A 40,741-nucleotide genomic window follows, 5' to 3' on the forward strand; every position below is an offset into this window, starting at 1 on the left:
TTTATGCGTTTCAACAGCCGATGTTTCAGCCGGCGTTGTCGTGCCCCAGAAACGGCTGGATCACTGCCGCGATCTGCGCAGGCGCTTCCATATGCAGGTGATGGTTGCCCGGAAACACGGCCAGGCGCCCGTCGCGCAGGTGCTGCAGTCGCTCGCTGCGCATCGGCTCGGGATAGTACGACTGCGCGGGAGTCGCGTAGATCACCTGCGTAGGGCAGGCGATGGCCTGCAGCAGGTTGTCGATCTGGCCCTCGCTGAGCCGGATGGCGGTGGGCAGCATCAGGCGCGGATCGCTGCACCAGCGATAGCCGCCCTCTACGGGTTCGACCCCGCGCTCGACCAGCAGGCGCGCGCAGCCTTCGCTGAGCTGGTTGGTCATCATCCGCGCGCGGATCGGCGCGGCGAGATCAGGAAAGACCCGAAGCTGCTTGCGCGAAAGCGCGCGCGTGGCAGTCACATGCTCACGCAGCCGATGCGCGGTGTCCTCTTCCGGTCCCCGCAGGCCCCCCAGCGCTTCGATGGCGACCAGGCGTTCAATGCGGTCACTGACCGCCGCCGTCAGGCTGGCGATGCCCGCACCCATCGAGTGGCCAAGCAGGCTGAAGCGCTCCCAGCCCAGCGCGTCGGCCACGTCAAGGACATGGCAGATCGCTGCAGCGGTGGTGTAACTGGCGCCGGGCGGGAGATGGGCGCTGTGGCCATGGCCAGGCAGGTCGATGGCCACCAGATCCAGATGGGGCAGATGCGGCGCGAGTGGCACGAAGCTGGCGGCGTTATCCAGCCATCCGTGCAGGGCCAGCACACGCGGGCCGTCCCCGTGATTGCGCAGGCCGGCCACGCGCGCGCCGCCGACCTCGAGTTCGAACCCCTGCAGGCTCATGCCAGCGAGGCCACGGCCAGCCGTGCCAAGGCACGCGCGTGCTCGGATCCATCGTTGAGGCAGGGGATGTAACGCATCCGTGCGCCGCGTTCGGCGAGGGTTTCAGTGAATCCCATCTCGACTTCTTCCAGCGTTTCCAGGCAGTCGGTGGCAAAGCCGGGACAGACCACGTCGATCTGCTTCACGCCGGCCTCGGCCAGCGCCCACAGGCTGGGTTCGGCATACGGCTGCAACCAGCGCTCGCGCCCGAAACGCGACTGGTAGCCGAGCTGCCACTCGCTCCGTTCCAGGCCCAGCGCATTGGCGATCGCCTGCGCACTGGCCTCGCAGCGCTGCGGATAGGGATCACCGCCATCGGCCAGGCGCTGTGGAATGCCGTGGAAGGAGAACATCAACCTCTGACCACGGCCATGCGCCTGCCAGTAGCGCTGGATGGAGGCTGCCACGGCCGCGACCCAGTCCGGGTCGACCGAGTAGTCCTGTACCAGGCTGACCGTGATGCGCGGATTCCTGCGCTGCCAGGCATCGACACGATCCTCCACCGATGCGGTGGTGGTGGTCGAATACTGGGGATAGAGCGGCAGCACGACGATGCGCCGCACGCCTTCCGCCGCCAGCCGGTCCAGTTCCGCGGTCAATGCGGGTTCGCCATAGCGCATCGCATGGCGCACGCGCAGGGTCGGCAGCAGAGCTTGCATGGCCTGCGCCAACCGCCGGGTATGGACCATCAGCGGCGAGCCCTCGGGCAGCCAGACCTGGGCGTACTTGGCGGCCGAGCGGCCGCTGCGCAATGGCAGGATCAGGCCGCGCAGCAGCGGCTGCCACAGCAGCGCCGGAATCGAGACCACGCGCGGGTCGGACAGGAACTCAGCCAGGTAACGGCGTACGGCGGGGGCCGTCGGCGTCTCGGGCGTGCCTAGGTTGACCGCCAGCACGGCGGTATCGGGTGCGTCGAGCATGGGTCTCATTGTCGCCGATCTGCCGCTGTATCGGGATGCAGGATCTGCATCGCAGGCATAGTCATCTCCGATGCGGGACCGATGACGCTCATTGCCGATTCATCACAACACTACTAATTTCAGTCACTTGCTATATCTTCCTATGGACTGACTTCTGGAGCCTGCCATGCGTCGCCCGATCCAAGCCCTGCTGATCGCCGCCAGCCTGCTGTCCAGCCAGGCCATGGCCGGGCCGCAGGAAGACCAGCGCGCCCGCAACGCGGTGCGTGTGCTGGCTGAAATCCAGGAAATCCCTGAACAGGGGATTCCGGACAAACTGCTCGACGAAGGCCGCGCGGTCATCGTCATTCCCGACACGATCAAGGCAGGCCTGGTCATTGGTGGCCGCCGTGGCCATGGCCTGATGTCGGTCCGCATGCCGAACGGCGCTTGGTCCAACCCGGTCTTCGTCAAGCTCACCGGCGGCAGCATTGGCTTCCAGGCCGGCGTGCAGTCGTCGGACGTGGTGCTGGTGTTCCGCAACGACCGCAGCCTGGACAACCTGGTCAACGGCAAGTTCACCCTGGGCGCCGATGCCGGTGTGGCGGCCGGTCCGGTCGGCCGCAATGCGGCCGCGGCCACCGACGGCCAGCTCAAGGCCGAAATCTGGTCGTGGTCGCGTGCGCGTGGCCTGTTCGCCGGCGTCGCCCTGGACGGTGCGGTGCTGCAGATCGACGATGCCGCCAACCTTGACGCCTATGGCAGCAACACCACGCCGCGGATGATCTTCGAGGGCCGGGCAGCAGGTGCGCCGTCGATGGATGTGGTCGCCTTCCGTGATCGCCTGGAGGAGGCGACCTATGCCGCGCGCAACAACCGTGGTGGCAATGGTGGCACGGCCTCGCGCCCGGCTCCGGCGCCGACGGTCGCACCGCCGCCTGTTCAGGCAGCCCCGGCGGTCCCGGCGGAAGCCACCACCGCGCCCCTGCAGAACGTGCCGCAGAACCCGCCGCCACAGCAGCAGGGCTTCCAGCCGGTCAATGAAGGCGAAATCCGCACGGAGACGCTGGGCGGGAACTGACTTTCGTCACGCGCGCCGGCTAACGGCCGGTGCGCTATGCTCGACAGCCTGATCACTAACGTAACGAGCGTCTTTATGGGCAGTTTCAGCATCTGGCATTGGTTGGTCGTGCTGGCCATCGTCCTGCTGGTGTTCGGCACCAAGCGTCTGACCAGCGGCGCCAAGGACCTCGGTTCGGCGGTCAAGGAATTCAAGAAGGGCATGCGCGACGAGGACAAGCCGAACGCGCAGCTGGGCGATGAGACGCGCAGCCAGGACGCCTCGCGCACCGCGCAGGACGAGCACGACCGCAACGCACGCTGATCCGGAGCGGTCGCGGTGTTTGATATCGGCTTCAGCGAACTGCTGGTCATTGCAGTGGTCGCCCTGGTGGTGCTCGGTCCCGAGCGTCTGCCCAAGGCGGCCCGTTTTGCCGGCCTGTGGGTCCGTCGTGCCCGCAATCAGTGGGACTCGGTGAAACAGGAACTGGAGCGCGAACTGCAGGCCGAAGAGATCAAGCGGCAGATGCAGGACGTGCGGCAGGGCATGCAGGACACCGAGAACCAGTTGCGTGCCAGCGGCGAGGCGATCCGTCGCGAAGCCGCGCAGGCACAGCAGCAGGGTGATGCGCTGGCGCAGGAGACGCGGGCACCGGCGCCGGCGGACCTGCCGCCGCATGTCAGCCAGGCACAGCAGGCTGCACCTCCCGCGTCCATGGGCGACGGCACTGCGGCCGATGCCGGCGGGGCGTCCGCTGCATCCGCAGCGGATGTAGACGACACCCGTCCGGTGCCAGCGTCGCAGAGCGAGGAGCGCGGCCGATGAGCGAACAGGATTTCGGCGAGAGCTCGCTGGTTGAGCATCTGGTGGAGCTTCGCGGCCGCCTGGTGCGTGCGCTGCTGGGCCTGGGCGTGGTGCTGCTGGCACTGCTGCCCTTTACCCAGAAGTTGTACAACGCGCTGGCCGAACCGCTGGTCTCGCAGCTGCCGAACGGCCAGACGATGATCGCCACCAACCCGGCCGGCGCCTTCTTCGCTCCGTTGAAGCTGACCTTCTTCGTCGCGCTGTTCGTGGCGGTGCCGTGGCTGCTGTACCAGTTGTGGGCCTTCGTCGCGCCGGGACTGTATGCCCGCGAAAAACGCCTGGCGGTGCCCCTGCTGGTGTCGTCGGTGCTGCTTTTCTACACCGGTTGCGCCTTCGCGTATTTCCTGGTGTTGCCGGCGGTGTTCCACTTCCTCACCACCTTCAGCCCCGATGTGATCGCGATCACTCCGGATGCCAACGCCTACCTGGATTTCGTGCTGGCGATCTTCTTCGCCTTCGGTGGCAGCTTCGAGCTGCCGGTGGCGATGGTGATCCTGGTACTGCTGGGATGGGTGACGCCGCAGCAGTTCAAGGAGGGCCGTGGCTACGCGATCGTGGGCATCTTCGTGGTGGCGGCCGTGCTGACGCCGCCTGACGTGGTCTCGCAGCTGATGCTGGCGATCCCGATGTGCCTGCTGTACGAACTGGGCATCCATGCCGCGCGGTGGCTGGTGCCGTCCTCGGTGGTGAAGAAGCCCGCCGCGTGATGCGGCAGCGCCGGGCATGGCCCGGCGCTACCGTTGGGCGTGCTCAGGCGTGGAAGACGTCGTTCGCCGGCGGCGTGGCCGGAACCGGCGGAGCGCCACGGCTGCCACGGTGCACGAACATCTGCTTCCAGGCGGCATACACCGCGCCGACGTACAGCGGCATCACCACGGTGGTCAGCAGCAGCTGTGCGATGAACACAGCCACCATCTGCCCCCCCAGCAGCATCGCGATCTGGATCACGATCACGAACAGGATGTAGCCGCAGAAGGCGGCGATCACGCCGAGCACAGCGAACACCGCCATCGCCGCGATGTTCTCGATGCAGCCCTGCAGGCTCAGGCGCAGCGCGTGCATGCCGCTCTGCTTGTCGAACACCACCAGCGCTGGCTGGGTGAACATAGCCAGGGTCAGGGCGATGGCGGTCACGAACACCAGCAGCATCCACAGTGCGATGCGCGTGGCCGGCAGCTGGGCGACCAGTTCGGCGGCGGCTTCGGGGCTGACCTGCTGGTTGCTGCGGGCGATCTCTTCCATCCGTGCCATGACGTCGCTGAAGGCGGCGAAGCCTTCGCGACCGATCATCAGGTACAGCAGCACGCCCAGCAGCAGGACCACCAGCACCTGGATCGCCAGCGGCACCAGCAGGTGGCTGACGCGGTGGTCACGGATCGGCTGCAGCAGGTGGGTCACCAGGCCGGGCCGGCCGTCGTCGATCTCGCCCATGGCGTACAGCATGCCGCCGAACATGATCGGCGAGACGGCCAGGGTCATCAGCTGCACGGCCAGACCGAGCGCGCCGGGCACCAGGGTGGACAGCAGGGTGACCACCCAGCTGACCAGCATCCAGGTCAGGCCGATCCGCGCCAGCTGCAGCGGTGCACGCCGGTACAGGGAGAACGTATCCAGCAACCACTGGGCGCCCGCCGAGGCCGGCAGCTTGCGAATCTCTTTCATGGACATCCGGAGAGGACAGAAGGGGAGCGGGCAGTACCCGCGCCGCCGATTATCCCTGTTTTGCCGCCGGCTGGGCTGAAGACTGCCGTGCCTGGCGGACGAAACGGCGCAGCAGCTGCCGGGCCAGGGGGGCGGCGCTGACCGCGCGCTCGATGCTGCGGGCACAGCCACCATGGCGGCCGATGCAGTCAGCCCGCGCACGCACGTAGCCGCGCATGTGGTGGGTGGCGAACTCGGGATGGAACTGCACGCCCCACGCCTGCCGGCCCCAGCGGAAGGCATGGCAGCCATCCTGCGGCGACCGTGCCAGCACGGCGGCCCCCTCGGGGGCACGCAGTACGGTCTGCAGATGGGTCGCGTGTGCCGCGAAATGCTGTGGCAGCCCCTGGAACAGGGGGTCCTGTGCTGCCTGCGGCTGCAGCTCCAGTTCAATGGTGCCCGACTCGCGTCCGGCCGGGTTGTAGGCCACTTCGCCGCCCAGCGCATGCGCCAGCAGCTGGTGCCCGTAGCAGATGCCGAACACCGGCACGTCATCGTGGGCGGCCTGCCGCAGCCACGCCGCGCTGCGCTCGCTCCAGTCGGCGTGGTCGGTGACGAAGGCGGCCGAGCCGGTCACCATCACCCCGGCGAACGCGCGCGGGTCGGGCAGGACGCCGCCGTGCTCGACATCGACCACCACCGTCTCGTGTTCTTCCAGGCCGGCGGCGACGCGGATCCAGTGCGGGAAACGCCCATAACGACGCAGCGAGGGCACTGGACGGCCGGTTTCAACAATCAGGAAGGGCGCTGGGTTCATCCGGGGGCGGCAGGACAGACAGGACTTCCTCGATTGTAGTCAGCCCCTGCGCCACCTTTTCAAGCCCCGCCTGGCGCAGGGTCCGCAGGCCCTCGGCACGGGCGGCACGGCTGAAACCGGCCAGATCCATGTCGGCGCGGATCTGCGCGCGAAGCCGCGAACCCAATGGCAGCAACTCATACAGGCCGATGCGGCCGAGGAAACCGGTGCGCCGGCACTCCAGGCAACCGACCGGCCGACAGGGCGTGGCGGCATCTGGATATGCGGCATGGCTATCAGCCAGTACCGCCCAATCGGCGGCACCGAGCGTATGCGGCGCTTGCAGTGCGGGCACAGGGTGCGCACCAGGCGCTGGGCGAGGATGCCGTTGACGGTGGAGGCCAGCAGGTAATGCGGCACGCCCAGGTCGAGCAGGCGGGTGATGGCCGAGGGGGCGTCGTTGGTGTGCAGGGTGGACAGCACCAGATGGCCCGTCAGCGACGCCTGTACCGCCATCTGCGCGGTTTCCAGGTCGCGGATCTCGCCGATCATGATGATGTCCGGATCCTGCCGCAGCAGGGTGCGTACGCCGCTGGCGAAGTCCAGGTCGATGTTGGTCTGCACCTGCATCTGGTTGAACTCCGGCGCGATCATCTCGATCGGATCCTCCACCGTGCACACGTTCACGTCCGGGGTGGCCAGGCGCTTGAGCGTGGAGTACAGGGTGGTGGTCTTGCCGGAGCCGGTCGGGCCGGTCACCAGCACGATGCCGTGCGGACGCTCGACCAGGGCGTTCCAGCCGGCAGCCTCCTGCGGGCTGAAACCCAGCTGGTCGATGCTCTTGAACGCCGCATCCGGGTCGAAGATGCGCATCACGCACTTCTCGCCGAACGCTGTGGGCATGGTCGACAGGCGCATTTCCACCTCGCGCCCACCCGGTGACCGGGTCTTGATGCGGCCATCCTGCGGCCGGCGACGCTCGGCCAGGTCCATGCGGCCCAGCACCTTGATGCGGCTGACCACGGCGGTCATCACCGCCGGAGGCACCTCGAACACCTTGTGCAGCACGCCATCGATGCGGAACCGCATGCGGCCCATGTCGCGGCGCGGTTCCAGGTGGATGTCCGACGCACGCTGCTCATAGGCGTACTGCAGCAGCCAGTCGACGATGTGCACGATGTGCTGGTCGTCGGCGTTGACGTCGCCGGTGCGGCCGAGCTCGACCAGCTGCTCGAAGCTGGGCAGGGCGGTGTTCACCTCGCCGCGCACGTCGCCGCGTGCGCCACGCACCGAGCGCGTGACGCCGTAGAACTCCATGGTGTAGCGGTGCAGGTCCAGCGGATTGACCACGGCCAGCTCGATGCGGCGGCGGGTCAGGTGCTGCAGGTCGCGGCGCCATTCCTGTACCAGCGGTTCGCTGGTGGCCACCAGCACGCGTTCGGCGTCCACCGCCAGTGGCAGGAAGCGATGGCGGCGCGCATAGGCGTGCGAAACCAGGGCCGTGACCGCCGCCACATCGACGCGGGTCGGGTCGATGCGCAGGTAGCGGGTGCCGGTGCGCCGCGCCAGCCACTCGGTGAGGCGTTCCAGGGTCAGTTCGCCGCCGTCGCTGGCGGCAAGCTTGAGGTTGGACAGCAGTACCAGCGGATGGACTTCACTGGCGTTGCGGGCGCCCTGCGCGGAAAACCGCACGCGCTCGCGGTCCTGCGCGGCCACCAGGCCATCGGCCAGCAGTGCGGCCGAGACCTGTTCAAACAGCAGGCGGCCCCACGGCAGCGGTACCGCGCCGGGCTCGCCGGGCGTGCCCGCCGGCAGCCGATGTTCCATCTGCCTGCTCCTCCCGGGTACGGAATGCCCCGCAGGTCGGCCGTTATACTAGCGCACCCCCTTGCCGGCCAAGAATCGTCCGCATGTCCGCGACCCCGACCGTTCCGATCACCTTCCAGGGCCTGATCCAGACCCTGAACCAGTTCTGGGCCCAGCAGGGCTGCGTGCTCATCCAGCCGCTCGACCTGGAGGTGGGCGCCGGTACGTTCCACCCGGCGACCTTCCTGCGTGCGATCGGTCCGGAAGGCTGGAACGCGGCCTACGTGCAGCCCTCGCGCCGTCCCACCGACGGCCGTTACGGCGAGAACCCGAACCGCCTGCAGCGCTATTACCAGTACCAGGTGGCGATGAAGCCGGCGCCGGACAACATCCAGCAGCTGTACCTGGATTCGCTGCAGGCGCTGGGCATCGACCCGCTGGTGCACGACCTGCGCTTCGTCGAGGACAACTGGGAGTCGCCGACCCTGGGTGCCTGGGGCCTGGGCTGGGAGGTCTGGCTCAACGGCATGGAAGTGACCCAGTTCACCTACTTCCAGCAGGCCGGTGGCCTGGAGTGCCGCCCGGTGCTGGGCGAGATCACCTACGGTCTCGAGCGCCTGTGCATGTACCTGCAGAACTGCGACAACGTCTACGACCTGGTGTGGACCTACGGGCCGGACGGACAGCCGGTGACCTACGGTGACGTCTATCACCAGAACGAGGTGGAGCAGAGCACCTACAACTTCGAGCATGCCGACGTGGAAGAAATGTTCCACCGCTTCGACGCCTGCGAGCGCGAGGCGCAGAAGCTGGTCGAAGTGGGCCTGCCGCTGCCGGCCTACGAGCAGGTGATGAAGGCCAGCCACACGTTCAACCTGCTGGATGCGCGCCGCGCCATCAGCGTGACCGAACGCCAACGCTACATCCTGCGCGTGCGTGCGCTGGCCCAGGCGGTGGCCCGGGCCTACTACGAGCAGCGCGAGAAGCTGGGCTTCCCGGGCGCGAAGAAAGCCTGACGGCCGCTCTCCCACCCTGCTTTTCATCACCCCCGGGGCGCCGGACGCGTTGCGCGCTGCGCCCCCCACCACAGGATCGAACCGATGAGCCAATTGTCCCCCCTGCTGATCGAACTGGGCACCGAGGAGTTGCCGGTCAAGGCGCTGCCGGGCCTAGCCCAGGCGTTTTTCGACGGTGTTGTCGAAGGCCTGCGCAAGCGCGGCATTGCCCTGGACACGGGCGATGCACGTCCGCTGTCCACTCCGCGCCGGTTGGCCGTGCTGCTGCCGGGCGTCGGCCTGGAACAGCCGGAGCAGCACAGCGAAGTGCTGGGCCCGTACCTGAACATCGCGCTGGATGCAGAAGGCCAGCCGACCAAGGCGTTGCAGGGCTTCGCCGCCAAGGCCGGCATCGACTGGACCGCGCTGGAGAAGACCACCGACAACAAGGGCGAGCGTTTCGTGCATCGTGCGGTGACGCCGGGCGCGAGCACCGCCGATCTGCTGCCTGAGATCCTGCGCGAGGCCATCGCCGCCATGCCGATCCCCAAGCCGATGCGCTGGGGCGACCACCCCTGGGGCTTCGCGCGGCCGGTGCATTGGCTGGTGCTGCTGCACGGCAAGGATGTGGTCGCTGCCGAGCTGTTCGGCCTCACGGCCGACCGCATGAGCCGTGGCCATCGCTTCCACCATGACAAGACCGTGTGGCTGACCCAGCCGCAGGACTACGTCGAATCGCTGCGCGCGGCCCATGTGCTGGTCGACCCGGCCGAGCGCCGCGCGCGCATCGTCGCCGAGGTCGAAGCCGCCGCCGGCAAGGCTGGCGGCAGTGCGCGCATCACCGAGGACAATCTTGAGCAGGTGGTGAACCTGGTCGAGTGGCCCTCGGCAGTGCTGTGCAGCTTCGAGCGCGCCTTCCTGGCCGTGCCGCAGGAAGCGTTGATCGAAACGATGGAGATCAACCAGAAGTTCTTCCCGGTGCTGGATGACGCGGGCACGCTGACCGAGAAGTTCATCGGCATCGCCAACATCGAGTCGAAGGATGTGGCCGAAGTGGCCAAGGGCTACGAACGCGTGATCCGCCCGCGCTTCGCCGATGCCAAGTTCTTCTTCGATGAAGACCTGAAGCAGGGGCTGGCCGCGATGGGCGAGGGCCTGAAGACCGTGACCTACCAGGCCAAGCTGGGCAGCGTGGCGGACAAGGTCGCGCGCGTGGCGGCGCTGGCCGAAGCGGTTGCCGTGCAGGTGGGTGCCGATCCGGTGCAGGCCCGCCGCAGCGCGGAGCTGGCCAAGAACGACCTGCAGTCGCGCATGGTCAACGAGTTCCCGGAACTGCAGGGCATCGCCGGCCGCCATTACGCGGTGGCGGGCGGAGAATCGCCGGACGTGGCGCTGGCCCTCGACGAGGCGTACCAGCCGCGCTTCGGTGGCGATGACATCGCGCTGTCGCCGTTGGGCAAGGTGCTGGCCATCGCCGAGCGTGTGGACACACTGGCCGGCGGGTTCGCGGCGGGCCTGAAGCCGACCGGCAACAAGGATCCCTTTGCCCTGCGCCGCAACGCACTGGGCCTGGCCCGTACGATCATCGAGAGTGGCTTCGAGCTGGACCTGCGCGCGCTGCTGGCCAGCGCCAACCAAGGCCTGGCCGCGCGTGGCGTGCAGGCCGATGTGGGTGAGCTGTACGACTTCATCCTGGATCGCCTGAAGGGCTATTACGCCGACAAGGGCGTGCCGGCCACCCACTTCAACGCGGTCGCCGAACTGAAGCCGGCGTCGCTGTACGACTTCGATCGCCGCCTCGACGCGATCGGCACGTTTGCAGCGCTGCCCGAGGCCGAGGCCCTGGCCGCCGCGAACAAGCGCATCCGCAACATCCTCCGTAAGGCTGAAGGCGACATTCCGGGCCAGATCGACCCGTCGCTGCTGCAGGAGGAGGCCGAGCGCGCGCTGGCCGAAGCCGTCACCGCCGCCATCGACGACACGGGCGCCAGCCTGCATCAGAAGGACTACGTGGCCGTGCTGGCCCGCCTGGCCCGCCTGCGCCCGCAGGTCGATGCATTCTTCGATGGTGTGATGGTCAATGCCGAAGACCCCGCACTGCGCGGCAATCGCCTGGCGCTGCTGACCCTGCTGGGCGAGCGACTGGGCAAGGTCGCCGCGATCGAGCATCTGTCGAGCTGAGTGGTCGCGCCGGGCCACGCCCGGCGAACGCGCGGTGTGGTGCTGGAAGAAGCCGCCGGGCATGGCCCGGCGTTACCGACATCATGCGGATGATGTCGGTAACGCGTATTTTGACCGCCACTTAACAACCGATGCCTGAAGGCGTGATGCATTTCGCATCGTCACGTTGGGTCGGTATGCTGTGCCGCATGCAGCCAAAGAAATACGCCCTGCCGCTGATGGTCCTGTCGCTGGTCGCCACCCCCGTGGCCCACGCGCGCGGCACCATCGACAAGGTGGACATCAAGGGATTGGACAAGGGCGACGACGCCGCGATCATCGAGAACATCCAGGAATCGCTCACGCTGTACGACACGATCGGCAAGGAGCAGGGTGAATCGCGGCTGGAGTACCTGCTGTCACAGGCCGAGCGGCAGACCCGGCAGGCGTTGGAGCCGTTCGGGTACTACAACCCGGTGATCACGGTGGAGGCGCCGCGCCAGGACGAGCATGTGCAGGTGCTGATCCACGTCGACAAGGGCACGCCGGTGACGGTGCGGCGCGAGCACATCGACATCACCGGCCCGGCCATGTACGACCAGTACCTGCAGGATGACCTGACCGCCTTCAAGCCGCGCAAGGGCCAGCGTTTCGAACATACCCAGTACGAAGCCAGCAAGATCACCATCACCCGCCGCCTGGCCGAGCGTGGCTACTTCGATGCCGATTACACCCAGCGCCAGGTACAGATCACCCGCGCCGACAACGCCGCGGACATCGACCTGACCTGGGACAGCGGCCGCCGCTACAACATGGGCCCGGTCCGGTTCGAGCAGGATTACTTCGTCGACAAGCTGTTCGATCCGCTGGTGTACTGGGAACAGGGCAGCTACTACCACGAAGGCAAGCTGGACCGGCTGCGCGAGTCGCTGACCAAGCTCGACTACTTCAGCGTGATCGACATCCAGCCGCGGCCGGACCAGGCCGACGACAATGGTGAGGTGCCGGTCGACGTCAAGCTGACCCGTGCCAAGCGCACGATCTACACCGCGGGCCTGAGCTACGGCAGCGAGAGTGGTCCCGGTGTACGCGGCGGTGTCGAGCGGCGGTTCCTCAACAACCGCGGCCACAAGATGAACACCCAGCTGGACTATGCGCAGAAGCGCAAGAGCCTGGTGACCAGCTACCGGATTCCCGCGTTCGCCTGGCTTGATGGCTGGTATACCTTCGCCGCCAGCGCCTACGACGAGCAGACCGACTACATCGACCTGCGCAACTTCAAGCTGATCGCCAGCCGCAGCGGCGAGATCAACGAATACTGGACCGCGATCGCGTCGGTCAACGCGCTGCGCGAGCGCTGGCGCTATGCATCGGGTACCGAGTTCACCGACGCGGTCTACAACACCTCCACGCTGGTCTATCCGCAGCTGGTGGCCGACTACGTCAATGTCGATGACGAGATGTTCCCGCGCAAAGGCATCAGCGGCACGGCCACCGTGCGCGCGGGCGTTGAAGGCGCCGGCTCCGATACCAGCTTCGTGCAGGCCAATGCCGTGCTTCGCTGGTACGTTCCGGTGGGCGAAAGCAACCGCCTGATCCTGCGTGGCGAGGGGGGCACCACCTGGACCAGCGATCTGGTGGCGATGCCACCCAGCCTGCGCTACTTCGCTGGCGGTGACCGCAGCATCCGTGGCTATGCCTACCGCGAGGTGGGCCCGCGCACGCCCGCGCCGGACAAGTACGCGCTGGGTGCCAAGAACCTGGTGATCGGCTCGGCCGAGTACGAGCACTACTTCAACGGTGGCCCCTGGGGTGCGGCGGTGTTCGTCGACACCGGCAGTGCCTTCGACAACACCATCGACCTGCATACCGGTGTGGGCTTCGGCGTGCGCTGGAAGTCGCCGGTGGGCCCGGTGCGCATCGACGTGGCCCACGGCCTGAACAACCCGGATTCGCAGTTCCAGCTGTATCTGAACATCGGAGCGGACCTGTGAGCACGCCCGCACAGACCCCGGGAACACCGCCGCCGCGCGTGCGCTTCTATCGCCGCCGCCGCTTCTGGGCATGGTCTGGCGTGGGCGTGCTGGGTCTGGTCCTGCTCGGCCTGCTGCTGCTGTACTGGCTGCTGCAGACCGTGGCCGGCCGTGACGTGCTGCTGGCGCAGGTGGTCGCGCGCCTGCCGGTGGGTGCCAGCTTCACCTGGGACAAGGTGGACGGACCGGTGGCCGGCCCGCTGACGCTCTACAACGTCGACTTCCGCTATGACGACATCCACTTCCATGCCGAGCGCGCGTACCTGGAGCCGGACCTGCGCCCGCTGCTGGGCCGCAAACTGCTGCTCGACAGGCTGGAACTGACCAATGCCTCGCTGAACCTGGCCAAGAGCGAGGAGCCGTTCAAGCTGCCGTCGTGGCCGGACTCGCTGCCGCAGATCGAGATGCCGCTGGCCATCCAGGCCGACGCCATCGCCATCGACGGTTTCCGGGTGACCCAGGCCGGTGAACCGGTGATCGACATCAGCCGCGTGCGCGGCGGGGTGGAAATCGCCAACGGCGAATTCCAGGCGCGCGCGCTGGTCGTGGACAGCGATATGGGCAACTTCACCGCCCAGGGCCGCTACATCCCGGCCAAGGACTACGACACCGACGTGACCGTCACCGCGGTGCTGCCGGCGCCGCGTGGGCGCACGGCCGCCACGCTCGGCCTGGTTGCACGGGGCAATCTGGCGCACATGGAAGTGGCCGTGGCCGGGCGCGCGCCCAAACCGCTGCATGCGATGCTGGTGTTTGACGGGCGGACCGATCCGAGCTGGAGCGCGACCGTGCGCAGCGACGAACTGGACCCGGCTCTGCTGTCGCCAGCGCTCGCGGGTTCGGCCATCGCGCCACTCGCGCTGGATTTCAGCGCCACCGGCAAGGGCGGCAACGCCCAGCTGCGCGGCACGGTGAAGCAGGGCGAGCAGGCGCTGGAGCTGGCGCCCTCGGTCATCTCGCTGCAGGACCAGGTGCTGAAGGTCTCGCCGCTGGTGGTGAAGGGACTGGGGGGCGAGGCACGCCTGGAAGGTACCGCTGATTTCAGCCAGGAAGACCAGCAGAAACTCGATTTCTCGGTCATCGCCCATGATCTGACCTGGGTGCCGGCGGAGGATCCGAACACCGTCGGTGGTCCGCCCGTACCGGTGACACTGAAGGAAGCCCGCTTCGGCCTGGCAGGGACGCTGAAGGCATGGGCTGCGATCGGTCGTGCCGACGTGGAGCGTGAGCAGCAGAAGGCGCAGCTGCGTTTCGACGTGCGCGGCAACGACCAAGCGGCCTCGATCCGCGAGCTGCAGGCGCAGACGCCCGGCGGGCAGTTGCAGGTGGAGGGCCAGGTGGCATGGGCCCCGCAGCTGGACTGGGATGCCAAGGCCACATTGAAGGACTTCGATCCGGGCTATTTCGTGCCTGGATGGAATGGCCGGCTGTCGGGCAACCTGGCGTCCAAGGGCCGCCAGCTGCCGCCGCCGGCAAACGCCCCGCCGGGTACCGCCGGCACGCTGGAAGCCACGGTCGATCTGCCGTCGCTGAAGGGCGTGCTGCGTCAGCGCAATCTCGATGCGCAGGGCAAGTTCGCGCTGCAGGGCGAACAGGGCCAGGGCGAGCTGAAGCTGGCCGTCGGCAGCAGCCGGGTCACCGCCTCGGGCAAGGTGGGCGACCGCCTGGACATCGACGCACGTTTCGAACCGCTGCAGCTGAGCGACCTGCTGCCTGGCGCCGATGGCGGCCTGCGCGGGGAGGTACAGGTGACCGGCCCGCGTGACGCACCGGACATCACCGCGGACCTGGTCGGCAACAACCTCAACTGGGATGGCTATGGCGCCGAGAGCCTGAGCATCAAGGGGCGGCTGCCGTGGCGTGGCGACAGCGGCACGCTGGCCGTGCAGGGACAGCAGGTCAACGCCGGCATGCTGCTGGAACGGTTGAACATCGATGCGCAGGGCAGCGTGTCGAACCTGCGCCTGGCGGCACAGACCCGCAACGAACTGGGCGCGATCGACCTGCAGGGCAGCGTGCGCCAGCAGGGCCAGCAATGGCGGGGCGAACTGGCTTCGCTGCGTATCGCACCGGTGAAGGGCGATGCCTGGGCGCTGCGCGCGCCGGCCGCCTTCGCCATCAACAATGGCAGCTACACGCTGGCCGAGGCCTGCCTGGCTGCCGCCAGCAGCGGGGCGCTCTGTGCGCAGGCGAACTGGCCGCGCGAGGGCCTGGTGGTGCGCGGCGATGCGTTGCCGCTGGCACTGGTGCAGCCGTGGCTGCCGCCGCAGTCCGGACGTCGCATCTACCTGCGCGGCGAGCTCGGTCTGGATGCGCAGATCCGGCCGCGCGGCAATGCGTGGGAAGGACACGTCGAAGTGCGTTCGCTGGAGGGCGGGGTGCGCCTGGGCGAGAACCGCAACGTCGGTGGCGACAGCACCCGCGGCGAACTGGTGCGTTACGACCAGTTCTCGCTGAAGCTGGACATGACCCCGGCCAGCATCAAGGGCTATCTGGGCATGGGCTTCCAGGGCAACGGCTTCGTCGATGCCAGGATGCAGACCGGCTGGGAAGCCAGCGCGCCATTGAACGGTGAGCTTTACCTCAACATGTCGCGGCTGTACTGGCTGGAACTGTTCTCGCCGGACATCGTGCGCCCGACCGGCCTGATCGAGGGCCACGTCAGCCTGCGCGGTACCCGTGGCCAGCCGTCGCTGGGCGGCGACGCGCAGCTGAGCAATTTCAAGGGCGAATTCCCCGCGCTGGGGCTGACGTTCGACCAGGGCAAGGGCAGCTTCGTCGCCCAGCCCGACGGCTCGGCCAAGATCACCGCGCAGGCCAACTCGGGCCAGGGCACGCTGTATGTCGATGGCGGCCTGTCCTGGTTCGGTGATGCGCAGCCGCTGCAGCTGAAGATCCACGGCGAGAACGTGCTGCTGTCCAATACCAGCGAACTGCGCATCGTCGCCAACCCCAATCTGGACTTCACCCTGGCCAAGGCCGCGATGGAGCTGCGTGGCACGGTGCACGTGCCGGAAGCGGACATCGATCTTGAGCGGCTGGATCGCGGCACGTCGGTTTCCGAGGACGTGGTGGTGCTGGACCCGGCCGATCCGGAGGAATCGCGCACCTCGCCGCTGGACATGGACCTGACCGTCAGCCTGGGCGACAAGGTGAAGATGACCGGCTTCGGCCTGAAGGGCGCGCTGACCGGCAAGATGCAGGTCTGGGCCAAGCCCGGTCGCGAAATGACCGCCAATGGCGGGCTGGAGGTCAGTGGCCGCTACAAGGCCTATGGCCAGGACCTGACCATCACCCGCGGCAACCTCAACTGGAACTACAACGCCGTATCCGACCCGCGCATCAACATCCGCGCCGAGCGCCGGATCGGTGATGTCACCGCTGGCATCGACGTGACCGGCCGTGCACAGCAGCCGCGTGCGGACGTGTGGTCCGACCCGGCGATGTCGCAGTCCGAAGCGCTGGCCTACCTGGTGCTGGGCCGCAGCCTCACCGGTGCCAGCAGCGACCAGGCCCAGCAGGTCAATGCAGCCTCGGCCGCACTGTCGGCCGGCAGCGGCCTGCTGGCGTCGCAGCTGGGGGCCAAGCTGGGCCTGGACGATGCGGGCGTGAGCCAGTCGCGCGCGCTGGGCGGATCGGTGATCGGCGTGGGCAAGTACATTTCGCCCAAGCTGTATGTGGGCTATGGCGTATCGCTGGTCGGCGCCGGTTCGGTGATCACCCTGAAGTATCTGCTGCGCCGCGGTTTCGACGTGGAAGTGGAGTCGAGCACGGTGGAAAACCGCGGCTCGATCAACTGGCGGCGGGAGAAGTAACCCGCCGCCATCGACCGGTAGCGCCGGGCCGCGCCCGGCGGGCGCCGCGCACGGCCCCCAACCATCGGCCGTTGCCCCTGCCGGCCCCAGCGGCTATGGTCCCGGGCTGTTCTGTCGTACCGGATCGCCTCATGTCGCCACGCAAAACCCTTCCTGCCGCCCTGGCCCTGGGCCTCACCCTCGCTGCGGGCGCCCACGCCGATGAAGGCATGTGGATGCCGACCCAGCTGCCGGAGCTGGCCAAGCCGCTGCGCGCAGCGGGCTTCATGGGCGATCCGGCCGACCTGGCCAACGTCACCGCACCGCCGCTGAGCGCCGTGGTGCGGGCCGGCGGCGGCACCGGTTCGTTCGTTTCCGCCGATGGACTGCTGTTGACCAACCACCATGTGGCGATGGGCGTGATCCAGTACAACAGTTCGCCCGAGCACAACCTGATCGACAACGGCTTCATCGCCCAGGGGCGCGCCGACGAGCGGCCGGCCAATCCGGACTTCCGCGTGCTGGTCACCGTTGGTTTCGACAAGGTGACCGATCAGGTGCTGGCCAATGCCCGTGGCAAGACCGGCCGTGCGTACTTCGATGCGGTCGATGCGGCCAGCAAGCAGATCGTGGCGGAGTGCGAGAAGGACGGCAGCGTGCGCTGCTCGGTGGCCAACATGTACTACGGCACTGATTTCTACCGCATTGCCCAGCTGGAACTGAGCGATGTGCGCCTGGTCTACGCGCCGCCGCGTGCGATCGGCAACTACGGCGACGAGATCGACAATTTCATGTGGCCGCGCCACACCGGCGATTTCACTCTGCTGCGTGCCTATGTCGGCAAGGATGGCAAGCCGGCCGCGTACAGCAAGGACAACGTGCCCTATCAGCCACCGGCGCACCTGAAGATGTCCGTTGAAGGTCCGAAGGAGGGCGATTACGCGATGCTGGCCGGTTACCCGGGCATCACCTACCGCCACCGCACCGCGGCCGAGTTCGCCAGCCAGGTCGATGCGGTGCTGCCGCGCCGGGTATCGGTGTTCCAGCAGATGATCGACACCCTCGAGGCAGCCAGCGCCAAGGATGCACAGGCGCGTACCCGCTACGCCTCGCAGCTGCAGTCGCTGAAGAACAACCGCAAGCGTGCCGCCGGCGAACTGGAAGGCCTGCTGCGCAGCGATGCCAAGGCGCAGCGCGCTGCCGACGAGTCGGCCATGCTGGCGGCCACCGACCGCCGGTACCGGAGTGACATCCAGGCGTTGCTGGCCAATCTCTCGCAGGGCGCGGCGGTGGGTGAGCGCGACCTGCTGCTGGAGCAGATGGCCAACCAGAGCCAGCTGCTGCGCTCGGCGCTGCTGCTGGAACGCCTGCGCATCGAGTCGGCCAAGCCGGATGCACAGCGCGAAAGCGGCTACCAGCAGCGCGACCAGGCGATGATCGAGGGCGTACTCAAGCAGGTGCAGCGTCGGTATGCAGCGGAGGTCGAAAAGGCGCTGCTGACCACCCTGCTTACGCGATACCAGCAGTTGCCGGACGCGCAGCGCGTGGCCGAGTTCGATGCCGCCTTCGGCCGCACCCCGGCGCAGCTGGCGCAGGCGCTGGACACGCTTTACGCCAGCACCCGGCTGGGCGACGAGGCGCAGCGTCTCTCACGCCTCGCCGCTGCGCGCGAAGGCAAGGCCCTGGCACCCGATCCGCTGATCGCAGTGGCCGCGCCGCTGGTGGCGGCGCAGCTGCGCATCGAGAACGAGAGCAAGACCCGCGAAGGCGAGCAGCTGCGCCTGCGCCCGGCCTACATGCAGGCGCTGTTCGCCTGGCGTGCCAAGCAGGGCCGCGCGGTGTACCCGGATGCCAACCGTACCCTGCGCATCAGCTACGGCAAGGTCGAGGCACTGCACCCGCGTGACGGCGTGACCTACTCGCCGGTGACCACGGTGGCCGGTATCGTCGAGAAGAACACCAACGCCTATCCCTTCGACGCACCGGCTCCCCTGCTGGCCGCCATCGCCAAGGGTGATTTCGGTAGCACGGCCGATCCGGCCCTGAAGACACAGACCGTCAACTTCCTGACCAACCTCGATACCACCGGCGGCAATTCGGGATCGCCGGTGCTCAATGCCAAGGGTGAACTGATTGGCCTGAACTTCGACAGCAACTGGGAATCGGTCAGTGCCAGCTGGTGGTTCGATCCGCGCTACAAGCGCGCCGTGCACGTGGACATGCGCTATCTGCGCTGGCTGCTGGCCAAGGTCTACCCGGCGCCGGAACTGTTGAAGGAAATGGGCGTTCCGGCCCAGTAAGACGCCGGCCACGACCCCGGTCGTGGCCCGCACCGCGTAGGCCCCCCACGCCGGTGGGGGGTGTTGCCCCCAACGAGCCCGTACGTCTGGCCGCCTCTGGCCTACACTGCGGGTTCCTCTGACGGAAACGCGCGCGTGGTCTCCAGCTGGATCCTGCTGCTGGTCTCGGTTGCCTATGCCGCACTGCTGTTCGGCGTGGCATGGTGGGGCGACCGTCGGCCGATGTACCCGGACCGGCCCTGGCTGCGGCCGGTGGTCTACAGCCTGGCGCTGGCCGTGTACTGCTCGTCCTGGACCTTCTATGGCGCGGTGGGCACCGCCGTGCGCAACGGTATCGGCTACCTGCCGATCTACATCGGGCCGCTGCTGCTGCTGCTGTTCGGCTGGCGCATCATCGAGCGCCTGGCCCTGATCGCCCGCAGCCAGAACGTGGTGTCCATCGCCGATTTCATCTCCTCGCGCTTCGGCCGCTCGCGGCGCCTGGCCGCGCTGGTGGCGATCATCGCCCTGATCGGCATCGTTCCCTACCTGGCCCTGCAGTACAAAGCGGTGGCGATGAGCCTGCAGGTGCTGACCGGCAACACCGGCCCGACCGGCTTCTTCAGCGATCCCGCACTGTATGTCGCCCTGCTGATGGCCCTGTTCGCCACGCTGTTCGGCACGCGCCAAGTGGATGCCACCGAGCATCACCACGGCATGATGCTGGCGATCGCGCTGGAATCGGTGATCAAGCTGCTGGCGATGCTCGCCGTTGGCGTATTCGCCTATGTGTGGCTGACCGACCGCACCGATGCGGTGGTCGAGTCGGTGCATACGCTGTTCACCGGATTGCCGCCGGTGGGATTCATTTCGCAGACCCTGCTCAGTTTCCTCGCCATCGTCTGCCTGCCGCGCCAGTTCCATGTCGCGGTGGTGGAATGTGGCGATGTACGCGACGTGCGCCGTGCACGCTGGATGTTCGGTGGTTACCTGGTGCTGATCTCGGCGATGGTGCTGCCCATCGCCACCGCGGGCGTCACATTGTTCGGCACCGGCGGCAGCGTCGCCGACGATGCGATGGTGCTGGCGCTGCCGCTGGCCGAGGGCCGCAACGCGCTGGCGCTGGTCGCCTATGTGGGTGGCTTCTCTGCCGCCACCGGCATGGTCATCGTCTCATCCATCGCGCTGGCCACCATGGTCAGCAATGATCTGGTGATGCCGGTGCTGCTGCGCCGCAGTGGCGATCACCAGGAAGCAGCCGACGTGGCTTCACGCGTGCTGTGGATCCGCCGCCTGGCGATCCTGCTGCTCGCGTTGATGGCGTACAGCTACTACCGCAGCAGCAGCAACGACAGCACCCTGGCGTCCTACGGCCTGATGGCGTTCGCCGCGGTAGCGCAGTTCGCACCGGGCCTGATCGGCGGCCTGTATTGGCGTGGCGCCAGCCGCCGCGGCGTGGAAACCGGCATGCTGCTCGGCTTCGCCACCTGGCTCTATACCCTGTTGCTGCCGGCGATGACCATGGCGGGATGGGTCGACGCCGGCTGGGTCCAGCAGGGCCCGTTCGGCATCGAATGGCTGCGCCCGCAGCAGCTGTTCGGCATGACCGGCTGGGATCCGCTGACCCACGGTACCTTCTGGTCGCTGCTGGTCAATGCGGCAACGATGATGCTGGTGTCCGCACGCTGGCGGCCGGGGGTGGACGAGCGACTGCGTGCTGCGCCCTTCCTCGATCCGTACGCCGAGCGCCCCTCGGTCGCCGGCGGTTGGCCGGGCCACGTGCACGTGGGCGACCTGCTGGCGCTGGCCTCGCGCGTGGTGGGCGAGCGTCATGCGCGGCGTTCGTTCTTCGAGCAGGCGCAGTCGCTGGGCCGCGAACTGCAGTCTTCCGCGCCGGCCGACCGGCCCTGGGTGCAGTTCACCGAGCGCCTGCTGGCCGCGTCGATCGGTGCCGCCTCCGCGCGCCTGCTGCTGACCAGCCTGCTGCGCGGTTCCGGCATGGACCTGGGTGAGGTGGTGGCGGTGCTGGACGAAGCCGGGCAGGAACTGCGCTTCAACCGCGAGATCCTGTCCACCACGCTGGAGAACATCAGTGCAGGTGTCAGCGTGGTCGATCCGGACATGCGCCTGACGGCGTGGAACCGCCGCTACCAGGACATGTTCGGCTACCCCGACGGCATGCTGTACGTGGGCCGCCCGGTGGCCGACCTGATCCGCTACAACGCCGAACGGGGCGAGCTGGGCGAGGGCGACATCGAGGTGCAGATCAACCGCCGCATCGGCTACATGCGCGCCGGTTCACCGCATGTGTTCGAGCGCACGCGCAGCGATGGCAAGGTGATCGAGATGCGTGGCCAGGCCTTGCCTGGTGGCGGCTATGTGACCAGCTACAACGACATCACCGATTACAAGCACGCCGAGAAGGCGCTGCTGGAAGCCAACGAAACGCTGGAACAGCGCGTCGCCGAGCGCTCCCACGAAGCTGAAGCCGCCCAGCAGTCGAAGACCCGCTTCCTGGCCGCGATCAGCCACGACGTGCTGCAGCCGCTCAATGCCGCGCGCCTGTTCGCTTCGGCACTGCGTGACAGCGTCCATGTGAGCGACGAGCAGAAGCATCTGGCCGAGCGCGTGGATGCCTCGCTGCGCGCGGCCGAGGAGCTGCTGGATGGCCTGCTGGACGTATCGCGGCTGGATGCAGGTGGGTTGCATCCGGTCATCGGCGAGTTCGACGTCAGCGCGCTGATGCGCGAGCTGGCCGCACAGTACACGCCGGTTGCCGCCGGCCGTGGCCTGCGCCTGGATCTGTTCGCGCGCCCGGCATGGGTGCGCAGCGACCGGCGCCTGCTGCGGCGTGTGCTGCAGAACTTCCTGGCCAACGCGCTGCGCTATACACGGCAGGGCCGCATCGTGCTGGCCGTGCGCCATCGGGGCGAGGAAGTGGAACTGCAGGTGTGGGATACCGGCCCCGGCATCCCGGAGCATCACATGCGGCAGATCTTCGATGAGTTCCATCGCTACCAGCAGCCCTTCGACTGGGGCGAGCAGGGCCTGGGCCTGGGCCTGTCGATCTGCCAGCGCATCTCGCGCCTGCTGGACCATCGGCTCAACGCACGCAGCCGCGTCGGCAGCGGGTCGATGTTCTCGATCATCCTGCCGCGCGTGGCGCCTCTGCCGGGCTACACCGAGCCTGCCACGGCGGTCCAGGTGGCCGCCACGCCGGTGCGCAGCGATTCGCTGGCCGGCCTGCGCGTGCTGTGCGTGGACAATGACGAGGAAATCCTCGACGGCATGCGTGCGCTGCTGGGTCGCTGGCAGGTGCAGGTGATCACCGCCGCCACCGTCGATCAGGCGCTGGAAAAGATTGCCGAGCGCCCGCAGGTGATGCTGGTGGATTACCACCTGCATGACCGCATGGATGGCCTGGACGCGCTGGTGGCACTGCGCGAGGCGGCAGGATATCCGCTGCCCGGTGCCCTGCTCACTGCCGATGGTCGCGATGAGCTGAAGCGGATGGCGCGCGAGCGGGGTTATCGGGTGCTGACCAAGCCGATCAAGCCGGCCTCGCTGCGCGCCTTCCTCGGCGCGCTGCGCGACGCCGGCAGCAACGAAGCCTGATGGCAACTGTAGAGCCGAGCCTATGCTCGGCTCCGCGCGCAGCCCGGCGCTGATATAGCCATCGCTATACAAACCAGCCCTGCCTGCGCGTTTCACCAGAAATGTGCCAGGCGCGAATCGCGATGCTAAGCTTCGCGTCCCCTTGGGGAGTAGCCGGATTCCTACGCAGGAATCGTCCACGTCAACATACTCGGCCAGTGCGCCGTGGCGTGGACAACCATGATGGTTGGCGAGACCAGCGGCCCGCGCGCGCAACGTCAGGTTGGGCGCGAGCGCAGGCCGTGCGTCCGTCCAAGCCCGACCTCAGCAAGCACACATGTCCCCCATTTCGATCCTCCTGATCGGCTTTGCCATGTCCACCGATGCTTTCGCCGCGGCGATCGGCAAGGGCGCGGCGATGCGCAAGCCGGTGTTCCGCGATGCACTGCGTGCCGGCATCATCTTCGGCGTCATCGAGGCGATCACGCCCATCATCGGCTGGTTGCTCGGCCGCGCCGCCCTGCAGTACGTCGAAGCCTTCGATCATTGGATCGCCTTCGGCCTGCTTGGCGCTCTGGGCATCCACATGATCTACAACGGTCTGCGTCCGGATGAGGGTGAAGAAGATGAAGACCCCTCGCAGCACCACGGCTTCTGGAAGCTGGCGCTGACGGGATTCGCCACCAGCATCGATGCGATGGCGGTGGGTATCGGCCTGGCGTTCATGGATGTCCATATCGGCGTGATGGCGGCGGTCATCGGCCTGTGCACGCTCACAATGGTCACCGTCGGCATCATGCTCGGCCGCGTGCTGGGCAGCATGGTTGGCAAGCGTGCCGAGATCATTGGCGGCGCGATCCTGGTGATCATCGGCGCGACGATCCTGTACGAACACCTGCGCGGCGTGGGCTGAGCAGGGGCTACCTGTAGAGCCGAGCCCATGCTCGGCTGGCATATGAAGCAGCCGAGCATGGGCTCGGCTCTACGTCAGGGTGTTGGCTGACAGGCATTGCGGTGTTGCACTGATGGAGAGGCTGTCATGCGTGCCATAGCCTCTTCGCATGGCCAGTCCCGCACTTCGTTATGGTCGTTGGTCGCATACCGGCAATGTCTATGCGCTTACCACGGTAACGCACGCGCGTCGTCCCTGGTTCATAGACAAGGCCAACGTTGAGCTGCTGATCGAAGCCCTGCGCACGGTAGAGCGGACCGGTCGTACCTTCTCCCTGGGCTGGGTGATCATGCCCGACCACCTGCATTGGTTGATGGAGTTGCGTACCGGCACGCTGGCCGGCTGCATGCAGATCCTGAAGTCCAGGAGTGGAAGATCCATCGCCACGCGCGCTGATGCGAACGTGCCGATCTGGCAGCCGGGGTACTACGACCATGCGTTGCGCAGTGACGAATGCCTGCACACGCAGGCGAGATACATTGCGGCCAATCCCGTGCGTGCAGGGTTGGCTACCCGTATCGCGGAGTACCCCTATGCCTGGAGTCGATGGCCGCTTGAGGCATGATTGGCATTGAGGCGAAGAGCAGCCGAGCACGGGCTCGGCTCTACGAGGGCATCACGAGACCCCGTGCACGGCTCCGCAGCCCGGCACGGTCAGTCTTCTTCCGGCGGCAGCACGATCGCGTCGTCGTCGATGGCCAGCTTGCCAGCCATCAGCACCGCCTGGGTGCGGTTGGTCACGCCCAGCTTGCGCAGGATCGCGGTCACATGTGCCTTGATCGTCGCTTCGGAGACGTTGAGGTCGTAGGCGATCTGCTTGTTCAGGCGGCCGGCGCCCAGCATCTGCAGCACGCGGAACTGCTGCGGCGTCAGCTCGCGCAGGCGCTGGCCGACCTCGCGTTCCTCGCGCTCGGTGGGTGGCACGTTGTGTGCCTCCGGCGGGGCCCACGTCTCGCCGTCGAGGATGGTGCCCAGCGCATGACCGATGGTGTCCGAGTCGGCGGACTTGGGAATGAAGCCCAGCGCACCGTGATCGAGCGCACGGCGCATCACCGTGGCCTCCTCCCGCGCGGAGACGACCACCACCGGCAGGTGAGGATGCAGCGAGCGCATGTGCACCAGTGCGTTGAAACCCTGTGCACCCGGCATGTTGAGGTCCATCAGGACCAGGTCGGCGTCGTTGTGCTGGTCGGCAAGCGCATACAGCGCTTCCACGCTGTCAGCCTCGAACAGCTGCACGCCGGGGATGACCCGCTGTACGGCCCCACGCAGGGCTTCGCGGAACAGCGGGTGGTCATCTGCAATCAGGAGGGTGGTCATGGTCGGGGGGAACCGTGGGAAACTGTTCGGGGGCCAGGCCCCTGGGGTCAGAGCCCTTTCCCTGCGGAAAGGGGTCCGACCCCGGGTCGTACGTCAGCGTACCTTGCGTTCGTCCACCAGTGACGCCACCACCGACGGATCGGCCAGGGTCGAGGTGTCGCCGAGCTGGTCCGGCGCGTTTTCAGCAATCTTGCGCAGGATGCGGCGCATGATCTTGCCCGAGCGGGTCTTGGGCAGGCCCGGTGCCCACTGCAGGTGGTCCGGGGTGGCGATCGGCCCGATTTCCTTGCGCACCCATGCGATCAGCTCCTTGTGCAGCTCTTCGCTCGGCGCTTCCTCGGCCACCAGGGTGACGTAGGCATAGATGCCTTGGCCCTTCACGTCGTGCGGGAAGCCGACGACGGCGGCTTCTGCCACCTTCGGGTGCGAGACCAGCGCGCTTTCGACCTCGGCGGTGCCGATGCGGTGGCCGGACACGTTGATCACATCGTCCACGCGGCCGGTGATCCAGTAGTAGCCGTCTTCGTCGCGGCGGCAACCGTCGCCGGTGAAGTAGCTGCCCGGATACGTGCGGAAATAGGTGTCGATGAAGCGCTGGTGGTCGCCGTACACCGTGCGCATCTGGCCCGGCCAGGAATCACGGATGATCAGATTGCCTTCGGTCGGGCCGTCCTGGATCTCGCCATCGGCATTCACCAGCGCCGGCTGTACGCCGAAGAAGGGCAGGGTGGCCGACCCCGGCTTGAGGTCCATCGCACCGGCCAGCGGCGAAATCAGGATGCCGCCGGTCTCGGTCTGCCACCAGGTATCGACGATCGGGCAGCGGCTGTCGCCGACCACCTCGTAGTACCAGCGCCAGGCCTCGGGATTGATCGGCTCGCCGACGCTGCCGAGCAGGCGCAGCGAGGCGCGCGAGGTCTTCTTCACCGGCTCCTCGCCTTCGCGCATCAGTGCACGGATGGCGGTCGGGGCGGTGTAGAAGATCGACACCTTGTGCTTGTCGATGACGTTCCAGAAACGCGAGGTGTCCGGGTAGTTCGGCACGCCCTCGAACATCAGCGAGGTCGCGCCGTTGGCCAGCGGGCCGTACACGATGTAGCTGTGGCCGGTGACCCAGCCGACGTCGGCGGTACACCAGTAGATGTCGTCCTCGCGCAGGTCGAACACCGCTTCGTGGGTGTATGCCGCGTACAGCAGATAACCGCCGGTGGTGTGGAGCACGCCCTTCGGCTTGCCGGTGGAACCGGACGTGTAGAGGATGAACAGCGGATCCTCGGCGTTCATACGCTCCGGCTCGCAGGTGGAGGGCTGGCTGTCCACGACGTCATGGAACCAGCGGTCGCGCGGGGCCTGCATGTCCACCGCGCCGCCGGTGTGGCGCACCACCAGCACGGTCTCCACGGTGTTGGTGCCCGGCAGTTTCAGGGCTGCATCGACGTTGGCCTTCAGCGGAACCTTGCGGCCACCGCGCAGGCCCTCGTCGGCGGTGATGATGAGCTTGCTCTGGCAGTCGCTGACACGATCGGCGATCGAGTTCGGCGCGAAGCCACCGAACACTACCGAATGGATCGCACCGATGCGCGCGCAGGCCAGCATGGCCACGGCAGCATCGACGATCATCGGCAGGTAGATGGTGACCCGGTCACCCTTGCCGACGCCCAGGTTGCGCAGCGCATTGCCGAGCCGGCAGGTGCGCTCGTACAGCTCGCGATAGGTCACGTGCTGGGCCGGTGCGTCCGGGCTGTCCGGCTCGAACAGCAGGGCGGTCTTGTCGCCACGGCTGTCCAGCTGGCGGTCAAGGCAGTTGACGCTGGCGTTGAGCTCGCCGTCCTCGAACCACTTGATGTGGAAGTCGGCCAGGTCGTAGCTGACGTTCTTGATCTTCGTCGGCGTGCGCATCCATTGCAGGCGCTCGGCGGCCTTGCCCCAGAAACCCTCCGGGTCGGTCACAGAAGCCTGGTACTGCTGTTGGTAGGACGTCTTGTCGATGCGTGCCTTGGCGGCGAACTGCGGATCGACGGGGTAGATATCAGCCATGGCACCCTCACTTGCACGTTGACTTTGTATGTGCGGTCGCAGCATCGCAACGACCGATCCCCCTCAGTTTGCCCCATCCACCCCCGGCCGCGTCACCACTGTGCTTAGACCATGGTCGAAAGTGAGCGCCCTGCGGGCCCGGCTTCGACCAATGGCGAATAGCCGGTGCGCGCATGTGCCCCGCAGTCTCGGCTCGACCGTGCCCCACGCGCGGCATCACCTTGCCACTTGGGAGAGAGGGCAACATGAGCCACCGTACGTTGAAAGCCGTGCGCACACCTTTGGCGGCCTGCCTGCTGGTCGCCCTGGTCGCACCGGGCATGGCGTTCGCAGAGACCGCCAAAGAGAAAGCACTCGAATCACGCATCGCCGAACTGGAGCGCCAGGTCCAGCTGCTGCTGTCTTCGCAGCAACAGCAGCAGACCCAGATCGCCCAGACCCAGCAGGCGGTGACCGAAGTCCGCACCGTGCAGTCCGAGCAGAAGCCGGCGGTGCCGGCCGGCAAGCAGCCGATCCAGGTCACCACCATCACTCCGGGTGCCGCACCGGGTACCACGGTCAAGATCGGTGGCTTCATCAAGGCTGACTTCCTGGCGACCCAGACCAGCGACGGCCAGCTGGCCGACGATGCCACCGGCCGTTCGCTGTACCTGCCGGGCCAGACCCCGGTGGAAGGCGCCGGCGGAAACGGCAGGCGTTCGGGCACCGACTACAACGCCCACGCAAAGTTCTCGCGCTTCAACCTGGGCATCGACAACGTGAGCGAGTCCGGCAACAAAGCCGGCGCGTTCTTCGAGATGGACTTCTTCGGCAACTCGCTCGGCAACCAGACCGCCACCAACACCTACGGCGTCACCCTGCGCCATGCCTACATGTACTGGAACAACTGGCTCGCCGGCCAGACCTGGTCCAACTTCATGGACGCGGCCGCATTGCCGGAAGCGGTCGACTTCGTCGGCCCGACCGACGGTGTGATCTTCGTACGCCAGGCACAGGTGCGTTACACCAGCGGCGGCTTCAGCGTTGCCCTGGAAAACCCGGAAACCACCACGCTTACCGGTACCCGCAATCCGGTCACCGGCGCCTGGACCAACGCCAGCGCCAACTCCGATCGCGGCAGCCTGCCTGATCTGACGATGCGTTACGGCTGGAAGGGCGACTGGGGCACCTTCGGCGTCGGCGGCATCGTCCGCCAGCTGAAGGTCGACAACCAGACCACCGGCGCCAAGGCCGACAAGGTTGCCGGCGGCCTGACCCTGGGCGGCAAGTGGGTGATGGGCGACAGCGATTCGCTGCATTACCAGTTCACCGGAGGCGAGGGCATCGCGCGTTACATCGGCCTGGGCATCACCGCCGACTCGGCCTATGACATCGCCCGCGACGAGCTCAATCCGACCGGCGTTCTGGCCGGCTACGTGGGCTGGCGCCATGCGTTCTCGCCGAAGCTGCGCACCAACCTGATCTATGCGCGCAGCGACTACGACAACGACAGCGTGCTGGGCCCGCTGGTCACCAAGAGCGTGCAGAGCATCCGCGGCAACATCTTCTACTCACCGCTGCCCAAGGTCGATGTCGGCGCCGAGCTGATGTATGGCCGCCGCGAGATCGAGAACGGCAACAAGGGTGACATCACCCGGCTGCAGTTCACCACGAAGTACAGCTTCTGACGGCGCGCCGACCCAGGTCGGCCGCTACCGATACTGAGTGCCGACCCACCGTCGGCACCTACCAACAACGATTGCTTCGGAGGGGAAGCGTCTCATGTCCAGCACACCCAGAACCGCGCACAATCCCGCGGGCACCCTAACCAAGGGCCACAAGAAAGTCATCTTCGCTTCGAGCCTGGGTACGGTCTTCGAGTGGTATGACTTCTTCCTGTACGGCTCGCTCGCCGCCATCATCGCCAAGCAGTTCTTCAGCGGAGTCAATGAAACCACGGGCATGATCTTCGCCCTGCTGGCGTTCGCCGCCGGCTTCTTCGTGCGTCCGTTCGGCGCGGCCTTCTTCGGCAGCCTCGGCGACCGCATCGGCCGCAAGTACACCTTCCTGGTCACCATCCTGATCATGGGCATCTCGACCTTCCTGGTCGGTGTGCTGCCCAACTACGCATCGATCGGCTTTGCCGCGCCGGTGATCCTGATCATCCTGCGCCTGGCCCAGGGCCTGGCGATGGGCGGCGAATACGGCGGCGCGGCGACCTACGTGGCCGAGCACGCCCCGGATGACAAGCGTGGCCTGTACACCAGCTTCATCCAGTGCACCGCCACGCTGGGCCTGTTCATGTCGCTGCTGATCATCCTGGCCTGCCGCTACTTCCTGGGCAATGAAGCATTCGAAGCCTGGGGCTGGCGCATTCCGTTCCTGGTGTCCATCGTGCTGCTGGGCATCTCGGTGTGGATCCGCCTGCAGCTGAGTGAGTCGCCGCTGTTCCAGCAGATGAAGTCGGAAGGCAAGGGCTCCAAGACGCCGTTCCGTGACAGCCTGAAGGGCGGCAACCTGAAGCTGATGCTGCTGGTCCTGCTCGGCGCAGCGGCCGGCCAGGCCGTGGTCTGGTACGGCGGCCAGTTCTATGCGCTGTTCTTCCTCAGCAGCATGCTGAAGGTCGATGCCACCACCTCCTACCTGCTGATCGCAGCCGCACTGGCGCTGGGTGTGCCGTTCTTCATCTTCTTCGGCTGGCTGTCCGACCGTATCGGCCGCAAGAAGATCATCCTCGCCGGCTGCCTGCTGGCTGCCGTGACCTACATCCCGATCTTCAAGGGCCTGACCCACTTCGCCAACCCGGCCATCGAAGAGGCCCGCAGCAGCTCGCCGGCCCTGGTCGTGGCCGATCCGTCCACCTGCTCGTTCCAGTTCGATCCGGTCGGCCTGCGCAAGTTCACCAGCTCCTGTGACGTGGCCACCGCCGCGTTGACCAAGGCGGGCGTGCCGTACGACGTGCAGCCGGCAGCGGCGGGTTCGCTGGCGATCGTCAACGTCGGCAGCGCCAGCGTCACCTCGTATGAAGCGGCGGGACTGAGCAAGGACGAAGGCAAGGCCAAGGCCGACGCGTTCGGTGCCGAACTGAAGACCGCCCTGACCACCGCCGGCTACCCGGCCAAGGCGGACAGCGCGCGCATCAACATTGCGGGCACGATCTTCATGCTGTGGCTGCTGGTGCTGTACGTGACCATGGTCTACGGCCCGATCGCCGCCTACCTGGTCGAGCTGTTCCCGACCCGCATCCGCTACACCTCGATGTCGCTGCCGTATCACATCGGCAACGGCTGGTTCGGTGGCTTCCTGCCGGCGATCTCCTTCGCGCTGGTGGCCGGTACCGGCAACCTGTACTACGGCCTGTGGTATCCGATCGCGATCGCGCTGATGTCGGTGGTGATCGGTGGCCTGTTCCTGCGTGAAACCAAGGACGTGGATATCACCAAGTAGGAATGATGTTCACCGGATGAAGGAGAGGCCGTGGTGCAGACCACGGCCTTTTCGTTGCCCTGTAGAGCCGAGCCATGCTCGGCGACCGCGCAGCGCGCGGCACAAAACTCCGCAGACGCGAAAAGACAGCGTTCAATGCCGTAATCGTGGTTGAAAAGCATCCGAAGCCACCCGCCATCTCGCGCCCAGGGTCAGATCTCCTTCGCGCGCGAAAGGGATCTGCCCCCTTCGGACAGTGCCGCACGCCGTATAGTCGGCCCATGACCACCACCGCCCCAGCCGACCTCCCCCACGTCCTGCACACCCTGCGCAGCGCCTGGCAGTCGCAGCGGCCCACGCTCGACCAGCGCGAAGCCGACCTGCGCCGCCTGCGCGAGGCGCTGAAGCCGCGTCTGGATGAAATGGCCCAGGCCATCGCCGAGGACTTCGGCCATCGCGCCCACGTTGAATCGAAACTGGCCGATGGCATGAGCGTGCTGTCGGCCATCGACCACCTGCGGCGCCACCTGCGGCGATGGTCGAAGCCGCAGCGGGCAACGGCGGGATGGAAGTTGTGGCCGGCGCGCGCACAGCTGCGGCCGACGCCGTTGGGCGTGGTCGGGGTGATCTCGCCGTGGAACTACCCGGTTACGCTGGCATTGGTGCCACTGGCCACCGCCATCGCTGCCGGCAACCATGTGTTGCTGAAGCCGTCCGAACATACCCCGCGCACCAGCGCGTTCCTGGCCGATCTGCTGGCCAGTGTGTTCCCACCCGATCGGGTGGCGGTGGTGCAGGGCGGGGCCGACGTAGCCGCAGCGGTCTCCTCTTTGCCGCTGGACCATCTGCTGTTCACCGGTTCCACCGCCGTGGGCCGCAAGGTGATGGCAGCGGCAGCCGAGCATCTGGTACCGGTTACCTTGGAACTGGGCGGCAAGTCGCCGGCCATCGTCTGCCGCGATTTCCCGCTGGAAAAGGCCGCCGCGCGGCTGGCCACCGGCAAGTGGTTCAACGCCGGCCAGACCTGCATTGCGCCGGACTATGTGCTGATCGATAGCGCGCGTCAGCGCGAGTTCGTGCAGGCGCTGCAGCAGCAGGTGCGCGAGCGCTATGGTGACTTCAGCGAGGCCGGCGACTACACGCGCATCATCAACGAAGGCCAGTACCAGCGCCTGCAGGGCTATCTGGCACAGGCGCGGCAACGCGGGGTGCCGGTGATTCCGCTGGCGCAGGTGGATGACGCGCGTGCCGACCGCGAGCGCCTGCTGGTGCCGACCGTGGTGCTGGACCCGCCGGACGATCTGGACCTGATGCGCGAGGAGATCTTCGGGCCGATCCTGCCGGTGCGCGCCTACCCGGATCTGGATGCGGCGCTGGTCGACGTTCTCTCCCGCGACCGGCCGCTGGCGCTGTATCCCTTCAGCCACGACCGCGCCACCGTGGAGCGCATTCTCGCCAACGTGGTGGCCGGGGGAGTGACGGTCAACGACACGCTGCTGCACTTCGCCGCCGATGGCCTGCCGTTCGGCGGGGTGGGCGCCAGCGGCATGGGCGCGTACCACGGCCGCGCCGGGTTCGATGCGATGAGCAAGCGGTTGCCGGTGCTGTGGCAGTCGCGCTGGGCGGCCAGCGACAGGCTGCGGCCGCCGTATTCCAAGATTGCGGGGTTGTTGAGGTTGCTGCTGCGGTGAAGCCACGCATGGCGTGGCTCTACTGGTAGGTGCCAACCTTGGTTGGCACGCGGGGCATCCATGCGCCAACCAAGGTTGGCGCCTACCAAAGCAGGCCCGGGTAGAATGCCCCCATGAAGATCGCCTCGTGGAACGTCAATTCGCTCAATGTCCGCCTGCCGCACCTGGAGCAGTGGCTCAAGGAGTTCGGCCCGGACATCGTCGGCATCCAGGAAACCAAGCTGGAGGACCACAAGTTCCCGGATGCGGCGTTGATCGGCGCCGGCTACCGCAGCGTATTCGCCGGCCAGAAGACCTACAACGGCGTGGCACTGCTGTCACGCGAGCCGGCGCAGGACGTGCAGATCGGCATTCCGGGTTTCGAGGACGAGCAGAAGCGCGTCATCGCCGGCACCTTTGGCGACCTGCGGGTGATCAACCTGTATGTGGTCAACGGCCAGGACGTCGGCACCGACAAGTATGCGTACAAGCTGCGCTGGCTGGAGGCCGTGCACGCCTGGATCGGCGAGGAACTGCAGCGGCACCCGAAGCTGGTCGTGCTGGGTGACTTCAACATCGCCCCGGACGCCCGCGACGTGCATGATCCGGAGGTGTGGAACGAGAACCACATCCTCACCTCCACCGCCGAGCGCGGCGCGCTGAACAAGCTGCTGCAGCTGGGCCTGCACGACGGTTTCCGGCTGCACAACGAGGAAGCCGGCACGTTCAGCTGGTGGGATTACCGCGCGGCGGGCTTCCGCCGCAATCTGGGCCTGCGCATCGACCTCACCCTGGTCTCCGACGCGCTCAAGGGCGGCGCCGTGGCGTCCGGCATTGACCGCGAGCCACGTACCTGGGAGCGCCCCAGCGACCACGCGCCGGCATGGGTGCAGTTGGGGTGAGGTAGCGCCGGGCCGTGCCCGGCGCTGCCCGTCGGATCAACGTATGCTCTTGCGGGTGAACAGGTTGACGATCGCCAGCAGGATCACCGCACCGATCAGCGAGAACAGGAAGGTGCGGATGGTGATCGCTTCGTTGATGCCGCCGCCGAACAGCCAGCCGGAAATCAGCGCGCCGACAATGCCGACCACGATGTTGAGAATGATGCCCTGCTGCGCATCGCGCTTCATGATGATGCTTGCCAGCCAGCCCACGATGCCGCCGACGATCAGCCAGATGATGATGCCCATGATCGAACCTCCGGTGGAAAACCGTGACCAGTTGACGCGCATGGCTGTGAACCCGTCGTGCAATCGCGTGACGGTTGCGTGCGGATGAGCTTGCCAGCCACCCTGGATGGCCCCTGGCGCTTCGGCCCGGTCACGGTCTGGCGGCGGCCACACGTGCCGGGCCAGCGCGGTGAGCCGCAGGCCCGGCAGGTGCTGGCACAGGCGCTGGATCTCGCGCCGGAGGCACTGCCGCTGGTCCGCGACGACAAGGGCCGACCCGAGCTGACCGGTGCGCTGGCCAACCACGGCACGGGCTGGAGCCACAGTGGCGACGTGCTGCTGGTGGCGCTGGGTGAAGGTGTACGGCTCGGCGTGGACCTGGAACTGCTGCGCCCGCGCCCACGCCTGCTGGAGATCGTGCAGCGCTTCTTCCATCCGGAAGAGGTGGCCTGGCTGCAGGGCCTGGACGCCACGGAACGCGAACACTGGTTCTTCCGTGTCTGGTGCGCCAAGGAGGCGCTGCTGAAGGCACACGGGCAGGGCATTTCGTTCGGCCTGCATCGCCTGCAGCTGGCGCCAGGTGTCGACGGCGCCCTGCACCTGCGCTGGTGCGACCCTGCGCTGGGTGATGCCCGGCAGTGGCATCTGCACGAATGGCAGGCCAGCGGCCAGTTCCGTGCCGCATTGGCCTGGTATCCGCAATGAAGCGGCGAATCAGCCCGGGAAACGGGCGATAATGGCGGCATGAGCGAACACGAACTCCCCGCCGGCGTGACCGCCACGCTGGAGCAGGGCCTGGCCGGCATGGGCCTGGACGCCGCACTGGCGCCGCCGCTGCTGCGCTACCTGGGCCTGCTGCACCGCTGGAACGGCACCTACAACCTCACCGCCATCCGCGACCCGCAGGAGATGGTCACCCGTCACCTGCTCGATTCGCTGGCCATGCAGCCGTTCGTGGCCGATGGCCGCCTGGCCGACCTCGGTACCGGTCCTGGACTGCCCGGTATCCCGCTGGCGATCGCCTGCCCGGGTCTGCAGGTCACCCTGGTCGAGAGCAACGGCAAGAAGGCCCGCTTCATGCGCGAGGCCGTGCGCCAGCTCGGCCTGGGCAATGCCCGCGTGGCCGAGTCGCGCGCCGAAGCGCTGGACGAGGCCGGCCACTACGACCAGTTGACCGCCCGCGCGATGGACACGCTGGCCGGCATCATCCGCGTCGGTGGCCACCTGCTGCGTCCTGGCGGCGTGCTGCTGGCGATGAAGGGCGTCTACCCGCATGAAGAGATCGCCGCACTGCCGGCAGGCTGGCAGGTGCGCGACGTGGCCCCGTTGAGCGTGCCCGGCCTGGCGGGCGAGCGCCACCTGGTCACCGTTACAGGCCCCTGATCCCGCCGCCAACCCTTTGCGCGACAAGGGGTTGGCGATGCACGATTTCCGCCCGGGCCCGGTTGTACGCATAATGACCGGTCCCAGCATCCGTCGACGAGGCACACCCGCATGGCCCGCATCATCGCCATCGCCAACCAGAAGGGTGGCGTCGGCAAGACCACGACCGCCGTCAACCTGGCCGCTTCCCTGGCCAACGCACCCAAGCGCGTGCTGTTGGTCGACCTGGATTCGCAGGGCAACGCGACCATGGGCAGTGGTGTGGACAAGCGTGAGCTGGCCGCGTCCACCTGCGACCTGCTGCTGGGCGAGAACACCGCCGCCGACGTGCGTGTGCAGACCGCGGAAGGCTACGACCTGCTGCCCGGCAACATCGACCTGACCGCAGCCGAAATCCAGCTGATGGCGCAGGGCGAGCGCGAGCAGCGCCTGAAGCGCGCGCTGGCGCCGATCCGCGACGAGTACGACTACATCCTGATCGACTGCCCGCCGGCGCTTTCACTGCTGACGCTCAACGCACTGGCGGCCGCCGATTCGGTGATCGTGCCGATGCAGTGCGAGTACTACGCGTTGGAAGGCCTGAGTGCGCTGGTGGAAACCATCGAGGCGCTGCGCGCCAGCCTGAACCCGGCGCTGGAGATCGAGGGCGTGCTGCGTACCATGTTCGATGTGCGCAACAACCTGGCCAACGCCGTATCGGCCGAACTGACCGAACACTTCGGCGACCGCGTGTTCCGTACCATCGTGCCGCGCAACGTGCGCCTGGCTGAAGCGCCCAGCCACGGCCAGAGCATCGTCGGCTACGACCGCGCCTCGCGCGGCGGCGTGGCTTACCTGGGCCTGGCCGGCGAGATCATCCGTCGCAACAACGAACGCAACAAGGCCACCAAGGCCGTGGAGACCGTCTGATGACCAGCAGCAAGCCGGCAGCCAAGAAGCGAGGCCTCGGCCGTGGCCTGGATGCGCTGCTCGGTCCGAAGGGAGCGGTCAGCCAGGTGCAGGCCACCACCGCGGTGATCGAACCGTTGCCGGGTGAGGTGCTGCGCAAGCTGCCGGTCGGCCAGCTGCAGCCGGGCAAGTACCAGCCGCGTCGCGAAATGGACGAGGGCAAGCTGTCCGAACTGGCGGACTCGATCCGGTCGCAGGGCGTGATCCAGCCGATCCTGGTGCGTCAGCTGCCGGCGGGCAACTTCGAGATCGTCGCCGGCGAACGCCGCTGGCGCGCCTCGCAGCTGGCCGGTCTGGACGAAGTGCCGGTGGTGGTGCGCGAACTGGAAGACCGCACCGTCATCGCGATGGCGCTGATCGAGAACATCCAGCGCGAAGACCTCAACCCGCTGGAAGAAGCCGAGGCGCTGCAGCGCCTGATCAGCGAGTTCACCCTGACCCATGCCGAGGCGGCCGAGGCCGTCGGCCGCTCGCGCGCGGCGGTGTCCAACCTGCTGCGCCTGCTGGAACTGCCGGTGGCCATCCGCCTGCTGCTGGAAACCCGCCGCCTGGAAATGGGCCACGCCCGCGCGCTGCTGACCCTGGCCCCGGAACTGGCCGGCAAGCTGGCGCAGGAAGCGGCCGATGAAGGCTGGTCGGTGCGTGAAGTGGAGCGCCGCGCGCAGGCCTTCGCCGCCGGCAAGGTGCCGAGCAACCGCCCGGCGGCCACGCCGAAGGTGCAGCAGGCCGACATCGCCTCGCTGGAAACCGAACTGTCCGAGTCGCTGGGGACCAAGGTGGCGATCAGCCACGGCCGCGGCGGCAAGGGCAAGCTGATCATCCACTACACCGATCTGGATACCCTCGACGGCGTGCTGGAAAAGCTGCGGACCCGCCAGGGCTGAGTCGCTCGGCACGTGGACAGAGACCTGCAATGACCATCCTGCTCACCGGCGCTGCCGGCTTCATCGGTGCCTACACCGCCCGCGCGCTGCTGGAGGCGGGCCAGCCGGTGGTGGGCCTGGACAACTTCAACGACTACTACGACCCGCAGATCAAGCGGGACCGCGTGGCCGCGCTGTGCCCCACGCTGGACCTGCGCACCCTGGACCTGACCGACCAGCAGGGCCTGGCTGCGCTGTTCGATGAGGTGCAGCCGACGGCAGTGATCCACCTGGCCGCGCAGGCCGGGGTGCGCTACTCGCTGGAGAATCCGCAGGCCTACGTCGACAGCAACCTGGTCGGCTTCGTCAATATCCTGGAACTGTGCCGCCACCGCGGCGTGCAGCATCTCGTCTACGCCTCCAGCAGTTCGGTGTACGGCGATTCGGCCACGCCGCCGTTCTCCGAGGACCAGCGCGTGGACCAGCCGCGCTCGCTGTACGCGGCCACCAAGGCTGCCAACGAGCTGATGGCGCACACCTACGCGCAGCTGTATGGCCTGCATGCCACCGGCCTGCGCTTCTTCACCGTGTACGGCGCGTGGGGACGGCCGGACATGGCGCCGCTGCTGTTTTCGCGTGCCGTCCTGGCCGGGCGCCCGATCGAGGTGTTCAACCAGGGGCGCATGCAGCGCGATTTCACACATGTCTCCGACATCGTCTCGGGTATCCTCGGCGCGCTCGCGCACCCGGCCGATGGTCCGGTACCGCATCGGGTATTCAACCTCGGCAACCATACGCCGGTCGAGCTGGAGCGCTTCATCAGCGTCATCGAGCAGGCCGCCGGCCGCCCTGCGCAGAAGGTCTACAAGCCGATGCAGCCGGGCGACATGGTCCGCACGATGGCCGACACCCGCCGCGCACATGACGCATTCGGCTTCGATGCGGTGACCCCGATCGAGCAGGGGCTGCCGCCCGTCGTCCAGTGGTGCCGCGAGTATTTCGGCGATCGCGCCTGAGGAGCAATCCTCACACAGCCGGATTCATCTTCGGATAACCTCGGCTTCGGAGAATGCGCGGTCTTTGTCCCCTCTTGGCCGAGTGACCCATGAGCCAACCCGAGCTTTCCGTTGTCGTCCCCGTATTCAATGAGCGCGACAATGTCGCGCCCCTGATCGCCGAAATCGTCGCGGCACTGCGGGGCCGGTTGCCGTTCGAGATCGTCTATGTCGACGATCACTCCCGCGATGACAGCCTGGCGGTGCTGCAGGGCCTGAAAGCCACCACGCCGGAGCTGCGGGTGCTGCACCACGTCGAGCAGAGCGGGCAGAGCACAGCGGTGCGCACCGGTGTCAAGCATGCCCGTGCGCCGTGGATCGCCACCCTGGATGGTGATGGCCAGAACGATCCGGCCGACATCCCCAAGCTGCTGGCGGCCCGCGATGCTGCCGACGGGCAGGTGAAGCTGTTTGCCGGCTGGCGCGTCAACCGCCAGGACAGCGGCAGCAAGCGCTGGGCCAGTCGCTGGGCCAACCGCATCCGGGCGCGCATGCTGCGCGACGATACGCCCGACACCGGCTGCGGCATCAAGCTGTTCGAGCGCGAAGCCTTCCTCGACCTGCCGTATTTCGACCACATGCACCGCTATCTGCCGGCGCTGATGCAGCGTGCCGGTTGGAAGACCACCAGCGTGCCGGTCAACCATCGTCACCGTACCGCTGGCGTCTCCAAGTACAACAACCTCGGCCGTGCGCTGGTCGGCATCCGCGACCTGCGGGGGGTTGCCTGGCTGATCACCCGCAGCAGGCGTACGGCGGTGGAAGAACGATGATGGCGCTGCACTGGCTCGACCAGCCGCTGACCTGGTTGTTCTGGACCGGCCTGCATGTGACGGGCTGGAAGCTGATCGGCTATACCGGCGCGCTGATGTTCGGCGGTCGCTGGCTGGTCCAGTTCATCGCCTCCCGGCGTGCCGGCAAGCCGGTCATCCCGCGCCTGTTCTGGTACATGAGCGTGATCGGCAGCCTGATGACGCTGAGCTACTTCCTGTTCTCGGCCAAGCAGGATTCGGTAGGCGTGCTGCAGAACCTGTTCCCGGCGTTCACCGCGCTGTACAGCCTGCACCTGGATATCCGGCACCGCGGCTGGAAGCGGGACAAAGCCAGCCATTGAGGCAGCGCCGGAGAGGTGTCCGTTCTGCACGCTGCGCGCTCGCGGGGCATGGCCCCGCGCTACCGATCCAACCGTTGAGGCGGCACCTGGACGGGATCGAACGCCGTTAGCGCCGGGCCATGCCCGGCGAAGGTGTGCGGTCCCCGCGTTACCGGTCCTGCAGCGCAGGCAGGACTTTTGAACCATGCCCCGGCTGTCCGGCGGTGCCATGATCGGCGTCTGCCTTCCCGGGAACCTGTGCTCGTGAAAACCCGTCTTGCCGTTGCCCTGCTCATCGCCCTGTCCGCTCCGGCTGCCGTTGTGGCGGCTCCGCCCGCGCTCGCGGCGTCCGCCCCTGCGACCACCGAATCGGCGGCCGATGCCGCCTTCCGCGCGCTGTACGAAAAGGAATGGAAGTGGCGCCAGGCCGGGGGCGGTGAAGCCAGCGAGGATGGCGACGCGCCGGCCAATGCCACGCGGCTGCCCGATGTGGGCGCGGCCGCGCAGCAGGCGCGCCTGAAGGTCTGGGACCAGACCCTGGCCGAGCTGAAGAAGATCGACCCGAAGACACTCAGCGCCGACAACCAGGTGAACTACGCGATCTACCGCGACCAGGTGTTCAACCTCGCCGAGGAGGTGCGTCTGCGGGCCTACGAGATGCCGTTCAACTCCGATTCCTCGTTCTGGTCCAATCTCTCGTTCATGGCCCGGCGCGAGATGAAGACCGCACAGGACTTCCGCAACTACATCGCACGCCTGGACGATGTGCCGCGCTATTTCGGCCAGCAGACCGACAACATGCGCGCCGGACTCAAGCGGGGTTTCAGCGTGCCCCGCGCGGTGCTTGACGGGCGCGAGGTCTCCATTGCCACCGTCGCCGAGCTGAAGGACCCCACCGAGTCGCCGCTGTACGCGCCGTTCAAGAAGCTGCCGGCCAGCATTCCGGCGGCCGAGCAGGCGCAGCTGCAGGCGCAGGCCCGTGCGGCGATCAGCGGCAAGGTGGTGCCGGCCTTCCAGCAGCTGCGTACCTTCTTCGTCAATGAGTACGTCCCGCAGGCGCGTACCACCCTGGCGGCCGAAGCGATGCCGGAGGGCAAGGCGTTCTACAGGCAGCAGATCCACGAATACACCACGCTGGACCTGTCGCCGGATGAGATCCATCGCATCGGCCTGGGCGAAGTCGCGCGCATCCAGAAGGAGATGAACGACATCATCCAGCAGGTCGGCTTCAAGGGCAGTTTCGGCGAATTCCTGACCTTCCTGCGCACCGATCCGCAGTTCTACGCCAAGACCCCGAACGAGCTGCTGTATCGGGCGGCGTGGATCTCCAAGCGCATCGATGGTGTCATCGGCAAGTACATGACGCTGCCGCGCGCGCGCTTCACCATCGTGCCGGTGCCGCCGGACATCGCGCCATTCTGGACCGCAGGCCGCGGTGGCATGGGCACCTATTGGCTCAACACCTACAACCTGCCGGCGCGGCCGCTGTACAACCTGCCAGCGCTGACCCTGCACGAGTCCGATCCTGGTCATGCCCTGCAGGGCGCGCTCGCTGCCGAACAGGGCGAACAGCCCGAGTTCCGCCGCAACGCCTACATCTCCGCCTACGGCGAAGGCTGGGGCCTGTATAGCGAGAAGCTGGGCGTGGAGATGGGCATCTATGAAACCCCCTACGAGGATTTCGGTCGCCTCACCTACGAGATGTGGCGCGCGGCACGCCTGGTGATCGATACCGGGGTGCACAGCAAGGGCTGGACCCGGGAACAGGCCATCGCCTACCTGCGTGACCATACCGCGCTGAGCGAGCACGAAGTGACCACCGAAGTGGATCGCTACATCTCCTGGCCGGGCCAGGCGTTGAGCTACAAGCTCGGCGAGATCGCCATCGTGCGCCTGCGCGCGCAGGCCGAGAAGGAGCTGGGCGACAAGTTCGACGTCAAGGGTTTCCATGACGCCGTGCTCAAGCAGGGGTCGGTGCCGCTGCCGGTACTGGAACAGCAGATCCA

General features: G+C 67.2%; 31 protein-coding genes, 1 pseudogene and 1 riboswitch. Of the genes and pseudogenes, 24 read left to right on the forward strand and 8 right to left on the reverse strand.

Features of this window, described 5'->3' with window-relative positions; translation table 11 throughout:
• Positions 1-25: 25 nt before the first annotated feature.
• Together N7367_RS14115 and hemH are read right to left on the reverse strand one after the other, a co-directional pair.
• Complete coding sequence (locus N7367_RS14115; protein WP_279942616.1) at positions 26-880, reverse strand: alpha/beta hydrolase; 855 nt, start codon at positions 878-880, stop codon at positions 26-28.
• A complete protein-coding gene (gene hemH, locus N7367_RS14120) occupies positions 877-1,839 on the reverse strand; it encodes a ferrochelatase (protein ID WP_279942618.1) in 963 nt (320 codons plus the stop codon). Before hemH ends, N7367_RS14115 begins: the two co-directional genes overlap by 4 nt.
• 166 nt (positions 1,840-2,005) lie before the next feature.
• Between hemH and N7367_RS14125 the strand changes: the two genes are divergently transcribed.
• The 4 genes from N7367_RS14125 to tatC all read left to right on the forward strand — a co-directional run bounded on the left by N7367_RS14125 (position 2,006) and on the right by tatC (position 4,449).
• The gene (locus N7367_RS14125; RefSeq protein ID WP_053517681.1) at positions 2,006-2,899 is read left to right on the forward strand and encodes a YSC84-related protein; all 894 of its coding nucleotides are present in this window, start codon (positions 2,006-2,008) and stop codon (positions 2,897-2,899) included.
• Between the two features lie 75 nt (positions 2,900-2,974).
• The gene (tatA, locus tag N7367_RS14130; protein ID WP_053517682.1) at positions 2,975-3,202 is read left to right on the forward strand and encodes a Sec-independent protein translocase subunit TatA; all 228 of its coding nucleotides are present in this window, start codon (positions 2,975-2,977) and stop codon (positions 3,200-3,202) included.
• 15 nt (positions 3,203-3,217) lie between these two features.
• A complete protein-coding gene (gene tatB, locus N7367_RS14135) occupies positions 3,218-3,703 on the forward strand; it encodes a Sec-independent protein translocase protein TatB (protein ID WP_065181400.1) in 486 nt (161 codons plus the stop codon).
• Entirely contained in the window at positions 3,700-4,449 is a 750-nt protein-coding gene (gene tatC / locus N7367_RS14140; protein WP_010482410.1) for a twin-arginine translocase subunit TatC, read from the forward strand. The genes tatB and tatC overlap by 4 nt, the downstream gene beginning before the upstream one ends.
• A gap of 43 nt (positions 4,450-4,492) precedes the next feature.
• Here the strand turns inward: tatC and N7367_RS14145 are convergent, their stop codons facing one another.
• The 3 genes and pseudogenes from N7367_RS14145 to N7367_RS14155 form a co-directional block, all read right to left on the reverse strand.
• Positions 4,493-5,404, reverse strand: coding sequence for a BPSS1780 family membrane protein (locus N7367_RS14145; protein WP_053517685.1), 912 nt, complete (start codon positions 5,402-5,404; stop codon positions 4,493-4,495).
• A gap of 49 nt (positions 5,405-5,453) precedes the next feature.
• The gene (locus N7367_RS14150; protein WP_279942619.1) at positions 5,454-6,200 is read right to left on the reverse strand and encodes a glutamine amidotransferase; all 747 of its coding nucleotides are present in this window, start codon (positions 6,198-6,200) and stop codon (positions 5,454-5,456) included.
• Positions 6,172-8,006, reverse strand: a pseudogene (locus N7367_RS14155) (GspE/PulE family protein). The gene N7367_RS14150 and the pseudogene N7367_RS14155 overlap by 29 nt, the downstream one beginning before the upstream one ends.
• Before the next feature lie 83 nt (positions 8,007-8,089).
• On the opposite strand from N7367_RS14155, the gene glyQ reads away from it, so the two are divergent.
• The 8 genes from glyQ to N7367_RS14195 all read left to right on the forward strand — a co-directional run bounded on the left by glyQ (position 8,090) and on the right by N7367_RS14195 (position 24,357).
• The gene (gene glyQ / locus N7367_RS14160) at positions 8,090-9,001 is read left to right on the forward strand and encodes a glycine--tRNA ligase subunit alpha (protein WP_053517689.1); all 912 of its coding nucleotides are present in this window, start codon (positions 8,090-8,092) and stop codon (positions 8,999-9,001) included.
• 84 nt (positions 9,002-9,085) lie between these two features.
• Positions 9,086-11,161: a glycine--tRNA ligase subunit beta gene (glyS, locus tag N7367_RS14165; RefSeq protein ID WP_279942620.1), complete on the forward strand. Its 2,076-nt coding sequence runs from the start codon at positions 9,086-9,088 to the stop codon at positions 11,159-11,161.
• A gap of 176 nt (positions 11,162-11,337) precedes the next feature.
• A complete protein-coding gene (locus N7367_RS14170; RefSeq protein WP_053517726.1) occupies positions 11,338-13,134 on the forward strand; it encodes an autotransporter assembly complex family protein in 1,797 nt (598 codons plus the stop codon).
• Positions 13,131-16,988 (forward strand): translocation/assembly module TamB, encoded by a 3,858-nt coding sequence (locus N7367_RS14175; RefSeq protein ID WP_279942621.1) that lies wholly within the window; start codon positions 13,131-13,133, stop codon positions 16,986-16,988. Before N7367_RS14170 ends, N7367_RS14175 begins: the two co-directional genes overlap by 4 nt.
• Before the next feature lie 131 nt (positions 16,989-17,119).
• A complete protein-coding gene (locus N7367_RS14180; RefSeq protein WP_279942622.1) occupies positions 17,120-19,267 on the forward strand; it encodes a S46 family peptidase in 2,148 nt (715 codons plus the stop codon).
• 135 nt (positions 19,268-19,402) lie between these two features.
• On the forward strand, positions 19,403-22,861 hold the full coding sequence (locus tag N7367_RS14185) for a PAS domain-containing hybrid sensor histidine kinase/response regulator (protein WP_053517694.1): 3,459 nt from the start codon (positions 19,403-19,405) through the stop codon (positions 22,859-22,861).
• A gap of 138 nt (positions 22,862-22,999) precedes the next feature.
• Positions 23,000-23,089: riboswitch (yybP-ykoY riboswitch) on the forward strand.
• 88 nt (positions 23,090-23,177) lie between these two features.
• On the forward strand, positions 23,178-23,753 hold the full coding sequence (locus N7367_RS14190; RefSeq protein ID WP_053517695.1) for a manganese efflux pump MntP family protein: 576 nt from the start codon (positions 23,178-23,180) through the stop codon (positions 23,751-23,753).
• Between the two features lie 148 nt (positions 23,754-23,901).
• The gene (locus N7367_RS14195) at positions 23,902-24,357 is read left to right on the forward strand and encodes a transposase (protein WP_279942623.1); all 456 of its coding nucleotides are present in this window, start codon (positions 23,902-23,904) and stop codon (positions 24,355-24,357) included.
• Positions 24,358-24,446: 89 nt separating this feature from the next.
• On the opposite strand, the gene N7367_RS14200 is transcribed toward N7367_RS14195, so the two are convergent.
• Positions 24,447-25,112 carry a response regulator transcription factor gene (locus tag N7367_RS14200; RefSeq protein ID WP_005411662.1) on the reverse strand — a complete coding sequence of 222 codons (666 nt, stop codon included), beginning with the start codon at positions 25,110-25,112 and terminating at the stop codon, positions 24,447-24,449.
• Positions 25,113-25,205: 93 nt separating this feature from the next.
• Complete coding sequence (gene acs / locus N7367_RS14205; protein ID WP_065181408.1) at positions 25,206-27,149, reverse strand: acetate--CoA ligase; 1,944 nt, start codon at positions 27,147-27,149, stop codon at positions 25,206-25,208.
• 245 nt (positions 27,150-27,394) lie between these two features.
• On the opposite strand from acs, the gene N7367_RS14210 reads away from it, so the two are divergent.
• The 4 genes from N7367_RS14210 to xth all read left to right on the forward strand — a co-directional run bounded on the left by N7367_RS14210 (position 27,395) and on the right by xth (position 33,126).
• A complete protein-coding gene (locus N7367_RS14210) occupies positions 27,395-28,816 on the forward strand; it encodes a DcaP family trimeric outer membrane transporter (protein ID WP_197571679.1) in 1,422 nt (473 codons plus the stop codon).
• Between the two features lie 94 nt (positions 28,817-28,910).
• Complete coding sequence (locus N7367_RS14215) at positions 28,911-30,575, forward strand: MFS transporter (protein ID WP_279942624.1); 1,665 nt, start codon at positions 28,911-28,913, stop codon at positions 30,573-30,575.
• A 260-nt stretch (positions 30,576-30,835) separates the two neighbouring features.
• A complete protein-coding gene (locus N7367_RS14220) occupies positions 30,836-32,245 on the forward strand; it encodes a coniferyl aldehyde dehydrogenase (protein WP_279942625.1) in 1,410 nt (469 codons plus the stop codon).
• A gap of 113 nt (positions 32,246-32,358) precedes the next feature.
• Complete coding sequence (gene xth / locus N7367_RS14225; protein WP_065174252.1) at positions 32,359-33,126, forward strand: exodeoxyribonuclease III; 768 nt, start codon at positions 32,359-32,361, stop codon at positions 33,124-33,126.
• Between the two features lie 36 nt (positions 33,127-33,162).
• Here xth and N7367_RS14230 read toward each other — a convergent pair whose 3' ends face one another.
• Positions 33,163-33,414 carry a GlsB/YeaQ/YmgE family stress response membrane protein gene (locus N7367_RS14230; protein WP_005411656.1) on the reverse strand — a complete coding sequence of 84 codons (252 nt, stop codon included), beginning with the start codon at positions 33,412-33,414 and terminating at the stop codon, positions 33,163-33,165.
• Positions 33,415-33,498: 84 nt separating this feature from the next.
• Here N7367_RS14230 and N7367_RS14235 point away from each other — a divergent pair, with 84 nt between their 5' ends.
• From N7367_RS14235 to N7367_RS14270, 8 genes are all read left to right on the forward strand, one after another.
• Positions 33,499-34,098 carry a 4'-phosphopantetheinyl transferase superfamily protein gene (locus tag N7367_RS14235; protein ID WP_279942626.1) on the forward strand — a complete coding sequence of 200 codons (600 nt, stop codon included), beginning with the start codon at positions 33,499-33,501 and terminating at the stop codon, positions 34,096-34,098.
• Positions 34,099-34,137: 39 nt separating this feature from the next.
• Positions 34,138-34,776 (forward strand): 16S rRNA (guanine(527)-N(7))-methyltransferase RsmG, encoded by a 639-nt coding sequence (gene rsmG / locus N7367_RS14240; protein WP_053517711.1) that lies wholly within the window; start codon positions 34,138-34,140, stop codon positions 34,774-34,776.
• Between the two features lie 111 nt (positions 34,777-34,887).
• On the forward strand, positions 34,888-35,685 hold the full coding sequence (locus N7367_RS14245) for a ParA family protein (protein WP_053517712.1): 798 nt from the start codon (positions 34,888-34,890) through the stop codon (positions 35,683-35,685).
• Positions 35,685-36,608: a ParB/RepB/Spo0J family partition protein gene (locus N7367_RS14250; protein ID WP_053517713.1), complete on the forward strand. Its 924-nt coding sequence runs from the start codon at positions 35,685-35,687 to the stop codon at positions 36,606-36,608. Before N7367_RS14245 ends, N7367_RS14250 begins: the two co-directional genes overlap by 1 nt.
• A gap of 29 nt (positions 36,609-36,637) precedes the next feature.
• Positions 36,638-37,603 carry an NAD-dependent epimerase/dehydratase family protein gene (locus N7367_RS14255; protein ID WP_279942628.1) on the forward strand — a complete coding sequence of 322 codons (966 nt, stop codon included), beginning with the start codon at positions 36,638-36,640 and terminating at the stop codon, positions 37,601-37,603.
• An 89-nt stretch (positions 37,604-37,692) separates the two neighbouring features.
• Positions 37,693-38,415 carry a glycosyltransferase family 2 protein gene (locus N7367_RS14260; protein WP_065174256.1) on the forward strand — a complete coding sequence of 241 codons (723 nt, stop codon included), beginning with the start codon at positions 37,693-37,695 and terminating at the stop codon, positions 38,413-38,415.
• Entirely contained in the window at positions 38,415-38,756 is a 342-nt protein-coding gene (locus tag N7367_RS14265) for a lipid-A-disaccharide synthase N-terminal domain-containing protein (RefSeq protein ID WP_053517717.1), read from the forward strand. The genes N7367_RS14260 and N7367_RS14265 overlap by 1 nt, the downstream gene beginning before the upstream one ends.
• Positions 38,757-38,999: 243 nt before the next feature.
• The coding region (locus N7367_RS14270; protein ID WP_279942629.1) for a DUF885 family protein at positions 39,000-40,741 on the forward strand (1,742 nt) is incomplete at its 3' end.

The sequence above is a fragment of the Stenotrophomonas sp. GD04145 genome, assembly GCF_029835135.1.
In the GTDB taxonomy this organism is placed as follows: Bacteria; Pseudomonadota; Gammaproteobacteria; order Xanthomonadales; family Xanthomonadaceae; genus Stenotrophomonas; species Stenotrophomonas maltophilia_P.

Excerpts from the sequence above, each read along its gene's own strand:
- N7367_RS14115 (WP_279942616.1), bottom strand. The coding sequence starts at position 880 with ATGAGCCTGCAGGGGTTCGAACTCGAGGTCGGCGGCGCGCGCGTGGCC.
- hemH (WP_279942618.1), bottom strand. The coding sequence starts at position 1,839 with ATGCTCGACGCACCCGATACCGCCGTGCTGGCGGTCAACCTAGGCACG.
- N7367_RS14125 (WP_053517681.1), top strand. The coding sequence starts at position 2,006 with ATGCGTCGCCCGATCCAAGCCCTGCTGATCGCCGCCAGCCTGCTGTCC.
- tatA (WP_053517682.1), top strand. The coding sequence starts at position 2,975 with ATGGGCAGTTTCAGCATCTGGCATTGGTTGGTCGTGCTGGCCATCGTC.
- tatC (WP_010482410.1), top strand. The coding sequence starts at position 3,700 with ATGAGCGAACAGGATTTCGGCGAGAGCTCGCTGGTTGAGCATCTGGTG.
- N7367_RS14145 (WP_053517685.1), bottom strand. The coding sequence starts at position 5,404 with ATGAAAGAGATTCGCAAGCTGCCGGCCTCGGCGGGCGCCCAGTGGTTG.
- N7367_RS14150 (WP_279942619.1), bottom strand. The coding sequence starts at position 6,200 with ATGAACCCAGCGCCCTTCCTGATTGTTGAAACCGGCCGTCCAGTGCCC.
- glyQ (WP_053517689.1), top strand. The coding sequence starts at position 8,090 with ATGTCCGCGACCCCGACCGTTCCGATCACCTTCCAGGGCCTGATCCAG.
- glyS (WP_279942620.1), top strand. The coding sequence starts at position 9,086 with ATGAGCCAATTGTCCCCCCTGCTGATCGAACTGGGCACCGAGGAGTTG.
- N7367_RS14170 (WP_053517726.1), top strand. The coding sequence starts at position 11,338 with ATGCTGTGCCGCATGCAGCCAAAGAAATACGCCCTGCCGCTGATGGTC.
- N7367_RS14180 (WP_279942622.1), top strand. The coding sequence starts at position 17,120 with ATGTCGCCACGCAAAACCCTTCCTGCCGCCCTGGCCCTGGGCCTCACC.
- N7367_RS14190 (WP_053517695.1), top strand. The coding sequence starts at position 23,178 with ATGTCCCCCATTTCGATCCTCCTGATCGGCTTTGCCATGTCCACCGAT.
- N7367_RS14195 (WP_279942623.1), top strand. The coding sequence starts at position 23,902 with ATGGCCAGTCCCGCACTTCGTTATGGTCGTTGGTCGCATACCGGCAAT.
- N7367_RS14200 (WP_005411662.1), bottom strand. The coding sequence starts at position 25,112 with ATGACCACCCTCCTGATTGCAGATGACCACCCGCTGTTCCGCGAAGCC.
- acs (WP_065181408.1), bottom strand. The coding sequence starts at position 27,149 with ATGGCTGATATCTACCCCGTCGATCCGCAGTTCGCCGCCAAGGCACGC.
- N7367_RS14210 (WP_197571679.1), top strand. The coding sequence starts at position 27,395 with ATGAGCCACCGTACGTTGAAAGCCGTGCGCACACCTTTGGCGGCCTGC.
- N7367_RS14215 (WP_279942624.1), top strand. The coding sequence starts at position 28,911 with ATGTCCAGCACACCCAGAACCGCGCACAATCCCGCGGGCACCCTAACC.
- N7367_RS14220 (WP_279942625.1), top strand. The coding sequence starts at position 30,836 with ATGACCACCACCGCCCCAGCCGACCTCCCCCACGTCCTGCACACCCTG.
- xth (WP_065174252.1), top strand. The coding sequence starts at position 32,359 with ATGAAGATCGCCTCGTGGAACGTCAATTCGCTCAATGTCCGCCTGCCG.
- N7367_RS14230 (WP_005411656.1), bottom strand. The coding sequence starts at position 33,414 with ATGGGCATCATCATCTGGCTGATCGTCGGCGGCATCGTGGGCTGGCTG.
- N7367_RS14235 (WP_279942626.1), top strand. The coding sequence starts at position 33,499 with ATGAGCTTGCCAGCCACCCTGGATGGCCCCTGGCGCTTCGGCCCGGTC.
- rsmG (WP_053517711.1), top strand. The coding sequence starts at position 34,138 with ATGAGCGAACACGAACTCCCCGCCGGCGTGACCGCCACGCTGGAGCAG.
- N7367_RS14245 (WP_053517712.1), top strand. The coding sequence starts at position 34,888 with ATGGCCCGCATCATCGCCATCGCCAACCAGAAGGGTGGCGTCGGCAAG.
- N7367_RS14250 (WP_053517713.1), top strand. The coding sequence starts at position 35,685 with ATGACCAGCAGCAAGCCGGCAGCCAAGAAGCGAGGCCTCGGCCGTGGC.
- N7367_RS14255 (WP_279942628.1), top strand. The coding sequence starts at position 36,638 with ATGACCATCCTGCTCACCGGCGCTGCCGGCTTCATCGGTGCCTACACC.
- N7367_RS14260 (WP_065174256.1), top strand. The coding sequence starts at position 37,693 with ATGAGCCAACCCGAGCTTTCCGTTGTCGTCCCCGTATTCAATGAGCGC.
- N7367_RS14265 (WP_053517717.1), top strand. The coding sequence starts at position 38,415 with ATGGCGCTGCACTGGCTCGACCAGCCGCTGACCTGGTTGTTCTGGACC.